This window comes from Vibrio sp. Y42_MX_L11, from assembly GCF_024181785.1.
Classification (GTDB): Bacteria; Pseudomonadota; Gammaproteobacteria; order Enterobacterales; family Vibrionaceae; genus Vibrio; species Vibrio diabolicus.
Genome location: NZ_JAMZAP010000006.1, coordinates 57,672 through 101,489 on the forward strand (window position 1 = coordinate 57,672; position 43,818 = coordinate 101,489).

General features: G+C 45.9%; 37 protein-coding genes, 5 tRNA genes and 1 pseudogene (1 of these 43 cut by a window edge). 10 read left to right on the plus strand and 33 right to left on the minus strand.

Going from position 1 to position 43,818, the window contains the following annotated elements; genetic code table 11:
• On the plus strand, positions 1-391 hold the end of the coding sequence (rlmM, locus tag NL643_RS08200; protein WP_005391375.1) for a 23S rRNA (cytidine(2498)-2'-O)-methyltransferase RlmM. It extends 701 nt beyond the left edge of the window; 391 of the gene's 1,092 nt are visible here — the last part of the coding sequence; the start codon falls outside the window, past its left edge; its stop codon occupies positions 389-391.
• Between the two features lie 108 nt (positions 392-499).
• Here rlmM and xni read toward each other — a convergent pair whose 3' ends face one another.
• The 5 genes and pseudogenes from xni to queF form a co-directional block, all read right to left on the minus strand.
• Positions 500-1,282, minus strand: a complete 783-nt coding sequence (gene xni / locus NL643_RS08205) for a flap endonuclease Xni (RefSeq protein ID WP_005391374.1) — start codon at positions 1,280-1,282, stop codon at positions 500-502.
• A 58-nt stretch (positions 1,283-1,340) separates the two neighbouring features.
• Positions 1,341-2,717 (minus strand): nucleotide 5'-monophosphate nucleosidase PpnN, encoded by a 1,377-nt coding sequence (gene ppnN / locus NL643_RS08210; protein ID WP_005391372.1) that lies wholly within the window; start codon positions 2,715-2,717, stop codon positions 1,341-1,343.
• 290 nt (positions 2,718-3,007) lie between these two features.
• Positions 3,008-4,572: pseudogene (locus NL643_RS08215) on the minus strand (diguanylate cyclase).
• A 98-nt stretch (positions 4,573-4,670) separates the two neighbouring features.
• Positions 4,671-6,953 (minus strand): tetratricopeptide repeat protein, encoded by a 2,283-nt coding sequence (locus NL643_RS08220; protein ID WP_253644255.1) that lies wholly within the window; start codon positions 6,951-6,953, stop codon positions 4,671-4,673.
• Between the two features lie 165 nt (positions 6,954-7,118).
• On the minus strand, positions 7,119-7,964 hold the full coding sequence (queF, locus tag NL643_RS08225) for an NADPH-dependent 7-cyano-7-deazaguanine reductase QueF (protein WP_005391365.1): 846 nt from the start codon (positions 7,962-7,964) through the stop codon (positions 7,119-7,121).
• Between the two features lie 108 nt (positions 7,965-8,072).
• On the opposite strand from queF, the gene syd reads away from it, so the two are divergent.
• Together syd and NL643_RS08235 are read left to right on the plus strand one after the other, a co-directional pair.
• The gene (gene syd, locus NL643_RS08230) at positions 8,073-8,618 is read left to right on the plus strand and encodes a SecY-interacting protein (protein ID WP_048626098.1); all 546 of its coding nucleotides are present in this window, start codon (positions 8,073-8,075) and stop codon (positions 8,616-8,618) included.
• Positions 8,619-8,620: 2 nt separating this feature from the next.
• On the plus strand, positions 8,621-9,397 hold the full coding sequence (locus tag NL643_RS08235) for a Zn-ribbon-containing protein (RefSeq protein WP_253644256.1): 777 nt from the start codon (positions 8,621-8,623) through the stop codon (positions 9,395-9,397).
• A gap of 109 nt (positions 9,398-9,506) precedes the next feature.
• Here NL643_RS08235 and NL643_RS08240 read toward each other — a convergent pair whose 3' ends face one another.
• From NL643_RS08240 to metN, 3 genes are read right to left on the minus strand one after another with little or no spacing between them, the layout of a single operon-like run.
• Positions 9,507-10,316 (minus strand): MetQ/NlpA family lipoprotein, encoded by an 810-nt coding sequence (locus NL643_RS08240; RefSeq protein ID WP_005391357.1) that lies wholly within the window; start codon positions 10,314-10,316, stop codon positions 9,507-9,509.
• 32 nt (positions 10,317-10,348) lie between these two features.
• Positions 10,349-11,026: a methionine ABC transporter permease gene (locus NL643_RS08245; protein ID WP_005391355.1), complete on the minus strand. Its 678-nt coding sequence runs from the start codon at positions 11,024-11,026 to the stop codon at positions 10,349-10,351.
• On the minus strand, positions 11,016-12,050 hold the full coding sequence (gene metN, locus NL643_RS08250) for a methionine ABC transporter ATP-binding protein MetN (RefSeq protein ID WP_253644257.1): 1,035 nt from the start codon (positions 12,048-12,050) through the stop codon (positions 11,016-11,018). Before metN ends, NL643_RS08245 begins: the two co-directional genes overlap by 11 nt.
• A 341-nt stretch (positions 12,051-12,391) precedes the next feature.
• On the opposite strand from metN, the gene gmhB reads away from it, so the two are divergent.
• The 4 genes from gmhB to treC all read left to right on the plus strand — a co-directional run bounded on the left by gmhB (position 12,392) and on the right by treC (position 17,370).
• The gene (gmhB, locus tag NL643_RS08255; protein WP_005391350.1) at positions 12,392-12,943 is read left to right on the plus strand and encodes a D-glycero-beta-D-manno-heptose 1,7-bisphosphate 7-phosphatase; all 552 of its coding nucleotides are present in this window, start codon (positions 12,392-12,394) and stop codon (positions 12,941-12,943) included.
• Positions 12,944-13,046: 103 nt separating this feature from the next.
• Positions 13,047-13,994 (plus strand): trehalose operon repressor TreR, encoded by a 948-nt coding sequence (gene treR, locus NL643_RS08260; RefSeq protein ID WP_006743211.1) that lies wholly within the window; start codon positions 13,047-13,049, stop codon positions 13,992-13,994.
• Between the two features lie 178 nt (positions 13,995-14,172).
• Positions 14,173-15,597 (plus strand): PTS trehalose transporter subunit IIBC, encoded by a 1,425-nt coding sequence (treB, locus tag NL643_RS08265; protein WP_253644258.1) that lies wholly within the window; start codon positions 14,173-14,175, stop codon positions 15,595-15,597.
• Between the two features lie 87 nt (positions 15,598-15,684).
• The gene (gene treC, locus NL643_RS08270; protein WP_253644259.1) at positions 15,685-17,370 is read left to right on the plus strand and encodes an alpha,alpha-phosphotrehalase; all 1,686 of its coding nucleotides are present in this window, start codon (positions 15,685-15,687) and stop codon (positions 17,368-17,370) included.
• 101 nt (positions 17,371-17,471) lie between these two features.
• On the opposite strand, the gene NL643_RS08275 is transcribed toward treC, so the two are convergent.
• The 3 genes from NL643_RS08275 to NL643_RS08285 form a co-directional block, all read right to left on the minus strand.
• Positions 17,472-18,371 carry a hypothetical protein gene (locus tag NL643_RS08275; RefSeq protein WP_005486796.1) on the minus strand — a complete coding sequence of 300 codons (900 nt, stop codon included), beginning with the start codon at positions 18,369-18,371 and terminating at the stop codon, positions 17,472-17,474.
• A 131-nt stretch (positions 18,372-18,502) separates the two neighbouring features.
• Positions 18,503-20,023 carry a winged helix-turn-helix domain-containing protein gene (locus NL643_RS08280; protein WP_253644260.1) on the minus strand — a complete coding sequence of 507 codons (1,521 nt, stop codon included), beginning with the start codon at positions 20,021-20,023 and terminating at the stop codon, positions 18,503-18,505.
• A gap of 90 nt (positions 20,024-20,113) precedes the next feature.
• Positions 20,114-20,716, minus strand: a complete 603-nt coding sequence (locus NL643_RS08285) for a YitT family protein (protein ID WP_031780204.1) — start codon at positions 20,714-20,716, stop codon at positions 20,114-20,116.
• A gap of 347 nt (positions 20,717-21,063) precedes the next feature.
• Here NL643_RS08285 and glyA point away from each other — a divergent pair, with 347 nt between their 5' ends.
• Complete coding sequence (glyA, locus tag NL643_RS08290; RefSeq protein WP_005391333.1) at positions 21,064-22,314, plus strand: serine hydroxymethyltransferase; 1,251 nt, start codon at positions 21,064-21,066, stop codon at positions 22,312-22,314.
• Positions 22,315-22,760: 446 nt separating this feature from the next.
• On the opposite strand, the gene lipA is transcribed toward glyA, so the two are convergent.
• From lipA to leuS, 12 genes are all read right to left on the minus strand, one after another.
• A complete protein-coding gene (gene lipA / locus NL643_RS08295; protein WP_253644261.1) occupies positions 22,761-23,726 on the minus strand; it encodes a lipoyl synthase in 966 nt (321 codons plus the stop codon).
• Positions 23,723-24,385, minus strand: coding sequence for a lipoyl(octanoyl) transferase LipB (gene lipB, locus NL643_RS08300; RefSeq protein WP_005391320.1), 663 nt, complete (start codon positions 24,383-24,385; stop codon positions 23,723-23,725). Before lipB ends, lipA begins: the two co-directional genes overlap by 4 nt.
• Positions 24,386-24,561: 176 nt before the next feature.
• Positions 24,562-24,840: a DUF493 family protein YbeD gene (ybeD, locus tag NL643_RS08305; protein ID WP_005384135.1), complete on the minus strand. Its 279-nt coding sequence runs from the start codon at positions 24,838-24,840 to the stop codon at positions 24,562-24,564.
• Between the two features lie 139 nt (positions 24,841-24,979).
• Positions 24,980-26,158: a serine hydrolase gene (locus NL643_RS08310; protein WP_012842069.1), complete on the minus strand. Its 1,179-nt coding sequence runs from the start codon at positions 26,156-26,158 to the stop codon at positions 24,980-24,982.
• A 90-nt stretch (positions 26,159-26,248) separates the two neighbouring features.
• Complete coding sequence (locus NL643_RS08315; protein WP_253644262.1) at positions 26,249-27,052, minus strand: septal ring lytic transglycosylase RlpA family protein; 804 nt, start codon at positions 27,050-27,052, stop codon at positions 26,249-26,251.
• Between the two features lie 2 nt (positions 27,053-27,054).
• On the minus strand, positions 27,055-28,176 hold the full coding sequence (rodA, locus tag NL643_RS08320) for a rod shape-determining protein RodA (protein WP_005391317.1): 1,122 nt from the start codon (positions 28,174-28,176) through the stop codon (positions 27,055-27,057).
• Positions 28,176-30,092, minus strand: a complete 1,917-nt coding sequence (gene mrdA, locus NL643_RS08325) for a penicillin-binding protein 2 (protein ID WP_012842067.1) — start codon at positions 30,090-30,092, stop codon at positions 28,176-28,178. Before mrdA ends, rodA begins: the two co-directional genes overlap by 1 nt.
• Positions 30,093-30,121: 29 nt before the next feature.
• Positions 30,122-30,592 carry a 23S rRNA (pseudouridine(1915)-N(3))-methyltransferase RlmH gene (gene rlmH, locus NL643_RS08330; protein ID WP_017821762.1) on the minus strand — a complete coding sequence of 157 codons (471 nt, stop codon included), beginning with the start codon at positions 30,590-30,592 and terminating at the stop codon, positions 30,122-30,124.
• Positions 30,593-30,596: 4 nt separating this feature from the next.
• Positions 30,597-30,914, minus strand: coding sequence for a ribosome silencing factor (gene rsfS, locus NL643_RS08335; RefSeq protein ID WP_005373015.1), 318 nt, complete (start codon positions 30,912-30,914; stop codon positions 30,597-30,599).
• Between the two features lie 88 nt (positions 30,915-31,002).
• On the minus strand, positions 31,003-32,022 hold the full coding sequence (gene holA / locus NL643_RS08340) for a DNA polymerase III subunit delta (RefSeq protein ID WP_012842066.1): 1,020 nt from the start codon (positions 32,020-32,022) through the stop codon (positions 31,003-31,005).
• A 5-nt stretch (positions 32,023-32,027) separates the two neighbouring features.
• Positions 32,028-32,567 (minus strand): LPS assembly lipoprotein LptE, encoded by a 540-nt coding sequence (gene lptE / locus NL643_RS08345; RefSeq protein ID WP_005373019.1) that lies wholly within the window; start codon positions 32,565-32,567, stop codon positions 32,028-32,030.
• Between the two features lie 152 nt (positions 32,568-32,719).
• Complete coding sequence (leuS, locus tag NL643_RS08350; protein ID WP_005391313.1) at positions 32,720-35,293, minus strand: leucine--tRNA ligase; 2,574 nt, start codon at positions 35,291-35,293, stop codon at positions 32,720-32,722.
• Between the two features lie 153 nt (positions 35,294-35,446).
• Here leuS and NL643_RS08355 point away from each other — a divergent pair, with 153 nt between their 5' ends.
• Entirely contained in the window at positions 35,447-35,917 is a 471-nt protein-coding gene (locus NL643_RS08355) for a zinc ribbon-containing protein (RefSeq protein ID WP_005373024.1), read from the plus strand.
• An 84-nt stretch (positions 35,918-36,001) separates the two neighbouring features.
• On the opposite strand, the gene lnt is transcribed toward NL643_RS08355, so the two are convergent.
• From lnt to miaB, 5 genes are all read right to left on the minus strand, one after another.
• On the minus strand, positions 36,002-37,519 hold the full coding sequence (lnt, locus tag NL643_RS08360; RefSeq protein WP_253644263.1) for an apolipoprotein N-acyltransferase: 1,518 nt from the start codon (positions 37,517-37,519) through the stop codon (positions 36,002-36,004).
• 29 nt (positions 37,520-37,548) lie between these two features.
• Positions 37,549-38,448, minus strand: coding sequence for a CNNM family magnesium/cobalt transport protein CorC (corC, locus tag NL643_RS08365; RefSeq protein ID WP_005384118.1), 900 nt, complete (start codon positions 38,446-38,448; stop codon positions 37,549-37,551).
• 105 nt (positions 38,449-38,553) lie between these two features.
• Positions 38,554-39,018, minus strand: a complete 465-nt coding sequence (gene ybeY / locus NL643_RS08370) for an rRNA maturation RNase YbeY (RefSeq protein WP_005391311.1) — start codon at positions 39,016-39,018, stop codon at positions 38,554-38,556.
• Between the two features lie 2 nt (positions 39,019-39,020).
• Positions 39,021-40,118, minus strand: coding sequence for a PhoH family protein (locus NL643_RS08375; protein ID WP_005373033.1), 1,098 nt, complete (start codon positions 40,116-40,118; stop codon positions 39,021-39,023).
• Positions 40,119-40,191: 73 nt separating this feature from the next.
• Entirely contained in the window at positions 40,192-41,616 is a 1,425-nt protein-coding gene (gene miaB, locus NL643_RS08380) for a tRNA (N6-isopentenyl adenosine(37)-C2)-methylthiotransferase MiaB (protein WP_005391310.1), read from the minus strand.
• Between the two features lie 257 nt (positions 41,617-41,873).
• On the opposite strand from miaB, the gene NL643_RS08385 reads away from it, so the two are divergent.
• Positions 41,874-43,052, plus strand: coding sequence for a 2-octaprenyl-3-methyl-6-methoxy-1,4-benzoquinol hydroxylase (locus tag NL643_RS08385; protein WP_253644264.1), 1,179 nt, complete (start codon positions 41,874-41,876; stop codon positions 43,050-43,052).
• 135 nt (positions 43,053-43,187) lie between these two features.
• Here NL643_RS08385 and NL643_RS08390 read toward each other — a convergent pair.
• The 5 genes from NL643_RS08390 to NL643_RS08410 all read right to left on the minus strand — a co-directional run bounded on the left by NL643_RS08390 (position 43,188) and on the right by NL643_RS08410 (position 43,773).
• Positions 43,188-43,272 (minus strand) — tRNA-Leu (locus NL643_RS08390).
• A gap of 54 nt (positions 43,273-43,326) precedes the next feature.
• Positions 43,327-43,401 (minus strand) — tRNA-Gln (locus tag NL643_RS08395).
• Between the two features lie 50 nt (positions 43,402-43,451).
• Positions 43,452-43,536: transfer RNA gene (locus NL643_RS08400), tRNA-Leu, on the minus strand.
• A gap of 29 nt (positions 43,537-43,565) precedes the next feature.
• Positions 43,566-43,650 (minus strand) — tRNA-Leu (locus NL643_RS08405).
• A 46-nt stretch (positions 43,651-43,696) separates the two neighbouring features.
• Positions 43,697-43,773: transfer RNA gene (locus NL643_RS08410), tRNA-Met, on the minus strand.
• Positions 43,774-43,818: the final 45 nt, after the last annotated feature.

A 43,818-nucleotide genomic window follows, 5' to 3' on the forward strand; every position in this document is an offset into this window, starting at 1 on the left:
CTCGATGTTCGTTCACTGTGTCGATAACGGCATGATGGCAGACAGCTTGATGGAAACCGGCCAGATCAAGCATCATATGGTGGATGGTTTTAAATTCGAACCAGACCGTAAGAACGTAACATGGATTGTTTGTGACATGGTAGAAAAGCCAGCTCGTGTTGCTCACCTTATGGGCCAGTGGCTGTTAAAAGGTTGGGCGAAAGAGGCAATCTTTAACCTTAAGCTGCCAATGAAAGGCCGCTATGACGAGGTGCTGCAAGACCTTGAAAACCTGAAGCAGTTCCTGATTGATAATAAGGTAAAGTTCAGACTACAAGCTAAGCATTTGTATCATGATCGTGAAGAAATCACGATTCATATCCAGTGTCTATCGAACATTTCGCCGTACTAATTCTATCTCCTATTCATTTGGGGATAGTCCCGAGAATAGAAAAAAGCGCCTTCAAATGGCGCTTTTTTATTGTCTGAGAGCTTTATGGTTTGAAACCATCATCAGACACTATTCCGCTTTATTTGGTCCTGTAAAGCGAATGTCCTGTAAGTTAAAGCCGAGTTCAATGTCGCACTTTAAAGCCGCGACGCGTTTACATAAGCGTGCAGACTCAATGTGCTCGTCTAATTTTTTACGGTATTTCGGTGCGAGGTCTTCACTGGCGTAGGCTGCTTCAATATTCTCAAACTGAGTAAGAATCTCTTTCGCCGCTTTCGGTCCAATGCCCGGAACCCCTGGCACTTGGCTAGAGCTGATCCCCGTTAACCCCCAATAATCGGCCAGTTGGCTTGGTTTTACGCCGAACTCTTTTTCGATAAACGGTTCATCTAACCAACGATGTTGGAAGTAATCACGGATCTGTAGGGTAGGAGAAAGCAGCTGACAGTAGCCTTTATCCGTAGAAACGATGGTGACTTTTTCACCATGACTGGCCACTTTCGTCGCGAGAGTAGCAACCAAGTCGTCCGCTTCATCGCCTTCAGAAAGCAATGAATCAATACCTTGTTCCCACCATGCTTGCTGAATCGCATCTAGACCTTGCATCAGTGGTTCCGGCATTGGTTTTCGATTTTGCTTATAGTCTGGAAGAATCTCAGCTCGCCACCCTCTGTCTTGTTCATGGTGATCGAAAACCGCAATGATGTGTGTCGGGTTGGCTTCTGACAGAATGCGAGTGAGGGTTCTTTGTGTCGTGGTGATGGTTCTTGCTATGTCGGTTGGATCCGGTTGTGCAGAGTGCACTCGGCGGATCAGGTTTAGGGCATCAATAATAACAAGATGAATAGACATAATGACTTAGCAATAAAAAAGGGGCGTAATGCCCCTAGTGTAACGAATGCTAGCCTGACTATCGACCACCAATTTCTGGATGAGCGATGCGATAACACGGTTCGTAGTCTGAACCGCCAGGTAATTTCATTCGGTGTTGTTCGACAAAGTCCTGTAGTAACTTATCGAGCTTTTTCATTAGCACAGGATCACCGTGAATGGTGAAAGGGCCTCGACGTTCGATTTCTCGAATGCCTTCGGCTTTGACGTTACCAGCAACGATACCGGAGAAAGCTTGACGCAGGTTGGCCGCTAAGACTTGAGGTTCTTGATCTAAGCTTAAATCCAATTGCTCCATCGACTCATGAGTTGGATCGAATGGTAACTGGAAGTTAGGCTCGATTTTTAATGACCAGTTAAAGCTATAAGCATCGCCTTTTTCTTTTCGGTGAAGGCGTACAGAGTCCATGGAGCGCTTCATGATGCGTGCCACTTCTGCCGGATCGTCAATGACGATCTCGTAATGCTTTTGACCTTCTTCGCCAAGTGTATCGCGAACAAACTCGTCGATAGAGCGGAAGTACTCTTCACTCTCTTTTGGTCCTGTTAACACGATAGGCATTGGCTGATCGGCGTTGTCTGGGTGCATCATAATGCCAAGAATATACAGCAACTCTTCTGCAGTACCCGGACCACCAGGGAAAATCACAATGCCATGCGCCATACGTACAAAGGCTTCCAAACGCTTTTCGATGTCTGGCATGATAACCAGCTCATTCACGATTGGGTTTGGTGGCTCGGCTGCAATAATCGAAGGTTCGGTTAAACCAAGATAACGTTGCTGAGTATAACGCTGCTTCGCATGTCCGATAGCGGCACCTTTCATTGGCCCTTCCATCGCACCAGGGCCACAACCCGTGCAGATATTAAGTTCACGCAAGCCAAGCTCGTTACCGACTTCACGTGTGTATTGATATTCCACGCCATTGATAGAGTGACCGCCCCAACATACGACGAGGTTTGGCTCGATACCTGGTGTGAGGGCTCTGGCATTACGCAGAATACCGAACACGAGGTTAGTGATGTGAATTGGGTTCGTCAGGTTTAGCCGTTGTGCGTCTGCTAAATGCATATTGACATAAACGATATCGCGTAATACGGAGAACAGATGCTCTTGGATACCTTTAATTATCTCGCCATCGACAAAGGCGTGCTCAGGTGGGTTAGTCAGCTCAAGCTTAATACCACGCTCGCGGCGCACTACGTTGACATCAAACGACTGGTGTTTATCGAGCAGCTCTTTCGAGTTATCGGTATGACTGCCGGAGTTCAACACCGCTAACGTGCAGTTGCGGTACAGTTGATAAAGTTCACTCGAGGCCGTGTTTTTTAAGCGCTCTACTTCTAATTGAGATAGCAAGTCCATGCTACCAGCGGGGCTTATATGGGTAATCATAACGCCTCCTTGTGTTGCATTATTTTGAGGGAAAGTACCAACTCACCTTTTTGGGTTATACGTATGGTTTGATGAAAGGCAGTTGGCCGATTTGGTTTTATGGTTATTGACTCCCAAGCAACCTCAAGATGGTACATTCGCGTTCTGTAAATGCATCATCTTGAAGTGACTTGGGTTTTTACAGCTTAGCAGACTGAAAGGGAAGAAATGTGATAACTCGTTGAAAATGGGTGGTTATAAAGCGTAAATTGCGCCAATTCTGGTTTGTTTGTTCGCTTTTTGTACGAAATCTAGCTCCAGTTAAGCTGATTTGTTCCACGTTTTTTAGCGTCCGCAAGCATCTTGCCGAGTCGATCGAGTACATACTCTGGCGTATCGGACTCTTTAAAAGAGGTCGACACAGCCGCTAGGGTGATCATGATATTTTGCTCACGGAACTTAAATGGTAATTGGCTAATATCACGCTGGATATGTTTAATGAGATCCAGTGTGTATTCTTCAGATTGTTCTGGAACGAGTAAAATAAACTCTTCGCCACCAAAGCGAGCTACCGTTTCAGTTTCTGATACGCGTTTATTAATGGTGCGAGCTATGATCTTCAACGCTTTATCACCAGCCGTATAGCCATAGCTGTCATTCACCGCTTTGAAGTTATCAACGTCAAACAACACTACACGCAGATTCTGTTGAGAGCGAATCCAACGCCGATACTCTAACTCTAGTCGGTCATTAAATGCGGTGCGGTTATAGACTTTAGTCAGAGGGTCTAGCAACATGCGCTGAGCTTGGTCATCTAAGCGTCGACGATGATCTTGGGTGGTTTCAAACACGGCTTCGAGCTGGTTCTTACTGTAATTCAAACGCTCTTGCAGCGCTTGTTCTCGTTCTTCCGTCATTTTAAGTCGCTCTGTCAGCGACGCCATTTTCGCAAGTAACGGGGCGACTTCTTTTTTTACATCCGCTAGATCTTGAGCTTGGTCGAGCGATAGTTGACTCAATTCAACCAGACTGTTCATTTCTGTGTTGAGCTCTTGACGGTGCTCAAAGTAGGTATGATGTTGGTCGACGTTCTGATGAACGGTTTTTGGTTACTTGCGAGAGAAGTGTTCAGCTGATCAAGGAATTGGCTAGACGCTTCGCGCTCGAACTTTGTTGCTTCGACAACCAATTTCAGAGTTGAGAGCGTAAGCTCAATGAGAGACTCTGCACTCACGCCAAGAAGCAGCTTAGCCCGAATATCAAGCAACCTATCTCCCGTTTCTCCCTCAAAATCCAGCTCGGTGATGGTATGTTGTAGATCGCTGGCTAAGCACTCAAGTTGAGACTTATCAGGATTATTCTCAAACTCACTGAGATGCAAACGCGAGTTGGAAGTGATGATTTTCAGAGCGCGTTCGTAAATACTCAGTAGCTTAGTGGCTTGATCAGCTTTATTGCTGGTGTGCACTTCAGAGAAACTCATCAGGTTCCGTAGTTCACGTTTTAACTGCGCAGGTAAACCTGTGACACGTTGGAGTGTTTCACCACTGTGTTTGATTTGTTCGTCTAGGTAGCCGTTCTGTTTGTCCATCGTCTTCGACTGCTGTTTGAGCATTCTCTCTAATACCGCTAAACGTGGGATAAGAGTACTGATATCTTTTTGATGTTGCAGCTCTTGTTGGATTTCAAACAGGTAATTGGATACCTGGGTATTCGAACCCTGGCAAGCTGAAGACAATGATGCCACAACGCGTTTAAGAACTTGTTGTTCACGTTTGAATTTGAGTGAAGTATCACGATGTGTCAGTCTGAGTTGGTCAAGTTGACAACTCAGCTGATGAAGCTGCGACTGAATATCGGATTCCAAGATTCCCATGAAGTGACTACGGTTAAGTCCATGTACTACTGACAATTATCCGATAATAACAAAAAACGTTATAGCGTCATTAGTTATTATGTCTAACAGGCGTTTAATTATCCATTTTTTAATATTTTCTTGATGTCGTCCTCATTCTTGTAGGACGAATGGATCTTAATCAGGCCTTGGCTAATGGCATGCTGACAGGCGGTTCTTATGTTACCCGTTGCAAAGCTCGCGGCGGGTGCGTTATCGATGGCTTTCAAGAAAACCCAGTGGCTTTGCTTATCCTTCAAGCTGATTTCTCGCGCAATGTGAGTCGCAAGCAGCAACAGATCGAGTAATTCCTCGTCGTTAATTGCAGTGTAGGCTCGTGGTAAGAACGGATAATCGCTGATACCCATGCGAATAATGCGGTTGACGTTGTGCTGCTGAGCGAACTCATCCACCCAAGTCTGGAATTTCTCGAACATGACTTCGGCAGAAGCATCACGGTCAGCGTTCGGCTCGATATAGAGTAGGTTTGCATCTGAGAAATGGTAAAGACGCGATGGCTTTTCTATCTTTTCCGCTAGAAAGTCGCCAAATGCGCGCTCCAGCTCTAGACCTGCTTTATAACCGTTGTGGACGTACATGCTTCGTAGGAATGGCAAGTCGATCATGACAAAGCGCAGGCGATCGTTAAGTGGCTCGTGGATCAATTCGCCCATTTGCCATTGCTCGAAAGTTTCGCTCGACTTTTTCAATGAGCGAGACAGCTTCACGTTCAGCATACGCAAGTTACGTAAACGGGAACGAGAGTGAGTGAAGAGATCATTACGCAGTTTTTCGATTTCACTTGCTTGGCGCTGCATGATCACGCCGCGGCGCATAATGAACAAAAACATCACCAACACAGTAATAAACAATGCGAATGAGATTTTCTGGAATTTGCGGTGTTCCCTTTCCACTTGCTCAAGGCGTTCCGATTGGCCGATATAGTGGATGGTTTGTTCAGCAAACTCTTTTTGTTGGCGGAATGCATCCTCACTGATTTGGTTGAGCTGTTTTTGCTCTAAACGCACAAGGTTGGTGTATTTCTTATAAGCCTGCAGAGAAAGTTGGTATTCGCCTGCCTGCTCGTAACCAAGCCCGAGTAAGCGGTAAGACTGCTGCTTAATGAAGTTGTTATTTTCAGGTGACTTTTCAGCAAGTGCTAACGCCAGCTTTGCATTGGTAATGACGTTTTTACTGTCGTTTTGATGATAAGCCAGGCCTGACTGAAGCAACGCTGCCTTTGCTTCAAGCTTAGGAATGTCAGTGTATTCTAAAAGCTCTTTAGAACGGTCTAGGTATTGTTCAGCTAGCGCGTAGTTATAGAGTTGTAGATAGGTAGCCGCCAAGCTTAAGCGAATCTTAATGATCCGATTAATGTTCTTACTGGTGCTTTCATGGTCCAGCACGTTGAAGTAGTGCACCAAGGCAAGGTTAAACTTGCCTTGGTAAAAATAAATGTCACCCATTTGCTCAAGGACATCCGCTAGGATGGGAGAGCTAGGGTATGAGTCATAGAAGTCTGCGGCTTGAGATAAGTATTCGATCGCTTTGTCGTAAACTCGGCGCTCTTGGAAGAGCCTCGCCAACAGGCGATTAACTTTTGCTAACCTTGCGCCACTGTCACTCTCAATAGATTGCCAATAACCGTAAAGCAATTCCGACAAAGCCAAATTGTATTTCTTGCTATTCAGATAAAACTCGCCGACGGCTGTGTAATAGTCGATCAAGGCTAAGTCAGATCGGCTGTCTTCAAGCATAGTTTTGGCTTGAGAATACAAACTTTCCGCTTTAATCAGATCGCCACTATGTGAAGCGAGGAGCGCTCTTTGCATCACTAATCGATAGCGAACGCTGTCGGTACGTTGCAATACCGCATCAGCTTCATCGAGTTGCTGCTCAATTTGGTTAAGCGTGTCTTCCGCTTTTGAGTAGTTTTTGTCGTACATCCAAATCATTTGGTTGCGCATCAGCTGGAGATCTAAATCCATGTACGGCAATTGATATTCTTGCGCTAAGCGCTCGGCTTTGTTTAGGTGTTCGATAGCCGAACGAACGTTACCCATGGCGTAGTTTGCCTGAGCGATAATCTTGTGTGCTTCGATGGTGCTGCTCGGTGTGCGAACGCTACGATCGGTCTCGTCACGAGACATCGCAGAAGGGCTGTCACTCTCTTTGCGTTCCGTTAGCTCACGTTGTGACAAGTAGTTGGTTGCCGCTTGTTTTGCTTGTGATGGCTCTATTTCCGCCAATTGTTGTGCTTCGTTGAGTAACGCGGACGATAAAATGGTCGCATGAAGCGGCTGTACAAACAGCAAGCAAAGAAAGCCAATCAACTTGAATAGACGCGAACTGTCCCAAAACATCCTTTCGTTCCCTCGAACTGTTTTTAGATATGGCGGATAACGGTAAAAGACCTCAACAAGCCCCTTAAATGCAGGTTGAAGCCATTTGATATAGTAACATGCTTGGACAATAAAAACGTCCGGTAACCCTTTAGATTACCGAACTTATTTCTGTCACTAACGCTATTACTGACGAGCCATGCGGTGGTTGTGATCTGGCTTGTCTTGTTCCGTTGAGCGGTACGGGTTGATGTCCAAGCCACCACGGCGCGTGTAGCGGGCGAATACGGTCAGTTTGCTTGGTTGGCAGTATTTCATTAGATCAGTAAAAATACGCTCAACACATTGTTCGTGAAATTCGTTGTGCTCGCGGAAAGATACCAAGTAACGCAGCAGTTTCTCGCGATCTATTTTCGCACCTTGGTAGCGAATTTCTACACTGCCCCAGTCGGGTTGATTGGTGATCAAACAGTTTGACTTCAATAGGTGGCTATGTAGGATTTCTTCCACTTGCTCTTCACCTGCTGCGCCTTCAAGCAAATCGGCATCAAAATCGTAACTGGTGATGTCAATGTCTTGGTCATCAATGCATTCGCCTTCCATTGTCACAATAGGCTGATTGGTGTAGTGAGTAACCGGGTTCACCTCGACCAACACCTTTTCACCGGCACATTCAGATAGGTCTTGCGTTAAACGCTCTTCAACTTCTTCCCAGCTTGCAAAGCGGGTTTGGTTGTAGCTGTTTAAGTACAGTTTGAAAGACTTCGACTCAATCAAGTTTGCACTGGTGGCTGGAATGTATACTTCGCCAACGGCCACTTGTGGTAAGCCTTTACTATTTAACCAAGAGAGCTCGTACAGCGTCCAAATGTCGTGGCCCATAAAAGGAAGGCTGTCGCCTAACTGAAGGTCATCTCGGTTTAGGCTACGAGGAACTGGTTGCAGCAAGCTTGGGTCGTATTGGTTCGCATACTCGGTCTTTTTACCTAGTGTTAGGCCAGCAAGCTCTTTAGCGTCAGAATATTTGCTCATACTTTGTGGTCGTTTTCGATTAGAATGGCGAGAATTTTACTGAATCCGCTGGTCAATTGCCATCCGGCAAACACGGCTATCTGATAAATAAGGAATGAGGAGACCTTCATGACCCAAAACGTTACTCAGGCGCTACAAGAGTTCAGCCTGCGCTACCAACAAGCTTGGCAAGCTAAATATAATGAGTTGCCAAGCAGTGAAGAGCTTGCAGATCTTGTTTCTCCTTGTGTCGAAGAGAAGCGTGATGGAAAGGTGCTTTGGAAAGCGGTCGCGCGTAATGAGATGGCCGATTTCACTAATGTGGAAAATGCGATTGAGTTGTCACTGCAAGATGATGTTAAAGCCTTTTATGGTTCTCAATACTGCGCCGATATGGAGGCAACTTGGCAAGGTAATTCGTTGACGCTACTGCAAGTGTGGAGCGATGATGATTTTGTGCGCCTACAAGAAAATATTCTTGGTCATTTGGTGACGCAACGTCGCCTGAAACTTAAACCAACGGTATTTATCGCGGCGACAGATGAGGAAATGGATGTGATCTCGATTTGTAACCTCACTGGTAATGTGATTTTAGAGCGTTTAGGTACGTCTAAACGCGATGTGCTGGCGGATTCATTGGCTGAGTTCTTGAGCAAGTTAGAGGCCGCTGTCTAAATATGTACGTTGTTGAGTTGCAGTTTGAGTGTTTTGATAACACCACCGTCAGCGCGGTAGACAAAGCCATTAATGGCTTGATGGATGCGTTGCGTTACAACGGCCAAGTACTAGGCCGTGAATTCCCGATAGTGATGGGAGATGGCGAGTTTTATGTTCGTGTCGTTTGCCCAGAGCAAGACAGTTTGCATCCACGTTACCACTCAGATTTTGTCAAAGTGTGCATGAACCGTTTGTCAGACGCGTCTTTGCTTGCACCGAAAATGCGTATGCTTGGCCGTGATTTAAATTCAGAACAAGCGGCCGAAGAAGAGACACCTAGCTGGCAAGTGTTGTACACGACCTATGTTCATACGTGTTCGCCATTGCGCAGTGGAGAAACGTTGTTGCCGATTCCTTTGTACCGCAATGAGCCGACGCTAAATGGTGACCATAAAGCCGTCATCAAATGGCAGACAGAATGGCAAGCGTGCGATGAAATCCAAATGGCTGGCGGGTGCCGTGCAGAGCATGCGGCGCTGCACGAGATTTGCGATGTAGACAGCGTGTTGTTCCGCCGCGGTTGGAATTTGCGAGGTCGTATCGAATACATCACGAAGATTCCTACGTACTATTACCAGTATCGTGTCGGTGGTCAGTCGCTGGAGAGTGAGAAAGCGCGCAAGTGCCCAAAATGCGGTGGAGAGTGGCTACTCGATGAGCCACTACATGACATATTTCACTTTAAGTGTGATGACTGCCGAATCGTGTCGAATATCTCTTGGGACCACCTTAAGTAACTAATTGAGGTTACTTAAATGGTTAGATAGAGAAATAAAAGGGCTGATGTTTTCACATCAGCCCTTTTATGTTCAGACTATATTTTCAGTACGGTTTAGAAAAGTGGGATTACCAACCTTTCACTACGCCGCCTTTGAATAGCTCTTTTGCTGCTTCGTAAACTTCTTCCGTTTGATAAGCTTTTACGAAGTTTTGTACGTTTTGCGCATTAACATTTTCTTCGCGAGCAACAATTAGGTTTACGTATGGTGAGTCTTTATCTTCAACGAACACGCCGTCACGCTCTGGCGATAGGTCGATAGAGCTTGCGTAAGTGGTGTTGATGATAGATAGCGTTACGTCATCCAATGAACGTGGAAGTTGTGGCGCTTCTAACTCAATGATTTCGATATTTTTAGGGTTGCCTACGATGTCACGTACTGTAGCGAGTAGACCAACGCCATCACGCAGCGTAATCAAACCTTGTTGCTCAAGAAGCAGTAGTGAGCGACCTAGGTTTGTTGGATCGTTTGGAACTGCGATGCGTGCGCCATCTTGGATTTCATCGATTGACTTCACTTGCTTAGAGTAACCAGCAATAGGGTAAACGAATGAGTTACCCGCGATAGCCAGTTTGTAGCCGCGGTCTTTCACTTGTTGGTCTAGGTATGGTTTATGTTGGAACGCATTCGCGTCTACTGAACCATCATCCAGAGCGGCATTTGGCGTTACGTAATCGGTAAATGTTACTAACTCAACGTCTAGGTTGTACTTTTCTTTTGCTACTTTAGCTGCCACTTCGGCAACTTGTGCTTCAGCACCAGCAATAACGCCAACTTTTACTTTATTTACGTCTACTTCTTTGTCGCCACAACCCGCTAGAACAAGAGCAGAAGCGGCTGTTGCTACAGTCAAAAGACCTTTAAGGCTAAATTTCATCTTTATCTCCTTATAATTTGTATTTTCAATGCTTATCTGTGGTCTACACGGCGCACCACTGCGTCACCGATAGACTGAATAATCTGTACTAGAACAATCAGCATCACGACAGTCACAGCCATGATAGTTACATCGTAGCGGTGGAAACCGTAACGGATGGCTACGTCGCCGAGGCCGCCGCCGCCTACCGTACCCGCCATGGCCGAGTAGCTAACGAGAGTGACTAAGGTGATTGTTACTGAGTTAACAATAGTCGGCATTGCTTCAGGTAGTAGAACTTTTGTGATGATCTGTGTTGGTGTCGCCCCCATTGACTGCGCCGCTTCCACCAAGCCTGTTGGTACCTCTAACAAAGCACCTTCAATAAGACGGGCAACAAACGGAATGGCACCAATAGTCAGTGGGACGATTGCTGCAGTTGTACCGATAAAGGTTCCAACTAGCATTTTTGTCACTGGAATAATCGCAACCATCAGGACGAGGAATGGCACAGAACGACCAATGTTAACGACAGCGCCTAAGCTGCTATTTAGTTTGGTGTTTTCAAGTAGGCCGCCTTTCTTAGTAATATGGAGGATTACGCCTAATGGAATACCCACGGCAAAGCCGACTAATCCGGCAACCGCAACCATGTAAAGCGTTTCCCACGTTGCACCTAAAAGTAGTTTGCTGTTTAAACTCAGCCATTCAGAAATTGTATTAAAGGACATAACCAAGTACCTCTACTTTTACGTTGTGCTTACGCAGGTATTCCAATGCTGCGTTGTCATCTTCTTCGTTACCAAATAGCTCTGCGACCATCATGCCGAATTTCACGCCGCCAGCGTAATCAAGATCGGAGCTCAAAATACTCACATCAATATTGTATTTACGAGAAATTTGCGACATTAGCGGTGCATCGACGGTTGCGCCGGTAAACTCTAAGCGAACTAATGGGTAGCTGCCTTCAACACGCTCTGCTTGCAGACGTGCTTGGTAATCTTCAGGAATGGATAGATCCAGCGTTGAGCGAATGAATTGGTGCGCCAGCTCCGTTTTAGGGTGCGCGAAAATATCGCCAACGGTGCCTTTCTCCACCAACTCACCACCACCGATGATCGCCACTTCGTGACAGATGCTTTTTACCACTTCCATTTCGTGGGTAATCAGTAGAATCGTGATGTTGAGTTTGCGGTTGATCTCTTTCAATAGCTCAAGGATAGATTGAGTCGTTGCAGGATCCAGTGCGCTAGTGGCTTCGTCACACAGTAGTACGCTTGGATCGGATGCCAATGCGCGAGCAATCGCCACACGTTGTTTTTGGCCGCCACTTAAGTTCGATGGGTAGCTCTCGTGTTTGTCGGCTAAGCCAACAAGTTTTAGTAACTCAGTGACTTTTGTTGTGACTTGCGATTTGTCTTTGCCTGCCAATTCCAGTGGTAGCGCCACGTTATCAAACACAGTACGAGACGAGAGCAGATTAAAATGCTGGAAGATCATGCCGATGTTACGGCGCGTTTCGACCAACTGCTTTTTGCTGAGTTTTGTTAAATCAATGCCATCAACGATGATGGAGCCAGATGTTGGTGCTTCTAACATGTTTACGCAGCGGATCAGCGTACTTTTACCAGCACCAGATGAACCGATAACACCGAAGATGGTGCCCTTGGCGATGTGTAGGTTAATGTCTTTCAGGGCAAGGATTTCCTTACTGCCTTGGTAGAACACTTTATTGACGTTTTTTATTTCTATCATGTTTCAACCTGCCCAAAGATACGGGGAACTTCGCTGTCAAAAACGGCCTTTGACAGAACTTAATGTTGAGCTTTATCTCACTTCTCAGTTGATGCTATGGGTTAACCAGAATGAAGTCAATAGATATTTTTACGTCTAGACGTCTAAATGTATGGATGTTCTGTTTTGAAAAGAATGAGGAGTAAGTTACGAGGAGAAGATAAGCGGAGAGACCCTTCAGAATTACCGATTCTTGCCCAACAAATCAACTGTTTTGTCGAGGCCTAGAATGAATTAGATAGTGTTGAAGTTTAGAAGGTATGTAATAATCTGATTAAACCGAGTTAATAGAGAAATACGTTTTGGCAAAACCTGCTGTTTTTATCGATCGTGATGGCGTGATAAACGTTGACCACGGCTACGTTCATGACGAACATGATTTTGAGTACATTGATGGTGTATTTGAAGCGACGAAAGCGCTGAAAGATCAAGGTTACCTCTTAGTGCTAGTGACGAATCAATCGGGAATCGCACGTGGTAAATTCAGTGAAGACCGTTTCTTGTCTCTGACTCAATGGATGGACTGGAACTTTGTTGATCATGGTGTTGAGTTTGATGGTATCTACTACTGTCCACATCACCCTGAACATGGCATTGGGGATTACAAGCAAGATTGTGATTGCCGCAAGCCTAAACCTGGTATGTTTATCTCTGCTCGCGACTTCTTGAAAATCGACATGGAAAAATCAGTGATGATTGGTGATAAAGCCGAAGATATGATGGCAGCAGAAGCCGCAGGTGTTGGCACTAAGATTCTGGTTCGCACAGGTAAGCCAATCACCGAGCAAGGTGAAGCATTAGCAACGGTTGTGCTTGATAGTGTTGCTGACGTGCCTGCATATCTAAAGAAATAATCTGCACAATTCGCATATTTAAGGGAAGCGTTTGCTTCCCTTTTCTCTTATTACTGTTAAAGTTCAGTCACCTAAGCATTCATCCATTCTAGTTTGATCACTTATGAGCAAAAAACTCACCATTCTTGATATCGCGAAATTGGCAGGCGTTGGCAAATCAACAGTAAGCCGTGTGCTTACCAACGATCCAAAAGTGAAACCTCAAACGCGAGAGAAAGTAGAGCAAATCATTCGTGAATCTGGTTATGTACCGTCCAAATCTGCGCAATCAATGCGTGGCGGTAGCCAAAAAGTTATTGGTGTTATCATCTCCCGTCTAGACTCACCATCAGAAAATCGCGCCGTTGGTACAATGCTCAATGCATTGTATTCCGCTGGTTATGATGCGGTGATCATGGAGAGTCAGTTTGACCGAGACAAAACCAATGAGCACTTGAGTGTGCTTAAGCGTCGCAATGTGGATGGCGTGATTGTATTTGGGTTTACTGGATGCGATGAGCAAGCCTTAGCTGAGTGGGGCAATCGCATTGTGGTGATTGCGATGGATACCGATAACGTCTCTTCCATCAATTATGATAACCAAGGCGTGATAGACATGGCTTTGTCTCACCTTGAGCAGCAATCTTTATCTCGCATTGCTTATATTGGTGTTGATCCCGAAGATAAAACCACAGGCTTAGCGCGTTTAAATGCTTACAAAGCTTGGTGTCAGCGCAAGCAACTTACGCCTTGCTTCCAAACCGGTAAGCTTAGCCATGAAAGTGCTTATCAGCTGGTGGACCACGTTCTGAAAGCAGACACGCAAGCCATTGTGTGTGCCAGCGATACCATTGCATTGGGCGTAATCAAGCGTCTTCAAGAGTTAGGTCGTGAAGACGTGGTCGTGACAGGCGTGGGTGGTAACGAGTTGCTTTCTTTCCTTTTCCCTAAAGTGTTTAGTGTCGATCCAGGTTATACCCTTGCGGGGGAAAAGTCCGCTAAAATGCTGATTAATCAATTAAATGGCGATGAAGAAGTCGTTCACTTCACTCAACAACCTATTTGCCGCTAATCCACACTACAACGGTTTGCTCTAAAATTATACTGTGATCATTCTCAATTAATGGGACTGTTCCCATTTTGTTTTTTGTCTTTGAATGGCAATATTAAAACTAAGAAATGGGAATGTTCCCATTTATAAAAAAATAAAATGATGAATCGAATGTATCCAATACAGGGTGGACAAAGTTATGAGTAAGATTGCGCGTAAAGACGTGGAGCGTCTTATTGAGCTGGTCGGGGGGCCGGACAATATTGCCAGTGTAAGCCACTGTTTAACTCGCTTGCGTTTTGTTCTAAACGATACGGACAAAGCAGACACAAAACAGTTAGAAGCATTACCGATGGTGAAGGGCTGTTTTACCAACGCAGGTCAATTCCAAGTCGTCATCGGCACTGAAGTTGATGAGGTTTACAAAGTTCTGATCGAGCTAAGCGGTAAAAGTGAAGCGAGCAAAGACGAATCCAAGAATGCTGCTCGCCAAAACATGAATATCGTTGAGCGTGGTATTTCCCACCTTGCAGAAATCTTTGTACCGTTGCTACCTGCGATCATCACTGGTGGTCTGATCCTTGGTTTCCGTAATGTGATTGGCGACATCAAAATGTTTGATGGTCAAACCCTAACGGAAATCAGTCAGTTTTGGGCGACTGTTCACTCATTCCTATGGTTAATTGGTGAAGCGATTTTCTTCTTCCTACCCGTTGGTGTGTGTTGGTCGACCGTGAAAAAGCTCGGTGGTACACCGATTCTGGGTATCACGCTTGGTGTAACTTTGGTTTCGCCGCAGTTAATGAACGCCTACCTGATTGGTAAGCAAGTACCTGAAGTGTGGGACTTTGGGTTGTTTGCGATTGAGAAAGTCGGTTACCAAGCGCAGGTGATTCCCGCGATGTTAGCAGGTATCGCACTAGCGTTTATCGAAACACGCTTAAAACGCATCATTCCGTCTTACCTTTACCTAGTAGTAGTACCGTTTGTTTCTATCATTGTGTCTGTGATTCTTGCGCACTCTATCATTGGCCCATTCGGTCGTATGTTGGGTGACGGCGTTGCTTTCGCAGCAAAAGTAGCCATGACGGGTGACTTCGCGATGATTGGTTCAACCATCTTCGGCTTCTTATACGCGCCACTTGTGATAACAGGTATCCACCACACAACCAACGCCGTTGACTTGCAGTTGATGCAAGAATTGGGTGGCACGCCGATTTGGCCTTTGATTGCACTATCGAACATTGCTCAAGCATCGGCAGTGGTTGGCATCATTATCATCAGTAAAAAGCAGGATGAGGGTGAAATCTCAGTGCCAGCAGCGATTTCTGCCTACCTTGGCGTAACAGAGCCGGCGATGTACGGCATCAACTTGAAATACAAGTTCCCAATGTTGAGTGCGATGATCGGTAGTGCATGTGCTGCTGCTATCTGTGGTAGTGCGGGCGTCATGGCGAACGGTATCGGTGTGGGCGGCTTGCCGGGCATCTTATCTATCCAGCCGCAGTCCTGGGGCATCTTTGCTCTGGCGATGTTGGTCGCGATGGTGGTACCCGCTGTATTAACGTTACTTCTTTATAAGCGTGCACAAGCGAAAGGTGAGCTTGAGGCGGCAAACGCGTAATTCAATTTGAGGCAGTGACTTGGCTGCCTCCCCCTATTTTTCTTTTCAAATTTTAAGTTTCCGATTACTGGTAAGTGAGTGTTAGAAATGGCTATGACCAAGCATGATGAGAGCTGGTGGAAAACCGCAACCATCTATCAAATTTACCCAAAAAGCTTTTGTGACAGCGGCAGTAAAGGCACGGGCGATATTAAAGGGATCATTTCTAAACTGGATTATCTTAAGCACCTTGGTGTGGATGCGATTTGGCTGACGCCGGTTTACCAATCGCCAATGATCGACAACGGTTATGACATCTCCGATTACTACTCGATCAACCCCGAGTTCGGCACGATGCAAGATTTCGATACCCTGTTGGCAGAGGCTCATCAGTTGGGCATTCGAATCATCATGGACATCGTGGTCAACCATACTTCGACAGAACACAAGTGGTTCCAATCGGCGTTAGGGGACAAAAACAGCCCTTACCGTGATTACTACATCTGGAAAGATCCGGTTGATTGCGCAGAGCCCAACAACTGGCAATCGAAGTTTGGAGGCAATGCTTGGGAATTGGATGAAGCGACAGGGCAGTACTACTTGCACCTTTTTGCTAAAGAGCAGGCGGATTTGAACTGGGAAAACCCAGTGGTGCGCGAAGAAGTCAAAGAAGTCATCAGCTTCTGGGCAGACAAAGGCGTGGATGGTTTCCGTCTTGATGTCATCAACCTGATTTCTAAACAACAAGATTTCCCAAGCGATGATATTGGCGATGGCCGTCGTTTCTATACTGATGGTCCTCGCGTACACGAATATCTGCAAGAAATCAGCGAAGCCGTGTTCCAAAAGTACGGCAGCGTGACGGTGGGTGAAATGTCTTCGACCACGCTAGAGCACTGCCAGCAATACTCTTCACTAGACGGCAAAGAGCTATCCATGGTGTTCAACTTCCACCACCTGAAAGTGGATTATCCGAATGGTGAAAAATGGACTAAAGCGCCTTTTGATTTCATTCAGTTAAAGCAGATCTTCAACCATTGGCAAACGGGCTTAAATGGCAAAGGGTGGTGCGCACTGTTCTGGTGTAACCACGATCAACCTCGTGTGGTTAGCCGCTTAGGTGATGATAAACAATACCGCGTCGAGTCGGCGAAAATGCTGGCGGCGTCTGTACACATGATGCAAGGCACACCTTATGTTTACCAAGGTGAAGAGATTGGTATGACCAACCCAGGTTACACGGAGATCAGCCAGTACCGCGACGTAGAAAGCACCAACATGTACGACATCATGGTCAACCGTGATGGCGTATCACACGAGGAGATGATGGCGATTTTGGCGCAGAAGTCGCGTGATAACTCACGTACGCCAATGCAATGGAACAGCCAAAAGCACGCCGGTTTTACCGAAGGCACACCGTGGCTTGAAGTGGCGCAGAATTACTCTGAAATCAATGCTGAAGCTGCGGTTGCCGATTTGAACTCGGTGTTCTACTTTTACAAGCGTCTGATTGAACTGCGTAAACAGGTTCCAGTCATCACCGATGGCCGTTATGAAGATTTACTGCCAGAGCACAAACGTATTTTTGCTTACGCTCGTCAGAACGATAAGCAAACGCTGCTGTGTATCAATAACTACTATGCTGAAGAGGTGGAATGCGTTCTGCCAGAACGTTTTGATATGAGTAAAGCGAAAAACTTGCTATCTAACTATCAAAACTCAGCGAGTGCAGTCGCGTCAAAACATCAAGTATTACGACCTTACGAAACTCGTATTTTATTGATAGAAGAATAAACTCGGGTGTCACCCCCTAAGATTGATGTTCGAGATAAAGGCTTTGGTGTGCTCCCCAAAGCCTTTTTTATTGAGATGCGAGATACTTGTGGAGTACAGGCTTATTTTGTTTCAATTGCTGTTAGCAGCACTTTCTCTTCGTTGATTTGTACTTGTTGTACTTTTAGTAGTTCGATTTGCTCAATCAGACCTAAGCTCGGGTTAAACCAACGTTCTGCCGAAGTGGCGAATTCCATTGAGTCCATATCATCGCAGTTTAGGTTGTAAGTATTCTCTTCCGTCAGGTACGCCGCTTCAATTGTCTTGCCCGAAATCGAGAACGTTTTACGTACGCCAGTCTCTCGGATTTGCTGTTGCCAAACCACTTGGCAAGATGCTGTCATTGGCAGGTTTTGTACCCACTCATGTTCTTCAAAACTGTCTAACAGGTGGTGTACTGCGTTGCCTGTAAGAGTGGTTTGCAGAGACATGGTCTCTTCACCGATATCAATGTTCGGGCTTTTCTCTTTTACGTCGTCACCGTTCAGGCGGAAAATCGGGCTACTGTGCATTAGCATGGCAATAAACTGATTGCCAATGGAATAAACGTCGGTGACTTCATGAAGTGCACCATCAGAGCCTGCAAAATAAAGTGTATTGCTCTCTTCTTCGTTATTGAACTGTTCGTCAGAGTAGTAGAACTGTTGAGCGCCGTAGTTCACCAAGTCATTAACCAGCTGGATGATTGCCTCGCTGTTTGGGATTTGTGCCAATGCTGCCAATATTTGCTCGCTATCCATCGCTTGAAAGCTCAGCTTCATGTCACCTTCAGATTGGCCATCCAAGCTAAACGAGTAGCTAAGTTGTGTGTTTGTCTCGGGAGCGAAAATGGAGTTTTGAATCGCGATGTCGAAACTTTCTTGAGGCACTTTGTTTGGATTAGCGCTGCCAGAAGACGAACCTCCGCCACAGCCGTAAAGAGCCAGAGTTGCGGCTGCGATAAGCGTCATTTTGTTTAGCATGGTTTACATTCCAGATTGATAAGGCCGCTTCATGTTGGGCCGTTGCTTGAATGCGAGCATGCTAAGTTCAGTGAGATAAAAAGGGCAAAAAACAAAAGCTAATAGCGCTTAACGAAAGCTTAATTTTATATTTAGGTCTTTGTTTTATTTGGGCTTATTTCGTTAGCTACGTTGGTGCAATACTCATTGATGAGCGCTTTCCATCGGCTGATAATTTCTTGATCGGTCAAACTGACATGCAACGTTTTCCATGGTTGAAGGCAAGTTTCTTTCGATTCTGATTGAGAAAGACGTTCAAATAATGTCTCGGAGGGTAAAACGCGCAGCAGTGCCACCAGTGATTCCATGTAGTTGAGACGGAACTGTTCAAGTTTGTTTTGCTTATAAGCGATGTGAGACACAAACGTATAAATCAGCGCGTTTTGAATACGTGAGTCGCCATCTGGAGTGGTCAACAGAACTTTCGCTCGGTCTAGGTTACCTAGTTTGAAATGCAGTACGCCCAACCAGAGGCTTAGCTCATCTGGCAAAACATCGAACGACGACTGAACTTGCGTCAAATACGCTTCCAGCTTTTGAGGCTCTTGCTCGTACAACGCGAGATGCCTTGCGGTTGTGATAGCTGCAAACTCATCAGCTTGTTGGAGAGGTTGGTTAGAAAAGACATTCTCAAACAGCATTTTTTGGTGAACGTCTGACAGCTGCCATGTGCTTGCCGAAGGTGCAGGCAAGTTGAAGTATTGCGCGACATCTGAGTGAATTTGGAAGATATCCGATTGTAGGTCGGATAAGCGCAGTGTGTATTCGTTGCGAAACGCCAGTTTCCCTGTCGCAGGATAAATAAGGTTCATCTGAGCTTTCAAGGTGCCTTGCTCTGCGCCGTCTTTTAACTCTATGTTGAGTTCGTAATCACTGGTCTGCATGTTTCGCGCGCCAGGGAAATACGGCGTATGACCGATAGGATCAAGAAAGTAACTGGGAGCGTCTTGGTTGGCGATGTCGGTGTATGGATATTCGACCTGTTGTTGCAGCAAGATGGCTTTGACCAGTATGCGATATTTTCTTGCTTGGGAGCCAATCGCATCGACACGGTTGAGCAGCAACTCGACTTTGGGGATAAGTAACTGATGACGTGTTTGCAGCGTTGAAATCTCTTGGCGTTGCCATAACAAGCTTGCGAGCGTCACGCTACAAACCGTAAGTACGGCACATAAGCTATAAGCACAAATCAGCTTGATGTTCTTACGGTTCGCAACTTGAGCTGTAATAGCACGTCGATGGTTTTTCGCTGGTGGTACTAAACGGATATTCGCAGGGTTTAGAAAGTAACCTTTGCGAGGATAAGTGACCAAGAGCTTAGTCGCATCGTACTCGGGGAGATGCTGTTGTAGCAGCGCACGTAAGGTGCTAATGCGGTTAGTGAGTACATTCTTAGAGATGAATTTGCTCTGCCAAATGGTTTCGATAATAGTATCGGCAGAGAGCGGATGTCCCACGCTTGTTAGCAGCAGCTCTAATAACTCAATGGTACGAGGTTCGAGATCAATCGCGACAGTGTCTTGATGAAGAGTTTGTGTCTTCGGATTATAGACCAACTCGCCAATCGCAATACAACTGTGAGTTTGTTTGGCTTGTTGCAAAAAATCGCGCATACCGCACCGCGTTATTTGGAAATGGCGAAATATTATATAGCGATTGGAGCGCGAAATCTTATAAATTGCGCTCCAATTATCATCAAAAGTTTATGAACCGTAGGTCACGGAATAGCGATGAGGCTTATGGTTCATCGCTAACACGACATTCAGTGCAAACGCGCCCAAAATCGAAAGACCAATTACTTCTGGAGTGACAAAGAAGAATGACGCAAACAGGATGCACGCATCGATTGCCATTTGGCTTTTGCCAACTGAAATGCCAAATTTGTCCTGAATAAATAAACACAGCACGTTAAAGCCACCTAAGCTGGAGCGATGTCGGAACAAGATCAGCATACCGAGTCCCATTAAAAGCCCACCTGCGACGGCACAATAAACTTCATTTACCGATTCGAGCGAGATTAGCAAATAAAGATGATCGGCAAAGATAGAAACCAAAGCGCCAGAAATGGCACTATTAATGGCGAAATGACGGCCGAAGCGTTTCCATGCTAGCAAGTAAAAAGGACTGTTTGCTAAAAAGTACAGCACACCAAACGTAAAAGGTGTAAATTGGCTAATAAGCAGAGCCAATCCTGTCGTCCCCCCTGTTAGGAGGTTTGCGGATTGGAGAAAGAAAACGCCTTGAGCTACCAAAAAGGTACCCGTGAGAATCGCTATCCAGTCTTCTTTTAATGAGTGTTTTTCCATCAATATTGCAGTCATTAGTGATAAATAAGGCGTGCATAGTAGTAAAAAGATGATCTTTTCGGTAGCTAGAGGGTAAAATTTACGGTAAACCTATGTAATTGCTGTTTTACAGGGTGTAAAGCACAAAATTGACAGGCAATAGAGCGTCGTTATGCAATTGCAATGCGGGCGTGATACAGATTGCTTGCCATCATGAAAAAACTGCATGAGAAAAATTGTAAATTTCTCTTTATGACCCAGATCAAATTATGTAGAATGCGCGCCATTAGGGTGACGAAAACGTTTGCGTAGGGTCATTCAACAGTTTTTTTGCAACTTTCAGTACTAATCTGAGTCAGGAGATACAGATGCTTAAGCGTGATATGAACATCGCAGATTACGATGCGGAACTGTTCGCAGCTATCCAGGAAGAAACTCTTCGCCAGGAAGAGCACATTGAACTTATCGCTTCTGAAAACTACACAAGCCCACGTGTAATGGAAGCGCAAGGTTCTCAGCTAACGAACAAATACGCTGAAGGCTACCCAGGCAAGCGTTACTACGGCGGTTGTGAGTACGTAGATAAAGCGGAACAACTTGCTATCGACCGTGCATGCAAACTGTTCGGTTGTGAATACGCGAACGTACAGCCTCACTCAGGTTCTCAAGCAAACAGCGCGGTTTACATGGCGCTTCTTAACCCAGGCGATACAGTTCTAGGCATGAGCCTAGCGCACGGTGGTCACCTGACTCACGGTTCTCCAGTAAACTTCTCTGGTAAGCACTACAACGTTATCCCTTACGGTATCGATGAAGCGGGTCAAATCAACTACGACGAGATGGAACAGCTAGCGCTTGAGCACAAGCCTAAGATGATCATCGGTGGTTTCTCTGCTTACTCGCAAATCGTTGATTGGAAGCGCATGCGTGAAATCGCTGACAAAGTAGATGCTTACCTTTTCGTTGATATGGCGCACGTAGCGGGTCTTATCGCAGCAGGCGAATACCCAACACCTGTTCCACACGCTCACGTGGTAACAACAACGACGCACAAAACACTAGCAGGTCCTCGCGGTGGTCTTATCTTGTCAAATGCTGGCGAAGATATGTACAAGAAATTGAACTCAGCAGTGTTCCCTGGTGGTCAAGGTGGCCCTCTAATGCACGTTATCGCTGGTAAAGCAGTAGCGTTCAAAGAAGCGATGGAGCCAGAGTTCAAAGCTTACCAAGCTCGCGTAGTGAAAAACGCAAAAGCAATGGTTGGTCAATTCCAAGAGCGTGGCTACAAAATCGTATCTAACGGCACAGAAAACCACTTGTTCCTTGTGGACCTGATCGACAAAGACATCACTGGTAAAGATGCAGACGCGGCACTAGGTGCAGCAAACATCACAGTGAACAAAAACTCGGTACCAAATGACCCACGCAGCCCATTCGTAACGTCTGGTATCCGTGTAGGTACGCCAGCGATCACTCGCCGTGGCTTCACTGAAGAAGATGCAAAAGAGCTAGCAAACTGGATGTGTGACGTTCTAGATAACATCGGCAACGAAGAAGTTATCGAAGCGACTAAACAGAAAGTGCTCGAAATTTGTAAGCGTCTACCGGTTTACGCCTAACTGTTCTTCATAGAATGAGTCGATTTCGGTGTCGAACATACTCATTTGCTCGCGCAAACTCCGTGTGTTCTCCTAGAACTCGACTCGTCTATTTTGAACATTGATATACTAAAGGTCCTCAATTGAGGGCCTTTTTGTTTGTCTGGCGTTTGGAATGAGATATAGCGAGAGTGTGTGATAAGGGGATGGCTACCAACACTGTCCCTTTCAATATATCCAAACCGCGTCATTCCGACGAGCCTAGGCGAGATCAGGAATCTTGTTGAGGCACACTCTTTTACTCAGCGTTTCCCAAAAAATCATCAGTACGTTGGAAACTGATTCTCAATCACGCTCGTTCCTCGCTGTTCAGAATGACGGAGGTAGAATGGCTTTTTATCACCATTTGACAGATACAAAAAAGGTTGGCACTGAGCCAACCTTTTCTCTTCAAAATAAGCGAGTGCTTATTTAATCTCGATGCCTTGAGCCTGCATATCGGCATGGTAAGAAGAGCGAACAAATGGACCACACGCTGCGTGCGTGAAGCCAAGCTCTAGTGCAACTTCTTTTAGCTCGTCAAACTCTGATGGCGGAACGTAACGCTCTACTGGCAAGTGGTGACGGCTTGGCGCTAAGTACTGACCTAGAGTCAGCATCGTTACGCCGTGTGCGCGTAGATCTTTCAGTACTTCGATGATTTCTTCTTTGGTTTCACCGAGACCCATCATCAAACCAGATTTGGTCGGTACATCTGGATGCTGCTCTTTGAACTTCTTAAGAAGCTCCAGCGACCACTTGTAGTTTGCACCTGGGCGAGCTTTACGGTAAAGACGTGGCGCTGTTTCTAGGTTGTGGTTGAAGACATCTGGCGGGTTATCTTTCATTAGCTCAAGCGCTACGTCCATACGACCACGGAAGTCAGGAACCAGAGTTTCAATCTTAATATGCGGGTTCAACGCACGGATCTCGCGGTTACAGTCGGCAAAGTGCTGTGCACCACCATCACGCAGATCGTCACGGTCTACAGAGGTGATTACTACGTATTTCAGCTTCATATCGGCGATGGTTTTCGCCAGTTTTTGAGGCTCTTCTGCTTCCGGTGGTAATGGGCGGCCATGAGCAACGTCACAGAAAGGACAACGACGAGTACAAATAGCACCTAGGATCATGAAGGTAGCTGTACCGTGGTTAAAACATTCCGCTAGGTTAGGGCAAGATGCTTCTTCACATACGGAGTGAAGTTTATTCTTGCGCATCGCCGCCTTGATGTCTTGAATTCGTTGGCTGTCGGCTGGTAGCTTGATCTTCATCCAATCAGGCTTACGTAGCACTTCTTTCTGCTCTGTAGGCATGTTCTTTACGGGAATCAATGCCATTTTATCGGCGTCACGATATTTAACGCCTTTTTCCATCTGGATTGGTTTGCTCATGCTTTATTACCTTGAGAAGGTGCTTCTGTGCTGAATTCTACTTGCTCATAGTCGAGCAAAGTAACGAGTTCTTCTATTAATTGTTTTTCTACGGCTTCTACATTGTCTGGGCCGCCAAATTGGCTGACCTGAACCATTTCCATACCTTCATAACCACAAGGGTTAATACGCAGAAACGGTGTTAAATCCATATTTACGTTCAAGGCTAAGCCATGAAACGAGCATCCTTTACGAATGCGTAAACCGAGAGAGCATATTTTTTTACCGTCAACGTAAACGCCTGGTGCGTCAGGTCGCGCGGCCGAATCGATATTGTATGCTTTTAGCGTGTTGATCACGAGGTTCTCGATAGTGGTAACGAGATCTCGTACACCTAATTTTTTGCGGCGTAAGTTGATCAAGAAATAGGCGACCAACTGACCAGGGCCATGATACGTAACCTGGCCTCCGCGATCACTTTGTACAACAGGAATGTCACCAGTGTTAATAAGGTGCTCAGCTTTACCTGCCTGACCTTGCGTAAATACTGGGTTATGTTCTACCAACCAGACTTCATCAGGGGTTTCTTCTGTGCGTTGGTCGGTGAACTCATGCATCGCCTTCCATACAGGCTCATAGTCTTGGCGGCCAAGTCGTTTTACAACAAGTTGGTGTTGCATGGGAATTCCTGTTGCTAATATATAAAGTTTTTGGATTATAAACCGGATAACCCTGATGCTCTACCGCTGAGTAACAGATTTTTAACTGAAAGCGATGTAAAGTTTTGTTATCTGGTTGATAAATAAAAAGAAAGCAGCCGAAGCTGCTTTCAAAAAAAATTTAATCTATCAAAAAATTATAGAACCATGCGCACGATGTCAATTTCACCTAACTCTTTGTATAGCGTCTCAACTTGCTCGATAGACGTTGCAGTGATGTTGATTGATACCGAGTGGTAGTTGCCCTTAGCACTTGGTTTAACGGTCGGGCTGTAGTCACCTGGAGCATGGCGCTGAATAACTTCAAGAACAAGCTCTGGAAGTTCAGGCTTTGCATGACCCATTACCTTGTAAGTAAATGAACAAGGGAACTCAAGCAGGTCTTTTAATTTTGCATCAGAGTTGATGGTTAGCATATCGATAACTCCAGTAGATATTCGTTGCGGTGCGAAATAGTACAGTCAAATTAGGGGGAACTCAAGACGAGGATCTCAAACTTAAAAAGCCGCCCTTTCAGGCGGCTTTGCGAATAAGTTTGCTACTCTAACGTCCTTCTTAGAAGAAGCTCTTGAATAACAATACGATGTAATCCCACATGCGGCTAAATAGACTACCTTGCTCTACGGTTTCTAGTGCCATTAGTGGGTATTCGGCAATATCTTCACCATCGATCTGATAGTATAGCTTACCAACTACATCACCTTTATTAATTGGGGCTTCTAGCTCTTTTTCAAGGACGAAGCTGGCTTTTAGGTTTTTCGCTTCACCACGTGGTAGTGTTACGTAAGTATCTTGGTCAAGGCCCAACGCTACAGTGTCTTTGTTACCCATCCACACTTTTTCTTCAACGAACGTTTCACCTGCTTTGTGCGGTGCTACTGTTTCGAAGAAACGGAAGCCGTAGCTTAGTAGCTTTTTGCTTTCTGACTTACGAGCATTGGCATCTTTCGTGCCCATAACGACCGCAACCAAACGCATTTGGCCTTCAGTTGCTGAACTTACTAGGCTGTAACCTGCATTGCTTGTGTGACCCGTTTTGATGCCATCAACGTTCATGCTCTTATCCCAAAGTAGACCGTTACGGTTGTATTGGGTGATGCCGTTGTAAGTGAATTTCTTCTCTGAGTACACGCGGTACTCATTTGGTACGTCACGGATCAGGGCTTTACCTAGCAATGCCATGTCGTATGGTGTCGAGTACAGCTCAGCGTTATCTAGACCATGAACGTTAGCAAAGTGCGAGTTCGTCATACCTAGTGTGTTGGCCCAAGCGTTCATTAGGTCAACAAACGCATCTTCTGAGCCTGCAATATGTTCAGCCATTGCTACACAGGCATCGTTACCAGACTGGACGATGATACCGCGGTTTAGGTCACGTACTTTTACAGTTGTGCCCACTTCAATGAACATTTTTGATGATTCAGGGAAGTTTTTCGCCCATGCATTTTTACTGATGGTGACATCGTCATCTTCTGAGATATTACCACGCGCTAGTTCTTGGCCGATTACGTAGCTGGTCATCATCTTAGTCAGACTGGCTGGAGACAACTTTGTGTTCATCTCTTTCTCTGCCAGCACTTTACCTGAATGGTAATCCATCAGTACGTAGCCCTTCGCCGCGATTTGAGGGGCATCTGGAACAACGATAGGTGATGCAAGAGCAGATTGAGCGAAAGTTGCAGAAAGGGCAACCGAAGAAACGAGAATAGATTTCACAAACTTATTTTTATTCATGGTAATTCAAATTTTTGGGTTAACTGCGGACATCTTATCAGAATCCCCAGCTATGTAAGAGGGGATCGAGGAGAAATTCATGACACTAGGTCATTTGGCAGTGTTGTGTTTTTTAATAAATGCAGACGAATAGCCGAGCAACTTTACTTTATCTAGAGTGGCTTGCGTCAGGGAATAGTCAGTAAATGGCCCTAACAACAAGCGATAAGACTCTTTCGCACTTTCTAGGAAAGTTTCTGTATCCAGTTTTTGACCAAGCTCGGTGCCTAAAGTTCGCGCGCGCTCTTCATTTTTTGATGATGCCACCTGAATAACGTACTTAGGGTGCGCTTCTAATGACTTTTTGTCCGTGGGCTGATTGATACTGATCACTTCAATTTCCACGTTCGCGGTGCCTGTTTTTATCACATCTAACTTATGTGCTGCGGCATAGCTTAAATCGATAATACGGCCATCGTGAAACGGACCTCGGTCATTAACTCGTACTACGGTAGTTTTGCCGTTGTCAGTGTTGGTGACTTTTACGTAACTTGGTAACGGTAGCGTTTTATGCGCAGCCGTCATTGAGTACATGTCATAAATTTCGCCATTGGAAGTCAAATGACCTTGGAACTTTTTCCCATACCAAGACGCTCGGCCTTTTTCCTTAAAGCCTTTGGCATCGCGAACTATCTTGTAGTCTTTTCCGCGCAAGTGGTAATCCTTGTTGCCACCTAAGCTGTAAGGTTCGTATTTAGGGTGCGCATCCTCGATGTGTTCGACTGAAAGCGGTGTATCAGGTGCAACATCGGATTCGAGTTCGTAACGGCCGTCTTGCGTTTTTTGGCTGGTGGATGAACAGCCTGCCAAAATAAGAGCTGAGAAAACCAAGGAATATAAAGCGCGTTTTTGCATGTCTAGGTCGCCTTAGAGAATGCTTTTCGGTGCGTATGAATTGACATCAGAATACCAAAGCCAGCCATCAAGGTTACCATTGATGTGCCGCCATAACTAATGAGTGGCAACGGTACACCTACTACAGGTAGGATGCCACTTACCATGCCGATATTTACAAAAATATACACGAAGAAGCTGAGTACAATACTGCCTGCCATCATTCGTCCAAATGCAGTTTGCGCTTGGCTGGCGAGGTATAAACCTCGTCCAATAATAAATAGATAGATGGCTAAAAGGCAAAGGAAGCCAATCATACCCCATTCTTCAGCAATTACTGCAAAGATAAAGTCAGTGTGTCGTTCAGGAAGAAATTCCAGTTGTGATTGAGTGCCTTGCAACCAACCTTTGCCTGAAATACCACCAGAGCCAATCGCGATTTTACTCTGAATAATGTGGTATCCCGCACCAAGCGGATCTGACTCTGGGTTAAACAGAGTACGTACGCGAACTTTTTGGTATTCGCGCATCAAGAAGAACCACAAAATCGGAATGAAACCACCGAGTGCGATGGCGGCACCAGCGATGATTTTCCAACTAATGCCCGCGAGGAAGATAACAAAAATACCGGAAGCGGCGATTAGGATAGAGGTCCCTAAGTCAGGCTGTTTTGCAATGAGGATGGTTGGTAAGCAGACCATAATCAGTGCAACGATGAGTGTTTTTAGTGTTGGCGGAAGGGGCTGTCGACCAACATAGCGTGCCACCATTAATGGCACCGCGAGCTTCAATAACTCAGAAGGTTGAAAGCGCACAAAACCGAGGTTAAGCCAACGCTGTGCGCCTTTCGAGGCTTCACCGAAAAACAGCACGCCAAAGAGCAGTATGACGCCGCCGACGAACATCAAAGGTGCCAAGCTCTCGTAGGTTCGTGGAGAAAGCTGCGCAAGAACGATCATCACAACGAGTGAAAGCACCATTCGCATAGCTTGGCGATCCATCATCAGTAAACTTTGGCCACTGGCGCTGTACATGATCACTAGGCCAAACCCCATCAGGGCCAATATGCCAAGTAGGAGTGGTAAGTCGATATGGAAGCGTTCAAACAGGGCGCGATTTTTACCTGTAGAGGGATCCATCTTCATTACTGTTTTACCTCTTTCTTCGCATTGTTATCAGGCTCAATTTCTTCTGGGCCAAGTACGACTCGATCAAAGATCTTTCTCACTACTGGGGCTCCGTTGCTAGAACCACCGCCGGCGTTTTCTAGCACTACAGTGACGACCACTTTAGGATCATCAAATGGTGCAAAGCCAGTAAATAACGCATGGTCACGTAAGTGCTCGGCGATCTCATCTGCGTTGTACTCTTCGTTTTCACCCAGACCGAAGACTTGCGCAGTACCTGATTTACCCGCTGTTTGATAACTCATTTTGTAGAATGAGCGGCGAGCTGTTCCGCGCGTGCCATGGTTTACACGACGCATGCCTTCTTTCGCCATATCCCAGTACTTTTTCGGTACATTCTTGATTGGCGGGTAAGTCACGTATTCTGTTGTTTGTTGTTCTTCGAAGTCGTTGCCGTTCTCTATCGTCGCTTTGAGCAAGTGAGGTGCGATCACTTCTCCCTCATTTACTAATACGGAGGTCGCTTTGGCGATTTGCATTGGTGTTGCTGTCCAATAACCTTGACCGATACCCACAGGGATCGTATCGCCTTTGTACCACGGGGTTTTATGGCGAGACATTTTCCAGTCACGAGTCGGCATATTCGCCTTACTTTCTTCGTAGATATCGATGCCAGTGTAATCACCAAAACCGAACATCATCATCCAATTCGAAATACGGTCAATACCCATGTCATAAGCGATTTGATAGTAGAAGGTATCAACAGACTCTTCGATCGACTTAATGATATCGACGCGTCCGTGCCCCCAACGCAACCAGTCACGGAATGGGCGAGTGTTGGAGTTTGGTATGCGCCAATAACCAGGATCATTTCGCGTGGTGTTAGGTGTGACGACACCTTCTTGCAGCGCGGCTACCGCCATAAATGGTTTGATGGTAGACGCAGGTGGGTAAATGCCAAGTGTGGTACGGTTGACCAAAGGACGGTTTTTATCGTTCAAAAGGGCGCGATAGTCTTTACCCGAGATTCCGTGCACGAACGAGTTAGGGTCGTAGCTAGGGCTTGAAACCATAGCCAGCACGCCGTTGTCTCTAGGATCGATCACTACAGCACTGCCTCTGCGGCCATCCAATAATTGGTGTACGTACAGCTGCAAGTTGATATCAAGGTTTAAAACGATGTCTTTTCCGGGTACAGGTGGAACGTACTTTAACGTACGAATCACGCGGCCGCGGCTGTTTACTTCGACTTCTTGATACCCGGCCGTACCGTGTAAGAGGTCTTCGTAGTATTTTTCGATACCCAGCTTACCAATGTCGCGAGTGGCTTGATAGTTTGCGTCTTTTTCTTCTCGGATCAGGCGCTGCATGTCGCGATCATTGATTCGAGAAACGTAACCAATCACGTGGGTTAAGACTTCGCTGAAAGGGTAGTAGCGCTTTAAGGTCGCACTTATTTCTACACCAGGAAAGCGGTACTGATTGACGGAGAATACCGCTACTTGTTTTTCGTTCAGTTGGGTAAGCAGTGGGACCGACTTAAATCGACGAGTCCGTTTACGCTCTTGGTGGAAACGTTCAATCTGATCTGGGGTAATTTCCAGAATGGTTTGTAGTTCTTGGATGGTTGCATCAATGTCTTTAATTTTTTCTGGAGTCAGTTCTAAGTTAAAGACGGGACGGTTCTCTGCCAGTAAAACACCATTTCGATCATAAATCAGACCTCGGTTAGGCGCGATAGGAACCACTTTGATACGGTTATCGTTCGAGCGGGTTTGATAATCTTGAAACTGGTTCACCTGAATGTTGTACATATTGGCGACCAGAGCTCCCATCAAGAGAACAATGCCGATAAAAGCGACAATAGCGCGGCTGGCAAACAGACGCGCTTCGGCTTGATAATCTCGGATTTGACTGCGGCGCTTACGAATCATTAACGCTTGGCTCTAAAGTTAAACAACGATTATTCGCGGTGGTAAGGATGGTTCGCGGTGATGCTCCACGCTCGGTACAAGCTTTCTGCCATTACGATACGCACTAAAGGGTGGGGTAGCGTTAAGGCAGACAATGACCAGCTTTGGTCTGCTGCAGCTTTGCATGCAGGAGCGAGTCCTTCAGGACCGCCGATTAAGATTGATACATCACGGCCATCTAATTTCCAAGCTTCTAACTGCTCAGCAAGTTGAGGAGTGTCCCATTTTTTACCTGGGATATCTAACGTGACGATACGGTTGCCTTTTGGTACCGCAGCGAGCATCGCTTCCCCTTCTTTTTGCAGGATGCGAGCGATATCGGCATTTTTTCCACGTTTGCCAGCAGAGATTTCAATCAACTCCAATGGCATATCATGTGGGAAACGGCGACGATATTCTTGAAAGCCTTCCTCAACCCATTTTGGCATTTTTGTGCCAACAGCAATTAGTTGAATTTTCAAAAGATTAACCCCAGAGTTTTTCTAGCTGGTAGAGTTCGCGGTGCTCTTCTTGCATCACGTGAAGCATGGCGTCGCCCATATCTAGGACTACCCATTCACCTTCGTTTTCACCTTCCATTCCTAGTGGCTCAAGACCGGCTTTTTTCACTTCTGTTGCAACGTGGTCAGCGATGGATGAAACGTGGCGTTTGGATGTGCCAGTACAGATGATCATGTAATCTGTCACGCTTGATTTATCTTCCACATTTAGGACGATAATGTCTTCCGCTTTCATGTCGTCGGCTTTATCAGCTAAAAAGTCTTTCAGTTCTTCGCGAAGCACTCGGTTTTCCTCGGTTTGTCTCTTATCTCTACAGTGTTTTACATTCTTGCTTGCAAAACAGGTCGCGCACTATATCACGCTTTGATTTTTAAATTGCCAGCTTAATATCAGGAGAGCAGGTTTCTAAGCTCAACTGATGAATAGTTGGCCATACAGACTCGTCATATTGAGTTTTGGCTTTTATCTCTGCTTGAGCCAACAAGGAGAGCAATGCACAAATACGACTCGCCGATAAGCGGGTCAGTGCTGCGTTATAGAGTGGACGCTTGTTTTGCCAAACTCGATATTTCTCAAATACCTGGTTCATTCCCATTTGAGTTAAGTCTTGATGCATATTTAAAAGTTGGCTCAACTCTTTTTGTACACTTCGAATCAAGATCACGGTCTCGACCCCTTCCGCCTCAAGTTGGCGAAGAATACGTTGTGCACGGTTTGCTTTACCTGCCAGTAAGGCGTCGATCCAGTTAAACGTAGTAAAGTGATTATGGCGACTTAGGGCTTCCTCTAAACGTATGATGGTCAGCTCACCATCCGGGTAGAGTAGGGCCAATTTCTCTAAGCTTTGTGACAATGCAAACAGGTTACCTTCATGCCATTGAGCCAACATTTGCAGTGATTGTTGATCGGGTTTTAGGCCCAACGTGCGGCAACGTGCCTGAATGAACATAGGTAAGCGTTGTAGATCTGGCGACAAACAGCTTACCCAGTCGCCTTTTGAGCTTAATGCTTTGAACCATTTCGCATTTTCTTGGGCTTTGGTCAGTTTGCTACCAACAATGACGAGCATGATGTCATCATGCAGCATATCACACAGTGTTTGCAGCTCTTTGCTGACGGCGGTTGTCACGCCACTCTCTGGAATTTCAAGCTCGATCAATTGACGGTTTGAGAACAGGCTCATCGCTTGGAAGCAATCGTAAACTTGATTCCAGTCGATGCTTGCGTCTACCGCAAAACGGTGTTTTTCCTCAAAACCTTGTTGAAACGCTGCCTTTTGGATTGCTTGGCGGCTCTCTTGAATCAGTAACGGCTCATTACCAAAGATTAGGTAAACTTGTTTAACGTGTTTAGTTAAATGATCCGTTAATTTATCGGCATAAATTCGCATAGTGATTAAGAGTTTGTGTTCGCTGGCTCAGAGATTTGTCCTGCTTCATATTCGGCACGAATACGGCCCAACTGGCGCATCATCTGTTTTGCAGCTTGCAAGCGCATCTCGTCTTCAATTACGTCACGTTCAACAGATTTTGCAAGTGCCGTCAACGGGTTGTCTAGGTAGTTGCGGTTTACTGTTGTCGTAAAGTTTTTAGAGCCATAGCCAGGAATCGTCACACGGTATTTTACTACGTATGTCAGCTCTTTTTCTGCTGCACGGCTATTTTGATACAGAGACAGTGTACGCTCATCGATAGTCGCTTCCGTCAAATGAAGGTTGGGTACAGTCGATGATGGTTGAACAAGTTCAACTTTGTTCAGTTCGAGTTGAGAGCGAACATAGCGAGTTAATTCACTGTATTCATCGTAGCTGGAGAAAGACATAGTGTGCAGCTCTTCCGGTACGGAATACTCGCCGCGAAGGTGAAAACCACAGGCAGAAAGAAGCCCCGCTAATACCAATACCACTGGTAGTTTAATCAAAGAGAAAAAGCGCATTGATTGTATTCATCCTAAATTGAAGGGGTTATTTACCTTAAACCACTCATGTGAATGGTTTGAGGTAAATAAACAGGGTAGCGAACTACCCTGTTTAATGACTCTTGGTTAACAAATAAGTTCGCTAAACAGAGACAAATTGCAAGCTGTGATTAGTTTGCAACGATGTTCAGCAGTTTACCTGGAACGTAAATGACTTTACGAATAGTCAGGCCATCAGTGAACTTAACCACGTTTTCGTCGTTTAGACCAAGCTGTTCGATATCGTCTTTAGAGATATCCGCTGGGACTGTTAGCTTCGCACGTAGCTTACCGTTAACTTGAACAACGATAGTTTTTTCGTCTTCAACTAGCGCTTTTTCGTCAAACGTCGGCCATGCCGCGTTATCAATGTCTGTTTCACCTAGTGCTGCCCATAGCTCGTATGAGATATGCGGAGTGATAGGGTAAAGCATGACAACAATAGCTTTCAGTGCTTCGTCAAGGATTGCACGATCTTGCGCAGATTCTTGAGGCGCTTTCGCTAGTTTGTTCATCAGCTCCATGATCGCTGCGATCGCGGTGTTGAATGTTTGACGACGAGCGATATCGTCCGTCACTTTCGCGATAGTTTTGTGAACGTCACGGCGAAGTGCTTTTTGATCACCAGAAAGCGCTGCGGTATCTACTGCTTCTGCTGCGCCTTTCGCTGTGTGCTCTTTCACTAGTTTCCAAACACGTTTCAGGAAGCGATTCGCACCTTCTACGCCAGACTCTTGCCATTCAAGCGTCATGTCTGCTGGAGACGCGAACATCATGAATAGACGTACTGTGTCAGCGCCGTACTTATCTACCATTTCTTGAGGGTCGATACCGTTGTTCTTAGACTTAGACATCTTGATCATGCCTGAGTGCGTTACATCGCGACCTTCAGTGTCTTTAGCAGAAGTAATGCGGCCTTTACCATCACGTTCAACAGCTACGTCTGTTGGAGCAACCCATTCTTTACCGCCTTTCTCGTTCTCGAAGTAGAACGCGTCAGCTAGTACCATGCCTTGACATAGTAGCTGCTTGAACGGTTCGTCAGACGTTACGTAGCCCGCGTCACGTAGCAACTTGTGGAAGAAGCGTGAGTACAGTAGGTGCATACAAGCGTGCTCGATACCGCCGATGTACTGGTCTACTGGTAGCCAGTAGTTTGCTTTTTCTGGATCTAGGATGTCGTCTGCTTGCGGTGAACAGTAACGCGCGTAGTACCAAGAAGATTCCATGAACGTATCGAACGTATCTGTCTCACGTAGAGCAGGTTCGCCGTTGAATGTGGTCTTCGCCCATTCTTTATCTGCTTTGATTGGGCTGGTTACGCCGTCCATTACCACGTCTTCTGGAAGAATCACTGGTAGTTGGTCAGCAGGTACTGGGTGAACTTCACCGTCTTCAGTCGTTACCATTGGGATTGGTGCGCCCCAGTAACGTTGACGAGATACACCCCAGTCGCGTAGACGGAAGTTTACAGTCTTAGTGCCTTTGCCTTCTGCTTCTAGCTTCGCTGCAATTGCATCGAACGCCGCTTGGAATTCTAGGCCGTCGAATTCACCTGAATCGAACAGTACGCCTTTCTCTGTGTATGCTGCTTCAGAGATGTCTAGCTCGCTGCCATCAGCAGGCTTGATAACTGGCACGATGTCTAGACCGTACTTCGTTGCGAACTCGTAGTCACGTTGGTCGTGTGCAGGTACTGCCATTACCGCGCCTGTACCGTAGTCCATCAATACGAAGTTTGCTACGTATACTGGTACTTCACGGCCGTTCAATGGATGAATAGCAGTAAGGCCAGTAGCCATACCTTTCTTCTCCATTGTCGCTAGCTCAGCTTCTGCAACCTTGTTGTTCTTACATTCGTCGATAAACGCTGCAAGCTCTGGGTTGTTCTCTGCAGCAAGAGCTGCAAGAGGGTGGCCGGCTGCGATGCCCACGTAAGTCACACCCATTAGCGTATCTGGACGTGTCGTGTAAACTTCTAGGTCTTGTTGACCCTTAACCTCAAACTTCAGCTCAACGCCTTCAGATCGGCCAATCCAGTTGCGCTGCATGGTTTTCACCATTTCAGGCCAACCTTCAAGCTTGTCTAGGTCGTCTAGTAGCTCTTGAGCATATTCAGTGATTTTGATGAACCATTGAGGGATTTCTTTTTGCTCTACAGGCGTATCACAACGCCAGCAACAACCGTCTTCAACCTGCTCGTTTGCAAGAACAGTTTGGTCGTTAGGACACCAGTTAACAGAAGACGTCTTTTTGTAAACTAAACCTTTCTCGTAAAGTTTAGTGAAGAACTCTTGTTCCCAGCGGTAGTACTCAGGCGTACATGTTGCGAATTCACGGTTCCAATCGTAACCAAAGCCTAGAAGCTTAAGTTGGTTCTTCATGTATTCGATGTTTTCGTAAGTCCAAGGTGCTGGTGCAGTTTTGTTTTTTACTGCTGCGTTTTCTGCAGGTAGACCGAATGCGTCCCAACCGATTGGTTGCATCACGTTTTTACCTTGTAGGCGTTGGAAACGAGATACTACATCACCGATAGTGTAGTTGCGCACGTGACCCATGTGCAGTCGACCACTTGGGTATGGGAACATGGATAGACAGTAGAATTTTTCTTTATTTGGGTCTTCACTTACAACAAAGGTTTTGTTGTCATCCCAGTGCTTTTGAACTTTTTGTTCAATATCTTGTGGGTTGTATTGTTCTTGCATCGATGGTATCCGTTATCTTGGAATTTGTGAGTTCGGTTAGAACAGACTTAAATAGATCGTCATAGAATACCTAAAGCTAGGGATCACAACAATAGCCAATCTGTACCCATGCGCCCTTAAGTGACGCAGGTAGGAGAAAGATGGAGGTCAGTTATGCCTAAACGTAAAACAGGTTATGAGGAAATGCTCGAGGATGTGATTGAAACCTTGAAGCACAGTCCGGAAGAAGTTAACAAAGCGATTGAGACGTCGGGCAAAGTGGTGGATGCTGCTAATGACTTGACCAAAGATGAATTGGCTTTAATCAAAGCGTACCTTAAAGCAGACTTAAAAGAGTTTTCAGAGAGTTACGAGGACAGTAAAAGTGGTCCGTTTTACTTAACGATTGCGGATTCGATATGGCAAGGGCTGTTAGAGATTACAGACCGAACTAAAGTTGAGTGGGTTGAGTTGTTCGATGACTTAGAGCATCAAGGGCTATATGAAGCAGGAGAGGTGATAGGCTTAGGTACCTTGGTCTGTGATGAGTGTGGTCACAAGACAACGTATAACCACCCAACTGTAATCATTCCGTGTATTAAATGTGGTCACAAAGGCTTTACTCGCCAGTCATTAAAGCCATAAATGGCGCGTAACGACTGTATAATGCAATGAATAAAAAAGAGGCTTGGTCGCCTCTTTTTTGTCTTTTCTACTTTCAAGCTGTTATCAGCTCTGTTTTCTTCTTAAACCGAAAGCCAGCGCTAAACTTAATCCCACCCAAATATACAATGGCCAAGTACCTACGATTCGATATGGCGTTTTCCCATTGGTTGGGGTGAGCTCTGCGCGTAGCACTGCAGTTTCAAACTGCGGTACTTGCTCAACGATTTTTCCCTTGTGATCGGTTACCGCTGTTAATCCGTTGTTAGTCGAGCGGATGAGCGGTTTACCTAATTCTAAGGCACGCATACGGGCGATCTCCATATGCTGAAGAGGGCCGATAGAGTGACCAAACCATGCGTCGTTCGATAGCGTTAGAATGAAGTCTGTTTCGTCAGTCACATTTTGACGTACTTGCTCATTAAAGATGATCTCATAGCAAAGCGCTGGTGCCATGTGCATGCCATTCGCAACGATGTTGGGCTGCACAAAAGCCCCACGGCTAAACGACGACATCGGTAAGTTAAAGAATGGCGCTAATGGGCGCAGAATATCCTCAAATGGAACAAACTCACCAAACGGTAATAGGTGATGCTTATGGTAGCGTTCGCTCAAGTCGAAACTGTAGTCACCGTATGGTGTGATGCCAAGGGACAGAATACTGTTGTAGAACTGTCGATCCTCAGCTTGGTTGACGACACCAGTGATGATTGCGCTATTATTCATTTTTGCTGCGCTGTCAATATTGCTCAAAAATGAAGGCACTTCAATTTCAAAAGCAGGAATTGCAGCTTCTGGCCAGACGATAATATCAGCGTCCCAGTTTTCACGAGTGAGATCGGCGTATTTCATGATGGTTGGCCAACGTTGGCTTGGCAGCCACTTAAGGTTTTGGTCAACGTTACCTTGAATCAGCGCGAGCTTAGTCGTGTCTTCTGGCCGAGGTGTTACCCAATCGTAGTTTCGAATCCCAAAGCCTGTGCTGAGTAGTACCGTAGGAATAATCACCATCAGCCACTGTTTATGAACCCAAGCATAGGCTAATGCCCCCGCACTAATAAGGATAAACAGAGTGAGCAGTTCCACGCCACCGATAGGCGCAAAGCTTGCTAGTGGAGCATCAATCTGGCTGTAGCCTAGCCATAGCCACGGGAAGCCGGTCATCACCCAACCACGCAACCAATCACTGATTAGCCATAAAGCGGGCGCAGCGAGAAGCGCTTTTGTGAGTGTGAATTGAGGAAATAGCTTGTTGTTAAGCCAAGCAAATAAGCCTGAATAAACAGCCAAGTAGGCGACAAGCAAGTCCATTAAAAATAAATTGGCAATCAGTGGCATGCCACCAAAGCCGGAGATACTGACGTACACCCAGCTAACGCCAGTTGCAAATTGACCCAACCCCCAAGCATAGCCAATCCACAGTGCACGTTTCGGAGTTTGGTTAGCAAGAAGAATCAGTAGAATAGCTGGGCTAAGAATGGCAACAGGCCACAACTGGTAAGGTGCAAAAGCGAGCGTAGTAGAGGCGCCAACAAAAGCGGCCACTAAGGGCCGCTTGAGGCGATGAAAGAGTTCATTCATCATTATTTCTGAGATTCCCAATGGGTATCGCGTTACTCTTGAGTGGCTTCAACCAGGGTTTCTTCGTCTGGGATCGTCACTTGGAGTTGAATGACACGACGGTTATCGGCAGCGGTGACTTTGAAGTTGTAACCTTCAATTTCAACCAGTTCACCACGAGAAGGTAAGTGACCAAAGGCAGTCATGACCATGCCACCAACGGTATCTACTTCCTCATCGCTGAAGTTAGTTCCAAATGTCTCATTAAACTCTTCGATGGTTGTCAGCGCTCTGACAGCAAACGTATGCTTACTAAGCTTACGAATGTCTGTCTCTTCGCTTTCATCGAATTCATCTTCGATATCCCCGACGATTTCTTCAAGGATATCTTCAATGGTCACAAGACCAGAAACACCACCGAATTCATCGACAACAATGGCCATATGATAACGTTCTTCACGGAACTCTTTCAGCAGTCGATCAACGCGTTTACTTTCTGGTACCACAACGGCTGGTCGAATAACTTCTTCGATATCAAATGGATTACTGCCTGAGCCTAAGTATTTAAGTAAGTCCTTCGCAAGAAGAATGCCTTCCACATGGTCTTTATCTTCGCTGATCACAGGGTAGCGAGAGTGTTGAGCATCGGTAATCAAGGCAACCAAGGTATCAAGGTCGTGAGTACGCTCAACCGTAACCATTTGCGAACGCGGGATCATAATGTCACGCACGCGCATTTCGGAGATTTCCATAACACCTTCAAGCATATCGCGGGTGTCATGGTCAATCAGGTCATTGACTTCAGAGTCACGGATAACATCCACAAGCTCTTGGCGATCTTTTGGTTCGCCCTGAAATAATTGACCTAGACGTTCAAAGAAGGACTTTCTACTCGGACCTTCTGCCTTTTCTTTCTTATCTTCGTTAGAAGAGGGAGAATTATCTTCGTTCATTGTTTCTCAATTAAGTAACGCTATCAGAAGTGTGATAGCACACATAGAGAGGCGAACACGAGAATCATTTTGGTGGTTCGCCTTTCCCTGCTGAATAGCCAATGGCTACTCTTTTTCAGCAATGTAAGGGTCTTCATAGCCCATACCTTGCATGATTTCGGTTTCGAGGGACTCCATCTCTTCGGCTTCGTCATCCTCAATATGATCATAACCTAGCAGATGCAAGCTGCCATGTACAACCATATGCGCCCAATGTGCTAACAGAGGCTTGTTCTGTTCAATTGCCTCTTTTTCAACGACTTGGCGGCAAATAATTAAGTCGCCAAGTAAATCTATTTCCATACCTGGAGGGGCTTCAAATGGAAAAGACAACACATTGGTCGGTTTATCTTTACCACGATACTCATGGTTAAGCGTGTGACTTTCTTGTTCATCCACAATGCGAATGGTGACTTCGGCTTGTGGCTGGAAGAGAGGAATCGTCTTATCTAGCCACAATTGGAAATCTTGCTGCGAAGGCAGCCCTTCTTCATTTTCGACTGCCAGTTGCAGATCAAGTTCAATCGCCATGATTATTCCTTAGTGGAAGCAACTTGTGCATTCAGTTCGGCTTTCGCTGCTTCTAATAACTTCGCATCGCGTTCTTCACGACGACGCTTCTCGAACTCTTTACGCTCTTTCTGGTCTTGTGCTTCCCACTTCTCATACGCGTTAACGATACGAGCAACCACTGGGTGACGTACAACGTCGTCTGCTAAAAAGAAGTTAAAGCTGATGTCGTCGACTTCGCTTAGTACTTCAATAGCATGACGAAGACCCGATTTTGCACCACGAGGTAAGTCGATTTGCGTGACGTCACCAGTGATAACTGCGCGAGAGTTAAAACCAATACGCGTTAGGAACATCTTCATCTGCTCAACCGTGGTGTTCTGACTCTCATCAAGAATGATGAAAGCGTCGTTTAGAGTACGACCACGCATGTAAGCAAGAGGGGCTACCTCAATCACGTTACGTTCAATCAGCTTCTCTACGCGCTCAAAGCCCAACATTTCAAATAGGGCATCGTATAGCGGACGTAGGTATGGGTCGACTTTCTGGCTTAAGTCACCAGGTAGGAAGCCCAGTTTCTCACCGGCTTCAACCGCAGGGCGCGTCAATAGAATACGACGGATCTCTTGGCGCTCTAGTGCGTCAACTGCTGCTGCAACAGCAAGATAAGTTTTACCTGTACCAGCTGGGCCAATACCAAAAGAAATATCATGCGTGACCATATTAACCAAGTACTGAGCTTGGTTTGGCGTACGTGGTTTGATCACGCCTTTCTTGGTTTTGACGAAGACTTCTTTACCATGCTCGATATTAGACTCAGTATTCTGCTCAAGAACACCTGACTCTTTAATCGCTAAATGGATCTGTTCAGGCTCAATGTCTGGGATCTCACCTCGTACAGGTGCGGTATCAACATACAGAGTTTTCAGGATATCCAGCGCAGCTGATGCGGTATGAGGTTTACCGACAATTGTAAAATGGTCACTACGGTGGTTAATTTCAACGCCTAGACGACGTTCTAAATGCTTGATGTTGTCATCGAATGGACCGCACAGGCTAGCAAGTCGGCGGTTGTCGGAAGGTTCTAGGTTGATTTCTAGAGTTACGATTTTATTACTCAATGTTGCCTCTCATTTTTTGCCACTTAATGAGAGCCTGATAACGACCAGGCTCTCCATGGCTATTTATACGAGCTTATGGCGTAAAAGTAGCTACACCCAGCTCATCTTCGCGACGTGTTTTCGCCATCATCTGCGTTGGGGAAATCACACTACGAAGATCCATGTCTTTTTCAGTACGTACTAGCTCACCACGCAGTGAGTTCGCAAATACGTCTACGATCTTCACATCAACGAACTGACCAATTAGGTCTGCACTACCTTCAAAGTTTACTACACGGTTGTTTTCTGTACGAGCGCGCAGTTCCATTAGGTTTTTCTTCGAAGGACCTTCAACTAGAACACGTTGTTCTGTGCCAAGCATTAAGCGAGAGTAACGCATCGCTTGAGCATTGATAGTTTGCTGTAGTTCGTAAAGGCGCTCTTTCTTCACTTGTTCTGATACATCACAAGGGTAATCCGCTGCTGGCGTACCTGGACGTGGAGAGAAGATGAAGCTGAAGCTCATGTCAAAGTCGACATCTTTGATTAGCTTCATTGTGTCTTGGAAGTCTTTGTCTGTCTCACCAGGGAAACCAACAATAAAGTCTGAACTGATTTGAATATCAGGACGAGCTTTACGCAGTTTACGGATGATCGACTTGTACTCGATAGCGGTGTGAGGGCGTTTCATCATAGTTAGGATACGGTCACTACCACTTTGCACAGGTAAGTGCAGGAAGCTCACAAGCTCAGGCGTATCTTCGTAAACCGCGATGATGTCGTCAGTGAATTCTAGCGGGTGGCTCGTTGTGAAACGAATACGGTCGATACCATCGATAGACGCAACCAAACGAAGCAGTTCTGCAAATGAACAGATTTCACCGTCGTGTGTTGGACCGCGGTACGCGTTTACGTTTTGACCCAGTAGGTTTACTTCACGTACGCCTTGTTCAGCAAGCTGTGCGATTTCGAACAGCACGTCATCCATTGGACGGCTTACTTCTTCACCACGAGTGTACGGTACGACACAGTAAGTACAGTACTTCGAGCAGCCTTCCATAATAGAAACGAATGCTGTCGCGCCTTCCGCACGAGGCTCTGGTAGGCGGTCGAACTTTTCGATCTCTGGGAACGAAATGTCCATAACTGGTGCGTCATCCGACTGAGATTGTTTGATCATCTCAGGTAGGCGGTGCAGAGTTTGTGGGCCAAAAATAACGTCGACGTATGGTGCACGTTCACGAATATGGTCACCTTCTTGCGTTGCTACACAACCACCTACACCGATAACTACGCCAGGTTTTTTATCTTTTAGTGTTTTCCAGCGGCCAAGCTGGTGGAAAACTTTCTCTTGCGCTTTTTCACGGATCGAACAGGTGTTAAGTAGAAGTACGTCTGCTTCCTCTGGCTCTTCCGTCAGCTCGTAGCCGTTTGCAGCATTAAGCAGGTCGGCCATTTTTGATGAATCGTATTCGTTCATCTGGCAGCCCCAGGTTTTAATTAGCAGTTTCTTACTCATCTCACTTTCGCTCGTTCAGTTGTACTTAAATTGGAGAGCTATTGCTCAAATTATAGCCGCCATCACGGCGGTAAGCGGCGTATTGTACTGCTTTAAAAAGCACCTGACTAGTGATCTGGCTAATTCTCTGCAAAGCCTGATGAAATCTAGTTTTTCGCCCTATGCAGAACAAGGTTTTTTGTTAAACAATTTTGTAAAAATAGCCATGGAAAGTACAATAAAAAACGCCAATTAATCAGCACGATGAAGAGTAAAAAATGAACAAGTATGACATCGCCGTGATCGGTGGCGGTATGGTTGGGGCAGCCGTCGCTGTTGGATTTGCCAAGCAGGGCAGAAGCGTTGTCTTGGTTGAAGGTGCAAAACCCAAAGCTTTTGATGCCGCTCAGGCGATGGATATTCGCGTATCTGCGATTTCGCACCAGTCGGTGGAGTTACTTGATTCACTCGGCGCATGGTCAGAAATTAAAAGTATGCGAGTTTGCCCTTATCGGCGTTTAGAAACTTGGGAGCACCCGGAGTGCCGTACTCGTTTTCACTCTGATGAACTGTCATTGGAGCAGCTAGGTTATATCGTTGAAAACCGCCTAATCCAATTAGGTCTTTGGCAAGTCTTCTCTCAGTATGACAATCTAACCGTGATGTGTCCCGAGCGATTAAAAGACATTGAGTTTGCAGATGTAAACCTTGTGACACTAGAAAGTGGGGTGCAGTTTGAAGCTAACTGGGTAATTGGTGCTGATGGTGCAAACTCTAAAGTTCGTCAATTGGCTGGAATTGGTGTGACTGCGTGGGATTACCGACAACACTGCATGTTGATTAACGTGAAAACAGAATTGCCACAGCAAGATATCACTTGGCAACAATTTACTCCTTCAGGCCCGCGTTCATTTTTACCTTTGTGCTCTTTGACTAATGAAGACGGTCAAGAAGTAGGCCAAGGTTCGTTGGTTTGGTATGACTCGCCAAAACGCATTAAACAACTGTGTGCGATGGGTAAACCTCAACTAAGGGAAGAAATCTTACGTCATTTCCCTGCTGAATTGGGCGATATTGAAGTTTTACAGTTTGGCTCATTCCCACTCACTCGTCGTCATGCGCAAAGCTACTCAAGCAAAAATTGCGTGTTAGTGGGGGACTCTGCCCATACGATTAACCCGCTTGCAGGGCAAGGGGTAAACTTAGGCTTCAAAGATGTAGACGTTCTCCTTTCGGTAACAGAACACCAAGAACAGCTGGAAGATGCCTTACTCGCGAAATACGAACGTGCACGTCGACCTGACAACTTACTCATGCAGACTGGCATGGACTTTTTCTATAAAGGTTTTAGCAACGACCTTGGGCCATTGAAGTTTGTACGTAATGCTGCATTGAAGTTTGCTGAAAACTCAGGACCGATCAAGGCTCAAGTACTGAAATACGCTTTAGGTATGTAGTAAGTTACTCAATCCACAGATAGAAAAAAAGCGAGCCATGAGCTCGCTTTTTTAATTCGGCAAATCTAATGATTTCCCGAGTCCAGAACCAAAAAAAGAAAAAACCCAGCAAAATCATGCTGGGTTTTCCGATAATGGTGCGGAAGGAGAGACTTGAACTCTCACACCTTGCGGCGCCAGAACCTAAATCTGGTGCGTCTACCAATTCCGCCACTTCCGCAACTTATTCTGTAGTTATCAAGGTAATTGGTAAAACCTCAACAACGTTGTGTAATGGCAGGGCTACCTGGATTCGAACCAGGGAATGGCGGCATCAAAAGCCGCTGCCTTACCGCTTGGCGATAGCCCTACAGTGTAAATAGCCAAAGACTACTTAACCTCTCTTATCGAGAGAAAGAATGGTGCGGAAGGAGAGACTTGAACTCTCACACCTTACGGCGCCAGAACCTAAATCTGGTGCGTCTACCAATTCCGCCACTTCCGCGTATTCTTATAGTGTAGATTAATTTAAGATGGTGCGGAAGGAGAGACTTGAACTCTCACACCTTGCGGCGCCAGAACCTAAATCTGGTGCGTCTACCAATTCCGCCACTTCCGCATCTTAAATCTACGTGACTGATAGCTTATGCTAGCAATCCAATCAATGGTGGCTACGACGGGATTCGAACCTGTGACCCCATCATTATGAGTGATGTGCTCTAACCAGCTGAGCTACGTAGCCATTTTAAACTTTTGATCAAGAATGGTGCGGAAGGAGAGACTTGAA

Excerpts from the sequence above, each read along its gene's own strand:
- xni (WP_005391374.1), bottom strand. The coding sequence starts at position 1,282 with ATGTCTATTCATCTTGTTATTATTGATGCCCTAAACCTGATCCGCCGA.
- ppnN (WP_005391372.1), bottom strand. The coding sequence starts at position 2,717 with ATGATTACCCATATAAGCCCCGCTGGTAGCATGGACTTGCTATCTCAA.
- NL643_RS08220 (WP_253644255.1), bottom strand. The coding sequence starts at position 6,953 with ATGTTTTGGGACAGTTCGCGTCTATTCAAGTTGATTGGCTTTCTTTGC.
- queF (WP_005391365.1), bottom strand. The coding sequence starts at position 7,964 with ATGAGCAAATATTCTGACGCTAAAGAGCTTGCTGGCCTAACACTAGGT.
- syd (WP_048626098.1), top strand. The coding sequence starts at position 8,073 with ATGACCCAAAACGTTACTCAGGCGCTACAAGAGTTCAGCCTGCGCTAC.
- NL643_RS08235 (WP_253644256.1), top strand. The coding sequence starts at position 8,621 with ATGTACGTTGTTGAGTTGCAGTTTGAGTGTTTTGATAACACCACCGTC.
- NL643_RS08240 (WP_005391357.1), bottom strand. The coding sequence starts at position 10,316 with ATGAAATTTAGCCTTAAAGGTCTTTTGACTGTAGCAACAGCCGCTTCT.
- NL643_RS08245 (WP_005391355.1), bottom strand. The coding sequence starts at position 11,026 with ATGTCCTTTAATACAATTTCTGAATGGCTGAGTTTAAACAGCAAACTA.
- metN (WP_253644257.1), bottom strand. The coding sequence starts at position 12,050 with ATGATAGAAATAAAAAACGTCAATAAAGTGTTCTACCAAGGCAGTAAG.
- treR (WP_006743211.1), top strand. The coding sequence starts at position 13,047 with ATGAGCAAAAAACTCACCATTCTTGATATCGCGAAATTGGCAGGCGTT.
- treB (WP_253644258.1), top strand. The coding sequence starts at position 14,173 with ATGAGTAAGATTGCGCGTAAAGACGTGGAGCGTCTTATTGAGCTGGTC.
- treC (WP_253644259.1), top strand. The coding sequence starts at position 15,685 with ATGGCTATGACCAAGCATGATGAGAGCTGGTGGAAAACCGCAACCATC.
- NL643_RS08275 (WP_005486796.1), bottom strand. The coding sequence starts at position 18,371 with ATGCTAAACAAAATGACGCTTATCGCAGCCGCAACTCTGGCTCTTTAC.
- NL643_RS08280 (WP_253644260.1), bottom strand. The coding sequence starts at position 20,023 with ATGCGCGATTTTTTGCAACAAGCCAAACAAACTCACAGTTGTATTGCG.
- NL643_RS08285 (WP_031780204.1), bottom strand. The coding sequence starts at position 20,716 with ATGGAAAAACACTCATTAAAAGAAGACTGGATAGCGATTCTCACGGGT.
- glyA (WP_005391333.1), top strand. The coding sequence starts at position 21,064 with ATGCTTAAGCGTGATATGAACATCGCAGATTACGATGCGGAACTGTTC.
- lipA (WP_253644261.1), bottom strand. The coding sequence starts at position 23,726 with ATGAGCAAACCAATCCAGATGGAAAAAGGCGTTAAATATCGTGACGCC.
- lipB (WP_005391320.1), bottom strand. The coding sequence starts at position 24,385 with ATGCAACACCAACTTGTTGTAAAACGACTTGGCCGCCAAGACTATGAG.
- ybeD (WP_005384135.1), bottom strand. The coding sequence starts at position 24,840 with ATGCTAACCATCAACTCTGATGCAAAATTAAAAGACCTGCTTGAGTTC.
- NL643_RS08310 (WP_012842069.1), bottom strand. The coding sequence starts at position 26,158 with ATGAATAAAAATAAGTTTGTGAAATCTATTCTCGTTTCTTCGGTTGCC.
- NL643_RS08315 (WP_253644262.1), bottom strand. The coding sequence starts at position 27,052 with ATGCAAAAACGCGCTTTATATTCCTTGGTTTTCTCAGCTCTTATTTTG.
- rodA (WP_005391317.1), bottom strand. The coding sequence starts at position 28,176 with ATGAAGATGGATCCCTCTACAGGTAAAAATCGCGCCCTGTTTGAACGC.
- mrdA (WP_012842067.1), bottom strand. The coding sequence starts at position 30,092 with ATGATTCGTAAGCGCCGCAGTCAAATCCGAGATTATCAAGCCGAAGCG.
- holA (WP_012842066.1), bottom strand. The coding sequence starts at position 32,022 with ATGCGAATTTATGCCGATAAATTAACGGATCATTTAACTAAACACGTT.
- lptE (WP_005373019.1), bottom strand. The coding sequence starts at position 32,567 with ATGCGCTTTTTCTCTTTGATTAAACTACCAGTGGTATTGGTATTAGCG.
- leuS (WP_005391313.1), bottom strand. The coding sequence starts at position 35,293 with ATGCAAGAACAATACAACCCACAAGATATTGAACAAAAAGTTCAAAAG.
- NL643_RS08355 (WP_005373024.1), top strand. The coding sequence starts at position 35,447 with ATGCCTAAACGTAAAACAGGTTATGAGGAAATGCTCGAGGATGTGATT.
- lnt (WP_253644263.1), bottom strand. The coding sequence starts at position 37,519 with ATGATGAATGAACTCTTTCATCGCCTCAAGCGGCCCTTAGTGGCCGCT.
- corC (WP_005384118.1), bottom strand. The coding sequence starts at position 38,448 with ATGAACGAAGATAATTCTCCCTCTTCTAACGAAGATAAGAAAGAAAAG.
- ybeY (WP_005391311.1), bottom strand. The coding sequence starts at position 39,018 with ATGGCGATTGAACTTGATCTGCAACTGGCAGTCGAAAATGAAGAAGGG.
- miaB (WP_005391310.1), bottom strand. The coding sequence starts at position 41,616 with ATGAGTAAGAAACTGCTAATTAAAACCTGGGGCTGCCAGATGAACGAA.
- NL643_RS08385 (WP_253644264.1), top strand. The coding sequence starts at position 41,874 with ATGAACAAGTATGACATCGCCGTGATCGGTGGCGGTATGGTTGGGGCA.